Consider the following 56,658-nt stretch of genomic DNA (forward strand, 5'->3'; position numbering starts at 1 on the left):
CCCTCGGCGAGCTTCAGCGCGGTCTCGAAGCTTTCGGCGAGGCGCTGGCCGATGTCGGCGCGCACCACGATACGGTCGACGACGACGTCGATGTCGTGCGGGAATTTCTTATCGAGCGTCGGCGCCTCAGCGAGCTCATGGAAGCTGCCGTCGATCTTGACGCGCTGAAAGCCCTTCTTGAGCCATTCGGCGAGCTCTTTCCGGTACTCGCCCTTGCGGCCGCGCACGACCGGCGCGAGCAAATAGAGGCGAGTGCCCTCGGGCAGCGTCAGCACACGGTCGACCATCTGCGAGACGGTCTGGCTTTCGATCGGCAGTCCCGTGGCGGGCGAATAGGGCACGCCGACGCGCGCCCACAGCAGGCGCATGTAGTCGTAGATCTCTGTCACGGTGCCGACGGTCGAGCGCGGGTTCTTCGAGGTCGTCTTCTGCTCGATCGAGATCGCCGGAGATAATCCGTCGATCTGATCGACGTCCGGCTTCTGCATCATTTCGAGGAACTGGCGGGCATAGGCGGACAGCGATTCGACGTAGCGGCGCTGGCCCTCGGCATAGATGGTGTCGAAGGCGAGCGAGGATTTGCCGGAGCCGGAGAGGCCGGTGAACACGACGAGCTTGTCGCGGGGAATTTCGACGTCGATATTCTTGAGGTTGTGCTCGCGCGCGCCACGGATCGTAATTGCGCGCAGGCTTGAGCCCGCGTTGTTGGCTTGGCGCTTCGCCTTGATCACTTCATCCATCCCGGTGGTCCTCAAGGAATCCCAAAGGCACGCGATCGCGCCAACATTCGAGGCGCGCTTCGCCCGGAACCGGGATCGGCGCCGATGGGTATGGCAGCGAACGTAGGAAGAACGAGCGCGGATTTCCAGTGGGACTTGCGAATCGTCAACGGATTGTTGGCGCGCTGGCGGCATTTGGCAGCAGCGGGGCTCGGAACCACCCCGAAGCGCGCCGCTGCGAGGTTGCACAAAAACAAAAAGGCCGGCGCAAGGCCGGCCTTTCGTAACGCGATAGCGTTGGAGCCGAAGCTCAGTACTTGGCTTAGTACTTGGCGACGACCGGGCCGTTGAAGTGATAGTTCACGCCGAACTGCACGGTGTGGAAGTTGAGCGTGCCGGAGGGCACGGCGCCCGAGAAATAGGTCTCGCCGCCAAGGCTGCGATAGAGGTACTCGCCCTTGATCGACCACTGCGGGGCGATGAACGCTTCGACGCCAGCGCCGACGGTCCAGCCCGAGTGGAATTTGCTGTCGGAGATCGAGACCGGGCCCAGCGTCGCAGTGATCTTGTTGTCGATCCAGGCGTAGCCGCCGGTGCCGTAGAACAGGACGTTGTTGACAGCGTAGCCGATGCGGCCGCGCACGGTGCCCATCGCGTCCGTCTTCGAGCTCACCGAGGCGGGAATCGCACCGACGCCCGGCACGAAAACCGCACCAGCTGCCGACGCGCTGACGTCAGCCCAGGCGCCATCGGCCTCGACGCCGAACACGACGTTGCCGGTCTGCCAGTTGTAGCCGGCGGTACCGCCGACGAAGCCGCCCTTCATCTTCGGGTCGCCGGAAGCGTTCTCCCAGGCGCCGCCACCGACGATACCGAGGTAGAAGCCGGTCCAGTTGTAGACCGAGGCCATAGCGACAGGAGCCTTGGTGTAGGGGCGAGCCGCCAGATCGGCAGCCGAGGCGGCGCCAGTGAGAGCGAGCAGACAGGCCGAAGCCAGCAAAATTTTCTTCATTTCAACAAATCCCAGTCCCAGTTTCTGATTTGCCTTCCGTGCGTCGGAAGAGCATCGGACGCGTTGGTCCAACTGATGTCGTACCTACACCACTGAAGCCGCAAGTTGTGTCTCCCGAAAGTCACAACGGCCCAAAAATGTCGCAGATGCTGACCTATTATTCCCCGTTTGCGCGGGCACAAAAAAAGGCCGGCACGAGGCCGGCCTTAGAGACGCGCGTGAAACCAATGCTATCAGTACTTCGCGATGACGGGCCCGCCCCAGCGGTAGTTCAGCCGGATCAGTCCCATATCCACGTCCTGCCCGATTCGGTCGCTCCCGAACGCCGCGCCCGCTGGCGTGGTGAAGCCGACCGTGCGATGGCCGAGGAACAAGTGGTCGTACTCGACGCCCACCGACCAGTTCGGCGCGAAGCCGAATTCCAGACCGGCGCCGATTGCTCCGCCCCAGCGGGTTTCGCGTGCCGAAGCCAGCAGCGCGCCCGCGCCGGGCGTGCCGGCGGCGGCATAGACGTCGTACCTGTCTCCGACCACGGCGCCGCCGCCCTTCACGTAGAGCAGCACGCTGTTCCAGGCGTAACCAACCTGACCGGTGATGAGGCCGAACGCGTCGATGCGCGAACGGTTGCGATCACCCGTGACCAGGGCGCTGCCTGGGAAAAGTGTGCTGACGTTGTCGCCCCGGAAATCGGCCCAGTTGCCTTGGCCTTCAAGACCGAACACCCAATTGGCCGACTGCCAGCGATAGCCGATCTGGCCGCCGATGGTGCCGCCCGTCGCGTTGTGACAGCCTTCGCCCACCAGCACCCCGGTCCCCGGTGTTACGAAGTCCCAGCATTTGTGGCTCGAACCGCCACCGCCGTTGATGCCGATATAGAAGCCGCTCCAATCGTAGATCGTCGCGATCGCAGGCGCCGGCGCCTTGGTGTAGGGACGGGCCGCAAGATCCGCTGCGCTCGCGGGAGCCGAGAGGTTGAACGCGATTAGGCCAAATGCACTTAGCAGGATTTTTTTCATTGCAGTCTCCCCAATCTATTGTTGCTTGCTTCGAGGTCCCCGAAGTGGCCTCAGGCGCGACGCCCATCCGAGCCATTCCAAGGCAAGCCTAGCCCCGTAAGGGCCCGGAGTCCGTCTCCGGAACGCCACAGTCGGCGGTCAATCGAACGGGCTGCAAGTTGATGAATGTTAAGTATTTTTCGGGATAAGCGGGAACCCAAAAAGGTTCCATCGACGCACTGAAGCGAGCGGGACCGTGCTGCGGCCAAGCGCCGGTTTGCAGTGTCGGATTTCGGGCGGAACAAAGCTGGAACGGATCCCGTGTTGATGCTATATGTGGGGATAACCGAGGGCCTGGCGGGCCGATCGATGCCCGTAAGCGTATAGGGTCGCCCAACAGGCGGCGATGGCGCGGGCGCGCGAGCCCGCTAGTCGAATTCAGTGGCATTTGGAGTGGAGAGCGGCGATGGCGGGAAGCGTCAACAAGGTCATTCTGGTTGGAAATCTCGGCAAGGATCCGGAAATCCGCCGCACCCAGGACGGGCGGCCGATTGCGAATTTGAGCGTTGCGACGTCGGAAACGTGGCGGGACAAGGCGACCGGCGAGCGCAAGGAAAAGACCGAGTGGCACCGCGTCGTGATTTTCAACGAAGGGCTCTGCAAGGTCGCCGAACAGTATCTGAAGAAGGGCGCCAAGATTTACGTCGAGGGCGCGCTCCAGACCCGCAAATGGACCGACCAGAGCGGCGTGGAGAAATACTCCACCGAGGTCGTGCTTCAGGGCTTCAACTCGACGCTGACGATGCTCGATGGCCGCAGCGGCAGCGGAGGCGGCAGCTTCGGTGAGGAGCAGGGCGGCGATTTCGGCTCCTCCGGTCCCGTCTCGAGCGCGCCTCGCCGGCCCGTGGCCGCGGGCGGCGGTGGCGGCCGCAACAGCGACATGGACGACGACATCCCGTTCTGAGGACGCGGAGCACACGAGGAGGCGCCGGTTGGATCGGACGGCGCTTCACACGTCGTGTCGGCAATCTTGCCGTCGCGGGAAGGGCTCGGGATTTCCGGGCCCGCTTTCTCTTTTGGGGGACATCGGATTGCGTCACGGCAAACCGGCCGACAGGGCAGGCTGGCCACGCGGTTTTCCCGGTGTTAGAGGCGGTTTCGCAAAGCCTGTTCCAGGCCGTTTCGAAGCGCTCCTCGCAAGGCCTTAAGTTATTGGAAAAATAAGCGGAAAAAGCACTTCCCGAAGGTCCGCAAGGGTGGTTATCAGGGCCTCGATGCGCTATATGATTCCCAGATAAAAACTCACCGGATTCCCCCTTGGCCGACGACGACAACAAGAAGCCCGGCGACGAGCCGGAGCGCTCGGATATTCGCCCCGTCTCCATCTTCGAGGAGATGAAGAAGTCCTACCTCGATTACGCCATGAGCGTGATCGTGGCGCGTGCGTTGCCCGATGCCCGCGACGGATTGAAGCCGGTGCATCGCCGCATCCTGTACTCGATGCACGAGCAGGGCCACACGCCCGACAAGAAGTACGTGAAGTCCGCCCGCGTGGTCGGTGACGTCATCGGTAAGTATCATCCGCACGGCGACCAGTCGATTTACGACGCCATGGTCCGCATGGCGCAGGACTTCTCGATGCGCGTGCCGCTGATCGACGGCCAGGGCAATTTCGGCTCGGTCGACGGCGATCCGCCTGCCGCCTATCGTTACACCGAAGCGCGGCTGACCAAGTCGGCGCTGGCCCTGCTGGCCGACATCGACAAGGACACCGTCGATTTCCAGCCGAACTACGACAACAACGAGACCGAACCGTCGGTCCTTCCGGCCAAGTTCCCGAACCTTCTGGTGAACGGCGCGGGCGGCATCGCGGTCGGCATGGCTACCAACATTCCGCCGCACAATCTCGGCGAGGTCATCGACGCCTGCGTGGCGCTGATCGACAATCCCGCGCTGACTATCGACGAACTCATCAACATCGTGCCCGGACCGGATTTCCCAACCGGCGGCATCATTCTCGGACGGGCGGGCATCCGCGCCGGTTATCATCTCGGCCGTGGCTCGGTGGTGATGCGCGGCAAGGTCACGATCGATACCGTCCGCAAGGAGCGCGAGGCGCTCATCGTCACCGAGATTCCGTACCAGGTGAACAAGGCGACGATGGTCGAGCGCATCGCCGAACTCGTCAAGGAGAAGAAGATCGAGGGCATCGCCGATCTGCGCGATGAATCCGACCGCGACGGCTTCCGTGTCGTCATCGAGCTGAAACGCGATGCCGTACCCGACGTGGTGCTGAACCAGCTCTACAGGTTCACGCCGCTGCAGACGAGCTTCGGCGTCAACATGGTGGCGCTGGACAGTGGTCGGCCGCGGATCATGACTCTGAAGGATCTGCTCGCCATCTTCGTCGATTTCCGTGAGCGGGTCGTCACGCGGCGGACCAAGTTCCTGCTGGGCAAGGCGCGCGACCGCGCGCATATCCTGGTCGGCCTGGCGATCGCTGTGGCCAATATCGACGAGATGATCCGCGTCATTCGGACCTCACCCGACCCGACCACGGCGCGCGACACCCTGATGTCGCGCGACTGGCCGGCCCGCGACGTCGAGGACATGCTGACCCTGATCGACGATCCGCGTCACCGCATCAGCGAGAACGGCACGATTCGGCTGTCGATGGAGCAGGCGAGGGCCATTCTCGACCTGCGTTTGCAGCGCCTCACTGCACTTGGTCGCGACGAAATCCGCGAAGAGCTCGACACGCTCGCCGGCGAAATCGCCGATTATCTCGACATCCTGCGTTCGCGCGCCCGCGTGCTCGACATCGTCAAGACCGAGCTCGCCGAGGTAAAGGCCGAGTTCGCCACCCCGCGCCGCACGGTGATCATCGAGCAGGAGGGCGAGGTCGAGGACGAGGACCTGATCCAGCGCGAGGAAATGGTCGTCACCGTCTCGCATGCCGGTTACGTCAAGCGCGTGCCGCTGTCCGCCTACCGGGCCCAGCGCCGCGGCGGCAAGGGCCGCGCCGGCATGCAGACCCGCGACGAGGATTTTGTCAGCCGCCTGTTCGTCGCTTCCACGCATACGCCCGTGTTGTTCTTCTCCTCGCGTGGCCAGGTCTACAAGGAAAAGGTCTGGCGGCTGCCGATGGCCGCGCCGAATGCGCGCGGCAAGGCGCTGATCAACATCCTGCCGCTGGAGCAGGGCGAGCGCATCACCACCATCATGCCGTTGCCCGAGGACGAGTCGACCTGGGGCAACCTCGACGTGATGTTCGCGACCACCGGCGGCAATGTCCGGCGCAACAAGCTGTCCGATTTCGTCGACGTCCGCCGCTCCGGCATCATCGCCATGAAGCTCGACGACAATGAAGCGATCGTCGACGTGCAGATCTGCACCGAGCGCGACGACGTGCTGCTCACCGGCGCCGGCGGCCAGTGCATCCGCTTCCCCGTGGCCGACGTCCGCGTATTCACCGGGCGGACCTCGATGGGCGTGCGCGGCATTGCATTGGCTGATGGCGACAAGGTGATTTCGCTGGCGATCCTGCGCCACGTCGAAACGTCCTCGGACGAACGTTCGGCGTACCTCAAGATGCGCCGCGCGGTCGCCGGCGAGGCCGCGGCGGAGGAGCCTGCTAGCGATGCCGAGGTCGAGGAGACCTCCGGCAGCTTCCAGCTCTCGCAGGAGCGCTATATCGAGATGTCGGCGCAGGAGCAGGTGGTGCTGACGGTGTCCGTCAACGGCTATGGCAAGCGGACCTCGTCCTACGAGTACCGCACCACGGGCCGCGGCGGCAAAGGCATCGTCGCCATGAGCGTCAACAACCGCAACGGCAATCTCGTGGCGTCGTTCCCTGTCGAGGATGCTGATCAAATCATGCTGGTCACCGACAAGGGCCAGCTGATCCGCTGCCCGGTCGAAGGCATCCGCATCGCCGGCCGCTCGACCCAGGGCGTGATCGTGTTCGACACCGCCGAGGACGAGCACGTCGTCTCGGTCGAGCACATCACGGAAGAGGCCGAGAACGGCAACGGCGAGAATGGGAACGGGCACTAGCTTCGAGGGGCTGTAGCCCGGATGGAGCGTAGCGAAATCCGGGAGACTTTGTAGGTTTGCGAGAAACCCGGATTGCGCTGCGCTCCATCCGGGCTACTAACCTTCGCTAAATCTCCAGCTCCGTCCCGAACTCCACGACCTGCTTGGTCGGCACGCCGAAGAACGCGGCGGAGCGTTCGGCGTTGCGCTGGAGGAAGGCGAACAGGGTTTCGCGCCAGACCCACATGCCCGGCACGTCCTCCCGCGGGATGATGGTCTCGCGGCCGACATAATAGGTGATCTCGGAAAGATCGATGCCGGGCAGCTTGCCTTTGCCGCAGGCCAGCGTCAGCCCGTCATAGATCGTCGGATTCTGCATGAATCCGTAATGCAGGATGACGCGGGTGATGCCGGGGATGATCTCGATCACCTCGGTGCGGTCCTCATCGGCGATGTGGGGAAGCTCCTCGATCAGCACGGTAACGAGGACGACGCGTTCGTGCAGGACATGGTTGTGCTTGACGAACTGGGTCAACGCGAGCGGAACACCTTTGGGCGCGGACGCCAGGAACACCGCCGTCCCGGGCAGCCTTGCGCGACACTTGTTGACCGCCGTCTCGATCAGGTCTTCCTCGGGCTGGCGCAGCTTGGCGCGGGCCGCCTCGACCAGCTTCACGCCGGCGCGCCAGGTCAGCATCAGGAAGGCGACGAGGGCCGCGAGCAGCAGCGGAAACCAGCCGCCCTCGAACAGCTTGATCGAGTTGGCTGCGAAGAAGATCATGTCGATCACGAAGAAGAAGCCGTTCACGGCCACCACGAGCCAGGGTGAATAGCCCCACTGAATGGCAACCAGCGCTGCCAGCAGCGTGGTGATAGCCATCAGGAGCGACACCGCAATGCCGTACGCGCCGGCGAGCGCATCCGAGGTGCCGAAGCTCAGGACCGCGCCGAGGGTTGCGACGGCGAGCAGCCAGTTCACCAGGGGCACGTAGATCTGGCCGATCGCAGCGCTTGTGGTGTGGCGGATCTGCATGCGCGGCAGGAATCCAAGCTGGATCGACTGCTGAGTCAGCGAGAACACGCCGGAGATGATCGCCTGCGAGGCGATCACGGTTGCGACTGCCGAGAAGGCGACCAAGGGGTAGTGCAGGGCGTCGGGGCAGAGCTGGAAGAACGGATTCTCGATCATGCCGGGATCGGTGATCAGGAGCGCGGCCTGGCCGAAATAATTTAGCACCAGCGCGGGCAGGCAGATCGCGAACCAGGCGAGCCGGATCGGCAGGCGGCCGAAATGCCCCATGTCGGCATACATGGCTTCGCCCCCGGTCACGGCGAGAAAGGCCGCGCCGAGGATCGCGAAGGAGATGTGGAAATCCTGGTGGATCAGGAAGTCGAAGGCATAGAGCGGGCTGAGCGCGGCCAGCACCGCCGGTGCCTTGATGATGCCGTGGATGCCAAGCGCGGCCAGCACGAAGAACCAGGTCAGCATCACCGGCCCGAAGATCCGGCCGATGAAGCCGGTGCCTTGCTTTTGGATCATGAACAGGCCGACCAGGATGGCGATTGTGACGGGCACCACCACCGGCGCCAGCGAGGGCGCGTCGACCTTGAGGCCTTCGATGGCGCTCAGCACCGAGATCGCCGGGGTGATCGCGCCGTCGCCGTAGAGCAGCGCCGCGCCGACGAGGCCGACCACCAGCAGATGTGCGCGCCAGGTGCCGGGCTGCGCGTGGCGGGCGTGCAGCAGCGCCAGCAGCGCGACGATGCCGCCTTCGCCGCGATTGTCGGCACGCAGGATCAGCAGTGCATATTTCAGCGAGATGATCAGCAGCAGCGCCCAGAGGATCAGCGAGGCAACGCCCAGGACAGCTTCGGGTGTCACCGTCGCGCCATGGGCGGCCGCCTTGGCGGCTTCCTTGAGGGCATAAAGGGGGCTGGTGCCGATATCGCCATAGACCACCCCGAGGGCGCCCATGGTCATGGCAATCGGCAACGGATCAGGATGATGGCCGGATGCAACTGCGGGCGTACTGGACAAAGGCAACCCCCCAATGGGTTCGCGCCCAACGGGCCATTCCGCTGGGCGCGAGCGTCATGCACTCTGCGACGGGACGCCGCAAATATCCATGGGGGTTATACCGGCGTTTGTGACGCCAAGCTGACAGGCCGCTTACGGGGTACGATCGGCGGTCACCAGGCGAGCCACGCGAACGTCAGCCTTGGTACCGGCCCGGCGCAGGCAGGATGCCTCGAAATTCGGCCAGGCCTGCTGCGAGCAGTCCCTGCCGATGGTCTTGATGTCGAGCCGGTCGCTCTTGGCGAGAGCCTGCGGCACGCTGGCTTCGACGGTCGGCGCGAAGCCGGGCAGGAGGGTGAGGGCTGCGGCGACGCACGCGGCGAGCACAATCGCTGAAAGAGTCTTGATCATTGACGGTCCCCTGTGATGCGGCCGCTACGCCCAACGTGCGGCCCGTCATTTGTTGGGTGGATCAGTAACCATGGCCAGTTTCCGGATGTCTTCGTGGATACGGGAAATGGTTTCGTTCGCGCCCGGTTTTGTTTCGTGGCTGCCCCGAGGACGAAACAAAGCGGTGGTTTCCGACATGGTTTGGCGGAAAAATCGGCAGGGAACCTGCCCCGGCTTGCCGGTCCGGGCCGGGCGGAGTAGGAGGAGACCATGCCGCGCATTGCCTTCTATCCAGGTTCTTTCGACCCGATCACCAACGGCCATCTGGACGTGGTCCGGCAGGCCGTTCCGCTGTGCGACAGGCTGGTTGTTGCAATCGGCGTCCATCCCGGCAAAAAGCCGCTGTTCTCGACAGAGGAGCGCCTGAAAATGCTCCACGACGTCTGCGGGCCGGTGGCAACAGCGGCCGGCTGCACCCTGGAAGCCACCACGTTTGACGACCTCTCCGTCACCGCGGCGCGTAAAGCCGGCGCGACGATCATGATTCGCGGTTTGCGCGACGGCACTGATCTCGACTACGAGATGCGGCTTGCCGGCATGAACGAGGCCATGGCGCCGGAGGTGCACACGGTTTTCCTGCCGGCGTCCCCCATGGTCCGCCCGATCACCGCCACTTTGGTGCGCCAGATCGCAGCCATGGGCGGTGATGTCTCGACGTTCGTGCCGCCGCTGGTCGCATCGCTACTCAAGGCCAAATTCGCCGGCTAACGGCGCGCTTTCCACCTGACCTGATCCGGAGTTCTCATGATCCGTCGTCTCGCAATTCTTGCCACGATGTTTGCCGCGCTTCTTGCCACGTTCCCCGCGGGCGCTCAGACCCTGCCGGCCGGCCTCGACAAGGCCAATGCGCTCGTCATCGACACCACCAAGGGCCGCATCGTCATCAAGCTGCGGACCGATCTTGCGCCCCAGCACGCCGAGCGCCTCAAGCAGCTCGCGCGCGAGGGCTATTACAACAACGTACCGTTCCACCGCGTGATGGACGGCTTCATGGCGCAGACCGGCGACGGGCAGAACTTCAACGGCACCGGAGGCTCGAAATATCCGAACCTGAAGCAGGAATTCTCCAAGGTTCATTTTGCGCGCGGCATTGTCGGGATGGCGCGGCGCGGCGACAGCGTCGATACCGCCAACTCGCAGTTCTTCATTATGTTCGCGGATGGGGGCAGCCTCGACAACCAGTACACGGTGGTCGGCGAGGTCGTGCAGGGCATGGACGTCGTCGACAAGCTGAAGAAGGCGCCTCCCGGTTCAAGCAGCGGCACCGTTACCGATCCCGACAAGATGGTGAAGGTGCAGGTCGCCTCCGACATCAAATAGGAGAGGAAGAGTTATGGCGCGCTGCCGCGACAAGCTCCTGGCAGCTGCTGCGGCGTTGCTGCTCGCCATCCCCGGCGCGGCCGCGCAGGACGCGCAGGTCAACACCATCCAAGACATCTTCCGGCATCTGCGCATGTGCTGGAAGCCGCCCCTGGCGAATAAGGCTCGCCCCATCGACATCACGGTCGTCGTGAGCTTTAACCGGGCCGGAAACATTCTGGGCCATCCGAGGATTACCTATGAATCCGCGGAGGCCTCCGACGATGACCGGCTGCAATACCGGATCGCGGTGATGGAGGCATTGCAACGCTGCACGCCGTTGCCATTTACCCGATGCGATGGCCGGGGCCGCTGCGGGGCGTCCATTCGCGATCCAATTTCGCAATCGCAAACCTTCACCGGATAAGACTTCACCTCCAACTCAAGAGAGACGAGCATGAGCGCCACCGAAAACACACTGATCCTCGAGACCACGCAGGGCCCCGTCACCATCGAGATGCGGCCTGATCTGGCGCCGGGCCACGTCGCGCGCATCAAGGAACTCGTGCGTGAAGGCTTCTACGACGGCATCGTGTTCCATCGCGTGATCGACGGCTTCATGGCGCAGACCGGCTGCCCGCAGGGCACCGGCACCGGGGGCTCCGGCAAGAAGCTGAAGGCCGAGTTCAACAAGGAGCCGCATGTGCGCGGCACCACCTCGATGGCGCGCGCCGCCAGCCCGGATTCCGGCGACAGCCAGTTCTTTATCGTGTTCGACGACGCCCGCTTCCTCGACAACCAGTACACGGTGTGGGGCAAGGTCACCGAGGGCATGGAGAACGTCGACAAGATCAAGCGCGGCGAGCCCGTGCAGAACCCCGACAAGATCGTCAAGGCGCGGATGGCGGCTGACGCGGAGTAGGCGTTCAACCCTCATGGTGAGGAGGCGCGTAGCGCCGTCTCGAACCAATGAAGGCCGAGCTGCAGCAGCGGGGCCTTCATCCTTCGAGACGCGCGTTCCGCGCTCCTCAGGATGAGGAGTGACTGGCTGACGGAGGTCTTGCTTGACAGCAAAGCAATTTGTGATCGCGCCTCAGGACATAAGACCGCTCGCCCCGGAAAAGGGTGCGTGCTTGGCCTCCGATCGGATTACGGTCGGCGGTCAGCGCGTCGGTTTCATGTATCGGGAGGCGCCCGACAATACCTCTGACAGCGGCTGGCGCTTCTTTTCAGGCGAGGAGAGCCAGGACTTCGCCGATGATCCGAATAATTTCGAGATCTACGATGTGAACACAATCGCCAATTACGATCCAGATATCATCCCGCTTCTGGAGTCGCCTGCTTTCTCTGCCTTCGAACGCGAGCCTAAATCGTCTGCATTCGTTCGCACGGACTTTCCCGGCTGATGCGGGAAAGCCGCCAGAATCGCCTAATGGCTGAAGACTATCCAACCTAGGTTCTATGCGCACCGACCTCTTCGATTTCGACCTGCCCGCCGAGCGCATCGCATTGCGCCCGGCGAGCCCGCGCGACTCCGCGAAGATGCTGGTTGTCGATCGCGGCACGTTGCGCGACCAAATCATCGCCGATCTGCCGCAATGGCTGAAGCCGGGCGACCAGCTCGTCGTCAACGACACCAAGGTGATCGCGGCGCAATTGAAAGGCCGTCGCATCGGCCGCGAGACCGAGCCGAAGATCGAGGCAACGCTGATCAAGCGCCTCGATGGCTCGCGCTGGCAGGCGCTGGTGAAGCCCGCCAAAAAACTCACGGCCGGCGACCGCATCCGCTTCGGCAATGAGGGCAAGGTCTGCCTGCTCGGCCATCTCGACGCCGAGGTCGAGGCCAAGGGCGTCGAAGGCGAGGTGACGCTGTCATTTTCGTTCCACGGCCCGACACTGGATCAAGCCATCGCCGATCTCGGCAGCCCGCCGCTGCCGCCCTACATAGCCTCGAAACGCACGCCGGACGATCAGGATCTCGCCGACTACCAGACCATGTTCGCGGCGAACGAAGGCGCCGTTGCCGCGCCGACAGCCGGCCTGCATTTCACGCCGGCGCTGGAGCAGGCGCTGCACGCGCGCGGCGTCGGCATCAACCGCGTCACGCTGCATGTCGGGGCAGGGACCTTCCTGCCGGTGAAGGTGGACGACACCGAAGGCCACAAGATGCACGCCGAGTGGGGCACGATCTCGGCCGCGACGGCAGAAACACTCAACGCGGCGCGGAAGAACGGCGGCCGCATCATCGCGGTAGGCACCACGTCGCTGCGGCTGTTGGAAAGCGCCACCGCCGAGGATGGGACGATCCGGCCGTTTGCGGCTGACACCTCGATCTTCATCACGCCCGGCTATCGCTTCCGCGCCGTCGATATTCTGCTGACCAATTTCCACCTGCCGAAGTCGACGCTGTTCATGCTGGTGTCGGCGTTCTCCGGGCTCGAGGCGATGAAGCAGGCGTATGCGCATGCGATCGCGAATGGCTATCGGTTCTATTCGTACGGCGACGCGTGCTTGTTGTTTCGGGCCGCGCCGTAGGACCTCTTACCGTGCGTCAAGGCGGGAATATCCCTAGTGAACCGAGCATAGCGGCGTGCTTGACGCAGTCCTGCGGCGGAGCTGAATCCTAAAGTTTTAGCTATTCCTGCCGCGACCTGGAAACCATGCTGCCGGGCGACCGCCCGCCGGTTCATGCGTCCGAAAGCTATTCCTGCGCAAGTGGCCCCAAAAAGGGTGCGCCAATGCTCGGCTTCGTGTTCGGCCTCAATGCCCGTCTCGGGCGCTTGCATTTCTTCCTGGCCTCGGTCGCGCTTGCGATCACGATGACCGCGATCTGCTTTGCGATCGCCATGGCCGTCCTGCGCACCACCTCGCCCGGCATGATCCGTCCGAAAGACCTGATGAAGAATTGGTCCATCATCGCCGCGATCGTGTTCTTTGGAATGGCGACCTTCACACTACAATCGATGCGCATCCGCGACATTGGCTGGGATCCGGTCTGCGTGATCCCGGCCTGGTTTGCGCTCATGATCGTCGATCACGTCGTCGCAGGGCGGTTTCCGGCTTGGGCGATCGGACAAGAGCACCAGAGCACGATTCTCGGCGGGCTGGTTAATCTCGGGCTGATGCTGGCGCTCACGTTCTGGCCGAGCGGCGACAGCGAAGGCTCTTACAGCAGTCCCGGCCAACCGAGCCGGAGCGCAGCCAAGCCGTCGATGTCGAACGAACGCCTTGCCCGCGTATCGCAGGGCACGGTGCGTCCGACCTGGAGCTAACCTGCCCGGACCCTAGACGTAGGGCGGCTTGATGTTGCTGCGCTTCTCCAGCCATTCCGGCACCGGCAAATTCTTGGCGCGCATGAAGTCGGCGTTGAACAGCTTTGACTGGTAGCGGCTGCCGGAATCGCAGAGCACCGTGACGATCGTCTTGCCCGGTCCGAGCTGCTTCGCCAGGCGCATCGCTCCGGCGATGTTGATTCCAGTCGAGCCGCCGAGGCAGAGACCCTCGTGCTGGAGCAGCTCGTAAATCAGCGTCACGGCTTCTTCGTCCGGGATGACAAAGGCGTCGTCGACCTTGGCGCTCTCGACGATGGCGGTGACACGGCTGAGCCCGATGCCTTCGGTGATGGAGTCGCCGGGCGTCACCTTCGCCTCGCCATGGCGGAAATATTCGTACATGCCGAAACCGCGTGGATCGGCGCAGGCGATACGAACGTCCTTGTTCTTTTCCTTCAGATAGCGGCTGACGCCGGCGAGCGTGCCGCCGCTGCCGACCGCGCAGACGAAGCCGTCGACCTTGCCGCTGGTCTGCTCCCAGATCTCGGGGCCGGTCGATTCGTAGTGCGCCTTGGCGTTGTCGAGGTTGTTCCACTGGTCCGCGAACAGCACACCGTTGGGCTCGCTCTTGCGGAGCTCGTCTGCAAGTCTGCGGCCGACATGCTGGTAGTTGTTGGGGTTGGCGAACGGCAACGCCGGGACCTCGATCAGTTCCGCGCCGCACAGCTTGAGAAAATCCTTCTTCTCCTGACTCTGCGTCTCCGGAATCACGATCAGCGTGCGGTAGCCGCGGGCGCTGGCGACGACGGCAAGCCCGATGCCGGTGTTGCCGGCGGTCGATTCCACCACGAGCCCGCCGGGCCGCAGCTCGCCACGCTTCTCCGCTTCCAGGATCATCCATTTGCCGGCGCGGTCCTTCACGGACTGGCCGGGATTCATGAACTCGGCCTTGCCGAGAATAGTGCAGCCGGTCAATTCCGAAGCGCGCTTCAGCTTGATGAGCGGGGTGTTGCCGATGGCTTCGACAACGTCGTTTCTGATGGTCATGTCAGGCAATTACCGGCTGGTTATCTCGTAGGCGTCGACCCTAAAGTAGGGTCGCCAGCCTTACAAGCGAGCCCTAGCGATCTGCCGCAAACTCTTATTGCTGCTTTGCGAAGATGACCTGCCGAACGTCGATATTCCCGGACAGGAATCCGGCCGCGCAATAGGCGAGATAGTGCTCCCATAGTCGCCGGAACCGGTCGTCGAAGCCGAGCGGGATGAGAGCAGGCCAAGCGTTGCGGAAGTTATTTCGCCAGATGGCGAGTGTCTTGGCATAATCTTGCCCCAAGATGCGCTCGCGGATCACGGGGACACCGAACCGCTCGCCGAGCGATTTGAGCACAGCCGGCGAGCAGCACGCCGCCACGCAACTGCGCGAAATACCCGTGGCCAGAACGGCTCGCCGACCGCCTCGATCGGGGCGATCCGGTCATAGCGGTCGCCGCCGATATCGAGCAACGTTTGGCCCGGCTTCAGGTCGAGCGCCTCGGCAAGGCAGCGATGTTTGTTGGTCAGCGCAGCCGTGAGGTCGCGCATGCGTGGATGCCTCTGCCTCGTGCTGGACAAGCTACGGTGGTTGCGCGCAGGTTTCAGTGGTGTGCGGCTGTTCTTCGCTGGTCGCGCCGCCGGTGTGGCCAGAATATCACATGAAATCTTGGTAAGCTTGAACGCGCGCGGGCAGGCATACAAATTCAAAAAAGCCCTGCAAGACAGTGACATTGTGTATTTTCATGGTCCAGGCATCGGCGCGTTTGGGCGTGTGCTTCGCGGATGCGGGACTGTCCCGCAGTTCCGTGCCCGGCTAGAATGGATCTCAGGTCCGCAGAAAGCATCGCCGCTGTGAACGAGTTGCCCAAAGTCCCCCGACTGTCCCGCTGCGAATCGGTTAATCCGGCCGTGCGGTGGCGGTACGGTCTGCCCGGCAGGGGGCAGATGTGACACAGCGGTTTCCGGCGGTTGGCAGACGGCGATGCCGTGGTTCTGCGTCCCAGCCGCTGCGCTGGCTCGCGGCGGTGTGCCTGGCGGCAAGCTCGGGGGGCTGCGTGCTCACGCAGGATCTTCCCGATCCCGCGCTCGACGTTCCCACGCAATACAAATACGCCGGCAAGCCGGATGCGCCGCCGCCGCTGGACTGGTGGCGCGGATTCCGATCCACGGAGCTGACGCAACTGATGGAAGAGGCGCAAACCGTCAACCTCGACATCGCCGCCGCCGTCTCGCGCATCGTGGAGGCAGACGCCCAGGCGCGGCAGGCGGGCGCGGCCCTGCTGCCGAGCCTTTCCGGTACCGGGCAGGAGACTTATTCGCGCACCTCCGGCTCCTCCGCCTCGGGGCTCACCAACGGCGGCCGTGAGGTCGTCAACTACCAGGCTTCGCTGAGCGCAAGCTATCAGCTCGACTTCTGGGGGCAGAACCGGGACGCGCTGCAGACGGCTGAAGAGACAGCCCATGCCAACCGCTTCGATCGCGACGTCGTCGCGCTGACGACCCTGGCAGGCGTCGCCAATGCCTATTTCCAGGTGCTGGCCTCGCAGGATCGTATCCGGACCTCACAGCGCAACATTGCGAGCGCGCAGCGCATCCTCGACGCCGTCAGGGAACGGCGCAAGGCGGGCACCGGTACCGATCTCGACGTTGCCCAGCAGGAGAGCGTGCTCGCCAACCAGAAGGCCCTGGTGCCGCCGCTGCGCCAGACGCTCGACCAGAACGTCAATGCGCTCGCCGTGCTGGTGTCGCGCCCGCCGGAGAGCGTGCGCGTGCTCGGCGGCTCGCTCGACCGGATCGCGATCCCGCGGGTCACGCCCGGCCTGCCGTCGGAGCTTCTGACACAGCGGCCGGACATCCGTCGGCAGGAGGCGCAGCTCGCTTCCGCCACGGCGAATGTCGGCAATGCACGCGCGCAGTTCTTTCCGACCATCCAGCTGACCGGCAATGGCGGCTATCAGAGCTCGGCGCTTGTCGCGCTGTTCCAGCCGCATGCGGCGTTCTTCCAGCTCGTCGGCAGCGCGACGCAGCCGATCTTCGACGGCGGCAGGATTCTCGGCAATTTCGAATATGCCAAGGCGCGGCAAGACGAATTGCTCCAGACCTACCGCAAGACCATCGTCCAGGCCTTCAGCGACGTCGACAATGCGCTATTCTCGATCAAGCAGACCACGATCAAGCTGCAGTTGCAGCGCGATGTGGTCGCGGCGTCGCGGCGCGCTTTCGATCTCGCCGAGCAGCAATTGCGCGCTGGGACGGCCGACATCGTGACCGTGCTCAACACCCAACTCACCCTATTCCAGGCCGAAGACACGCTGTCGCAGGCGCAACTCGCACGGCTTCTGGCCGTCGTCAGCCTGTATCAGGCGCTCGGCGGCGGCTGGGAGCCGCGAATGGAGAAACCGGTCAATGCTCTTTAAGCCGGATACGAAGGATGATGCGAAGCAGCCGACCGCGAAAAAATCGCGGCGCGGCGGCTTCGTCATGACCCTGGTGACGCTCGCGATCCTCGGCGGCCTGCTCTATCTCGGCTGGACCGTCTGGCATCAGCAGCCGCAGCAGGCGAACGGCCGCAACCAGCGCCCGGATCTGCCTGTGCCGGTGCTGGCGGCCACGCCTCGCGTTCAGGACGTGCCGGTGTATCTCGACGGCGTCGGCGCGATCCGCGCGCTCAACACCGTGACCGTGCGCTCACAGGTCGACGGCAAGCTGATTGCAGTAAATTTCACCGAAGGCCAGGACGTCAAGAAGGGCGACGTGCTCGGCGAGATCGATCCCGCGCTGTACCAGGCGACGTATGATCAGGCCGTGGCCAAGAAGGCGCAGGACCAGGCGCAGCTCGCCAACCAGCGCATCGACCTCACGCGTTACGAGCAGCTCGCTGCCACCAATGCCGGCTCCAAGCAGCAGGCCGACACCCAGCGCGCCGCGGTCGCGCAGACCGAGGCGCTGGTCAAGGCCGACCAGGCTTCGATCGACAATGCGGCGGCGACGCTGAGCTACACCAAGATCGTGGCGCCGATCTCGGGCCGCGCAGGCCTGCGCCAGGTCGACCAGGGCAACATCATCCACGCCTCCGACAGCACCGGGCTGGTCGTCATCACGCAATTGCAGCCGATCGCTGTGTGGTTCAGCCTGCCGCAGCAGCAGATCATGCGGGTCAATGCCGCGGCCGCCAAGAGCGCGCTCGCCGTCGACGTGTTTGGCAATGACGGCCTCACCGTGATCGACACCGGCAAGCTCACCGGCATCGACAACCAGGTCGACCAGACCACCGGCACGCTCAGGCTCAAGGCGGAATTCCCCAACGCCAATTATCAGCTCTGGCCCGGCCAGTTCGTCAATGTGCGCCTCAAGGTCGAGACGCTGACGCAGGCGCTGGTGGTGCCGACCTCAGCGGTGCAGCGCGGCCCGATCGGCACCTTCAGCTATGTCATCGGCGAGGGCGACGTCGTGTCGGCCAAGCCTGTGACGGTGACGCAGCAGAACGAGCACGACGCCGTCATTGCGAGCGGCCTGTCGCCGAACGATCGCGTGGTGACGACCGGCTTTGCCAATTTGTCCGACGGCTCCAAGGTCGTTGTCGGCCGCGACGAGCAGACGCCGTCGGCCGATCTCGCCCCGCGCAAGCGCACGCGCGCGCCGCAGGGTGATGGGAAGGGCGGTCAGGCCAAGGATGGTCAGAAGGATGGTCAGAAGGACGGTCAAGGCAAGGACGGCGAATTCCGTGCCAAGCGAAAGAGCAGCGAAGGCGACCAGAAGGGCCAGACCGGACCGGCACCGGGACCGGGCGCAAGTCCGGGGCCATCGGGAAGTGGAGCCAAGCAGCCATGATCCCGACAACAGCCGCTTGAGCGGCAGGCGCATCCCATGGGTGTCTCAGAACCCTTCATCCGCCGACCCATCGCGACCTCACTGCTCGGCATCGCGCTGCTGATCGGCGGGCTGCTCGGCTATTTCGCGCTGCCGGTCTCGGCGCTGCCACAGGTCGACTTCCCGACCGTGCAGGTGACGACGCAGCTGCCGGGCGCCAGCCCCGACGTGATCGCATCGCTGATCACCGCGCCGCTGGAGCGGCAGCTCGGGCAAATCCCATCGTTGTCGGCGATGAACTCGACGAGTTCGTTTGGCGTCAGCCAGATCTCGCTGCAGTTCGATCTCAATCGCGATATCGATGGTGCGACCCAGGACGTGCAGGCCGCGATCAACGCCGCGGCCGGTGTGCTGCCCAAGACGCTGCCTTATCCGCCGACCTACGCCAAGGTGAACCCGGCCGATGCGCCGGTGATGACGCTGGCATTGCGCTCGGACACGATCTCGCTGCGGGCGATGAGCGACATCGCCGATACGCTGCTGGCGCAGCGGCTGAGCCAGATTTCCGGCGTCGGGCGCGTTTCAGTGCTCGGCGGGCTGAAGCCGGCTGTGCGCATCCAGGCGGATCTGGCACGGCTTGCCGCCTATGGCATTGCCATGGAGGATCTGCGCGCCGCCATCGCTAACGCCAACGTCTCCGGGCCAAAGGGCTCGCTCGATGGCGCGCAGCAATCCTACATCATCGCGGCCAACGACCAGATCGCCGCGGCCGACGCCTATCGTCCTATCATCATCGCCTATCGCAACGGTTCGCCGGTCACGATCGGCGACGTTGCTCAGATCGTCGACGGGCTTGAGAACGACCGCACCGGCGGCTGGTACCAGGGCAGCCCGGCGGTCATCATCGACATCCAGCGCCAGCCCGGCGCCAATGTGATCAACGTCGTCAGCCAGATCCGGGCCGAAATCCCGAAAGTCCAACGCGCGATTCCGGCCGGCGTGAACCTGACGATCGTCTCCGACCGCACCGTCACCATTCGCGCTTCGGTCCATGACGTGCAGTTCACGCTGATCCTTAGCGTCGTGCTGGTGACGCTGGTGGTGCTGCTGTTCCTGCGCTCGTTGCGGGCCACGCTGATCGCGGGTGTGGCGCTGCCGCTGTCGCTGATCACCAGCTTCGGCATCATGTATTTTGCCGGATTCAGCCTCGACAACCTCTCGCTGATGGCGCTCACGATCGGCACCGGCTTCGTGGTCGACGATGCCATCGTGATGATCGAGAACATCGTGCGCCACATGGAGAATGGCGACAGCGCGATGCAGGCTTCGCTCAAGGGCGCCAGTGAAATCGGCTTCACCGTGATCTCGCTGACGGTGTCGCTGATCGCGGTGTTCATCCCGTTGCTGTTCATGTCGGGCCTTGTCGGGCGCATGTTCCGCGAATTCGCGCTGACGCTGACCATCGCGGTCGTGACCTCCGCCGTGGTTTCGCTGACGCTGACGCCGATGATGTGCTCGCGCCTGCTCAAGCACGCCCATGAGGAGCTCGCGGTGCCCGGGCTGGCCGCCATCAGCGGCTTCATCGACCGTACCGTCGAATTCTATCACCGGACGCTGCTCTGGGTGCTGGAGCGCCAGCGCGCCACGCTGGTCGTGACCTTCGCCACGCTGGCTGCGACCCTCGCCCTCTACATCGTCGCGCCAAAAGGCTTCCTGCCGCTGCAGGACACGGCCTCGATCACCGCGGTGACGGAGGCGGGGCCCGATGTGTCGTTCGCGGAGATGCAGAAGCGACAGGCCGATGCCGCCGACGCCATCAAGGCCGACCCCGACGTGACCGGCGTGGTGTCCGTGATCGGCGCGGGCTCGGTCAACCCGACCACCAATGTCGGGCGCCTCGTGATGACGCTGAAACCGCGCGGCGAACGGCGCGACGATGTCAGCGCGGTCATCACCCGGCTGAAGCAGAAGGTGGCCGGCATCCCCGGCATGACCGTCTATTTTCAGCCAGTGCAGGACGTGCAGATCTCGACCCAGTCGAGCCGCTCGCAATATCAGTACACGCTGACCGGAACCGACGCGACATTGGTCTCGGAATGGGCGCGGAAGCTCGTCGACGAGATGCGGCGCGACCCACTGTTCCGCGACGCGTCCTCCGAGGCCCAGGAAGGCGGATTGCGGGCGCAGCTCGAGGTCGACCGCACCCGCGCCGGCCAGCTCGGCGTCAGCCTCCAGGGCATCACCGACACGCTGAATGATGCGTTTGCGCAGCGCCAGATTTCGACCATCTACGGCCAGGCCAACCAGTACCGCGTGGTGCTGGAGGCGCTGCCGATGTACCAGCGCGATCCCTCGATCCTGTCAAAGCTCTATCTGCCGGGTGGCGCCAGCGCCACCGCCGGCGCGCCCAACGCTCAGGTGCCGCTCGGCGCGGTGGCGACGTTGAAGCGCACCACGGCGCCGCTGGCGATCTCGCACCAGGCGCAATTTCCTGCGATCTCGCTCAGCTTCAATATCGCGCCAGGCGCCGCGCTCGGCGATGCCGTCCAGGCAGTGAAGACGATCGAAACCCGCATCGGCATGCCCAACAGCATCGTCGGCGTCTATGCCGGCGACGCCGCCGAATTCGCCAAGGCGCTTGCGGGCCAGCCCTGGCTGCTTCTCGCCGCCGTGATCACGATCTACATCGTGCTGGGCGTGCTCTACGAGAGCTACATCCACCCGATCACGATCCTGTCGACGCTGCCCTCGGCCGGTGTCGGCGCGATCCTGGCGTTGATGCTGTGCGGACAGGACCTCTCGGTGATCGGCCTGATCGGCATTATCCTGTTGATGGGCATCGTCAAGAAGAACGCGATCATGATGATCGACTTCGCGCTCGAGGCCGAGCGCGGGCAGGGCATGCCGGCGCACGAGGCGATCGTGCAGGCCTGCCTGTTGCGCTTCCGCCCGATCATGATGACGACCCTGGCGGCGCTGTTCGGCGCCCTGCCGCTGGCGATCGAGAGCGGCACCGGTGCCGAGCTGCGCTTCCCGCTCGGCATCTCCATCATCGGCGGATTGCTGCTGAGTCAGTTGCTGACGCTCTACACCACGCCCGTGATCTACCTAGCGCTCGACCGCATCAACCGCCGGCTCGAGCAAGCGTTGCCGCCGCCGGTGCCTGATGCACCGCCCACGGCAGGCGCCACCGAGGGGATGCAGTGATGGCATCGATCTCGGAGCCGTTCATCCGCCGGCCGGTCGCGACCACGTTGCTGTCGATCGGGTTGTTCCTGCTGGGGGGCGTCGCGTACGAGTTCCTCCCCGTTGCCTCGGTGCCGAACGTCGACTTTCCCGCCATCTTCGTGTCGGCGAGCCGGCCCGGCGCCGATCCGTCGGTGATGGCCGCGACCGTCGCCGCGCCGCTGGAACGGCGGCTCGGCGAGATCGCCGGCATCAACCAGATCACCTCGACGAGCTCGCTTGGCGTCGCCAACATCCAGCTCCAGTTCGATATCGGGCGCAACATCGACAAGGCCGCCCGCGACGTGCAGGCCGCCATCAATGCAGCCCTGGTCGACCTGCCGAGCGACCTGCCGGCGCTGCCGCGCTTCCGCAAGGCCAACACGGCAGGCGCGCCGGTCTTCGTGCTGGCGCTGACCTCGAAGACGCTGTCGGCGAGCGCGATCTACGACGTCGCCGATACCGTGCTGGCGCAGCGCATCTCGCAGGTGCCGGGGGTTGGCGACGTGACGGTGAGCGGCGCGGACCAGCCGGCGGTGCGGATCCAGCTCAATCCCGTGGCGCTGTCGAATGCGGGGATCGCCACCGACGATGTGCGGACCGCGATCATCAACGCCAATCCGCTGGGCCCCGTCGGCATCTTCAACGGCGAGCGCCAGAGCGAGACACTGTCGCTCAACCGGCAAATGCGCACGGCGAAAGAGTTTCGTGACATCGTCATCAAGAGTTCGAACGGCAATTTCGTGCGGCTGTCCGATGTCGCCGATATCGAGGACTCCGTCCGCAACGCCCGTTCGATTGCCTGGTTCAACAAGCAGCCCGCCGTGCTGATCCAGATCACGAAGCAGGGCGATGCCAACGTCATCGACACCGTCGACCGGGTCAAGGCCCTGATCCCCGATCTGAAGCAATGGATTCCGGCCGGCGTCGACGTCTCCACCCTGGTCGACCGCACCAGCACGATCCGCGCCAGCGTGATGGACATGCAGTGGACGCTGCTGGCGACCGCCATCCTGGTGATGGTCGTGGTGTTCGTGTTCCTGCGCCGCCTGACCCCGACGATCGCGGCCGGCATCTCGGTGCCGCTGGCGCTGGCCGGAACCTGCGCCGGGATGTGGGTCGCCGGCTACTCGGTTGACAATCTGTCCTTGATGGCGCTGGCGATCTCGGTCGGTTTCGTGGTCGACGACGCCATCGTCATGATCGAGAACATGTTCCGCAATCTCGAGCATGGCATGGCGCCGTTTCAGGCGGCGCTGGAGGGGGCCAAGCAGATCGGCTTCACCGTGGTCTCGATAAGCCTGTCGCTGGTCGCGGCGTTCACGCCGCTGATCTTCATGGACGGTATCGTCGGCCGCCTGCTGCGCGAATTCTCGCTGACGCTGACCTTTGCGATCGTCGTCTCGACGCTGGTGTCGCTCACGGTGACGCCGATGATCTGCGCCCATTACGTCCGGCAGACCACGTCCGGATCCGCAACCCTGTTCGATCGCGTCATTGAAGACTCGCTGTCGCGCATCGTCGCCTTCTACACCCATACCTTGCGCACCGTGCTGGAATTTCCGCTGCTGACGCTGCTGGTGTTCTTCGCGACCATCGGCCTGACCGTGGTGCTCTACATCAAGGTCCCCAAGGGCTATTTCCCCACCGATGATTCCGGCTTCGTGATCGGCGCGACGCGGGCCTCGGCCGACATCTCGTTCCAGTCGATGCTGAGCCTGCAGCAGCGGCTTGCCGATATCGTGATGCAGGACCCCGCGGTGGCCGGCATCGGCTCCACAGTCGGTGGTGGAGGCGGGCCGGGCGGTGCCACCTCGAATCGCGGCACCATGTTCATCAGCCTGAAGCCGCCGGAGCAGCGCGATCACGTCTCGACCCAGGTCGTGATCGACCGTCTCAGGCGCGCTTTGTTTCCCGTCCCCGGCATCCGGCTTTTCATGTTTGCCGCCCAGGACGTCCGCGCCGGCGGACGCCAGAGCGATTCCGACTACCAGTACACGCTGTCCAGCACCGATCTCGGCCTGTTGCAACAATGGGCGCCGATCGTGGCCAAGCGCATGGAAACGGTCGAGGGCATCACCGACATCTCGAGCGACCGCGATCCCGGCGGGCTTCAGCTCACTTTGAACATCGATCGGCAGAAGGCAGCAGCGCTCGGCGTCCGCGTCCAGGACATCGACAATGCGCTGAACAACGCCTTCTCGCAGCGGCAGATCGGGATCATCTACACCCAGCGCAATCAGTACATGACGGTGCTGGAGATCGACCCGAAATTCCAGGTCGATCCCTCCAATCTCGACCGCATCTATGTCGCCGGCGCCAAGGACGTGCAGGTGCCGCTGTCGGCGGTCGTGCATGCGACGCGCGGGCTCGCCGCGCTCGCGGTCTATCATTCGCAGTCGGTCCCCTCGACCACGGTGTCGTTCAACCTGTTGCCGGACGTGCCGCTCCAGGCCGCGACGCAGAACATCCAGCGCGCAGTCGAGGAGTTGCACATGCCGGAGGGCATCCGCGGCAGTTTTGAGGGCAATGCCGGCGATTTCGCCAAGACCAGCGGTCGTCAGCCGCTGCTCATCCTCGGCGCGCTGGTGGCGATGTATATCGTGCTCGGCGTGCTCTATGAGAGTCTCGCACATCCGCTCACGATCATCTCGACGCTGCCTTCGGCGGGTCTCGGCGCGCTGCTGGCTTTGCAGATCACGAATACGCCGCTGACCGTGATCGCCTTTATCGGCATCATCCTGTTGATCGGCATCGTTAAGAAGAACGGCATCATGATGGTCGATTTCGCGCTCGACGCCGAGCGCCAGCGCGGCCTGTCCTCGGCGGAGGCGATCTTCGAGGCCTGCCAGGCGCGTTTCCGCCCGATCCTGATGACGACGATGGCGGCGCTGTTTGCCGGCATTCCGCTGGTCGTCGCGACCGGGCCGGGCACGGAGTTGCGGCGCCCGCTCGGCATCACCATCATCGGCGGCCTGTTCGTCTCGCAGATCCTGACGCTCTACACCACGCCGGTGATTTATCTGCTGATCGACCGCCTGCGGCGTCGTTCCGAGCCCCGCGCGGTGCCTGCGCCAGCGGAATAGGCGGGTTGTTGAAGCGCGACGCGGAGCGTATAGCGGCGGTCATGTCCAGCCCAGCACCGACCGCAGCGCCCGAGCTGATCCCCGAATGTCCGCACTGCCAGAAGCCGATGCCCCTGTGCATCTGCGACAGTGTCACGCCGATCGAGAACCGGCTTGGCCTCCTGATCCTCCAGCATCCGCAGGAGCAGGACAGGGCGCTCGGCACTGCGCGGCTGACCGCGAAGCATTTTGCCAAAGCGACGCTGCGGGTGGGCCTGTCCTGGCCGAGCCTGTCCAAAGCGCTCGGACATCCGGTCGAAAATGCCGCGCGCTGGGCCGTGCTCTATCTCGGCTCGGCACGCGCGGCCGATCTCGACGCCGAGGGCGAGATCGTGGCGCTGACCCGCAAGGGTGGGATCGCAGAGAACCAGCGCGCCATCCTGGGCAAGCTCGAAGGCGTGGTGCTGCTCGACGGCACCTGGAGCCAGGCCAAGGCGTTGTGGTGGCGCAATCCCTGGATGCTGAAATGCCAGCGCGTGATCCTGAATCCGGCGCATCCCTCGCGCTACGGGCGCCTGCGCCGCGAGCCGCGGAAGGACGGACTGTCGACCATCGAGGCCGCCGGTATGATCCTGGCCGGGCTGGAGCGGCGCCCTGACGTCGCTGAAACCTTGAATGCCAGTTTCGAGCGGCTGTTGACACGCTACCGCGAGGTTCAGGCCGAGATGCCGGAATTGGCGCCCAAGCCGCCGGTGAAGGACCGCCGGCGCGGTGTCCGGCGAGGCAAACGAGCCTAGCTCCAGTTCATCTCATTCATGCGGTTGATCGCCCCGCGCGGAGATCGCCCGGCCGGCACGACCGAGGAAATCCTCAGCCGGTATATCGGTGGCGAGTCGAGGCATAGCCCGCCCGGGGTTGCCTAAATCCTTGATCCCCTATATTGCTCCGCCCTCGTTGGGGCCACGTGGCGGAGTGGTTACGCGCCGGTCTGCAAAACCGTTTACTCGGGTTCGAGTCCCGACGTGGCCTCCATCACAAGCCTCTGATGCTCATCATAAATTCGATGGCGGCGTGGGTTCCGCCGAGCACGTCAGCGCTGCTTGGCCGCGCGCGGTCACCGGGTTTGCCCGGGGCCCGTTGGAAACCCCCGATTCAGGTCGCCTGGCATAGAGTTCGCATGGGCCGGTGATGCAGCCCCACCCATCGAGCGCTGGAGAGCATGTGAGCGACGTCGTCCGATTTATCCCGAAGTCTGAGCTGGAGCGGGCTCGCCTCATTCGCGAGGCCCGTGCGATCTACGACAGCATTTTCCCGCCCGCCGCACCCGACCGGGCGCCGCAGGACGGCGAGGAGAGCGTCAAGGCTTGATCGGCGGGGGCAGGTGCGCGATGCACACGTCCGTGCGTTGAGTCTGGCCACGCGGGCTCAGCAGGACGCGCACCAGCTGTCCGGAAAGGGCAGGAGGGGCCAGGCGCCCTCGTTGTCGTTCGCGGCCTTGAGCGTCGCGTCAAAACTCCACGAACGGGGCACGAATTTCTCCTCCGGCGCGAACGTCAATTCGTCATGGACCATGGCGTTGCGGACGGTATCCAGCAGCAAGTTGAATTCGGCTTCGCTCATCGCACCCTCCGGATCTCGGATGACGCAATGTCGCAAAGCCAGTTTGTTTCCTGATTGCGCGGATCGTTTGCATTTTAACGATCCGGCGATCGGGTCCCATATGGTTAGTGATTTCTGAAAATCCCCAGTGGAACCCTAGGTGTCTCGGACGCGCTGCCAGTGTGAAAGAGATCACATTCTTCGCTGTTTATTCCTCCTACCGCTTGCACACACCGGCCAACCGGGGCCGGGCAGACAGGCAGACAGACAGGAGACTGGTCATGAAGGCGAGGTTCTTGCGGTTTGCGGGAGTGAGGAGCAGAGCACGTCGGGCTTCGACCCTCGGGCTGTTCCTGACGCTGTTCGCCTCTGCCGCCCATGCGCAGCAGGGCACCCCGGAGCAGCGCCGGGCCTGCACCCCCGATGTCTACCGGCTCTGTGCCGGCGAGATCCCCAACGTCCGCGCCATCACCGCGTGCCTGCGGCGCAACCGGTCCAGTCTGAGCGACGCCTGCCGCTCCGTGTTCGACCAAGCCGGCGGCTGAGCGGCCGCTGTGGATTTGTGCGCAGCAAGTAGCTCGTGAAACCTTGCAAATCTGCTGCAACCAGCCTGTGAAGCTGTTGAGAAGAGTATCAGCCGAGCATATTCGCCCCTCATTCTTCGTTGCGAAGCAATCCAGAATCCCTCAGCGGAGGGATTCTGGATTGCTTCGTCGCAAGGGCTCCTCGCAATGACGAGGTTGAGAATCGCCCGCCTTGAACGTGCGACCGGCGGAACGCGACTAACCGACAGAGTGCATAAGGATCAGTGGAACGTGATCGAAGTTTCCCTTCTTAAAGCACCAAAATGGTGCTTTAGTGCTTTCCATGAGCCCGTCGCCCAAAAACGCTCCGTCCGCGCTGCGTTACCGGCTTGCCCCTGATGCGGCCGCCAAGGCTGCAATGGAGGCGACGTTCCAGGCCTATGACCGCATGATGGAGATCCTCGACGAGGTCGCGCGCAGCCACAACGTCGGCTCCAACGTCGTCCTGCTGCATGCCTATGCCTATGAGCCGATCCGCAAACAAACCGCGCTGCCGTCACGGCTGGTGACGCTGGGCTTGCGCGATCGTGCCGACTATCGCGCGGCGGCCGGCCGCCGGCTGCCGCTCGACGACAAGCTCGCCAAGATCAAGGGCCCCGCCACCATTTCGATTGCGACCGTGCAAGGGCGCTTCAGCGTGCCGTTCGACTACGCCGGCTACGCCGATGGCTGGGGGCAAAGTGCGCCCGCGCACCTGATCCGCACCGACGAGGGTTTCGAAATTCACTACGGCGTCACGCCGAACAGTCTGCCAGAGGAGGAGAACGCCATGGATACCATCGCTGCCGCTCCCGAAAACTTCCTGTCCCGGGTCGGACGCCTGATCGCCGGGATCGCCTATGACGCGATCGAACAGGCGGAGGGCAAGAACAAGCTCGGCGTGGTCGGGCAGGCCATCCGCGAGATCGAGCGCGCCGAGGCCGAGGCACGCGACGCGCTCGCGGCTGCGCGCGCCGAAGAATACCGGCTCAACGCCAGGCGCACCGAAATCGAGCGCGAGATGACGGATCTCGCACCGAAGATCGAAGGTGCGATCGCCGATAGCCGCGACGATCTCGCGCGCGCCGGCATCGCGCGGCAGATCGACCTGGAGGCGCAGTTCGAGGTGCTTTCCCGCGCCATCGACGAGAACAACGAGAAGATCGAGCAATGCATCACCTCGCTGCGCGCCGTGCTCTCGGCGCTCCAGGACGCCGAGCAGCGGCGGGCCGATCTCGCAAAGAGCGAGGCGGCCGCGAGCCATCAGGCATCCGGGTCGCCCCGGAAACCGGGCGGCGCTTCGGCTGCGGCGAAGGCGCTGCGTGCGGGCAGGGCGGTGGCCCGCGCCACCGGCATTCCGGCAACAATCCCGTTTTCAAGCGACATCGACGAGCTCAGCACGTTGCATCGCGACAAGGAGATTGCAGCGCGGCTGGCGCGATTGAAGTCGCGCTCCTGAGTCATGTGTCATGAGCACATTGCTCGAACACGTGATGGCGCCGGAGGTCAGGCCGTTCGCAATCGCGGCGGCGATGATCGTCATCGTCGGCTCCGTCGAGGTGGTCTCGATGCTGGTCGGGGCCTCGTTGAGCGAGATGCTCGGCACCAGCATCGATTTCGGTCACCCCAGCGACAACGGAATCATCAACGCCATTTCCTGGATCAATGTCGGTGGCGTGCCGCTGCTGATCTTCCTATTGCTGCTGCTCGGCGCCTTCTCGATCACCGGCTTCCTGATCCAGGACGTCGCGCGGATGGTCGCCGGTCCGTTGCCGGCAAGCATCGCCTCGGTCGGGGCGGTCGTCGTCTCGGTTCCGCTGGTCCGCGTCGCCAGCGGCGCCATCGCACGGGTCATTCCCAAGGATGAGAGTTACGCCGTCAGTCTCGGCGACCTCGTGGGTCGCGTCGGCGAGGTCGTCATCGGCCCGCTCGACCAGGGCCCGCCGGGCCGGGTCAGCGTCGCTGACGTCCACGGCAACAGGCACTTCGTCTGGGCGGTCGCAGCGCCCGCCTCGGGCCCATTGCCGCAGGGAACCCTGGTCCTGCTCGTCGATCGCGCCGGCACCCGCTTCGTGGCGGTCAAGGCCGGCGATGAACTCAAGCCATCGAACCCTTCTCTAACAAGCCGACTCTAAGTCGCCAGCAAATCATTATCGGAGAAAATCATGTTCGACATCGCAGTCCCGGCCATGATCGGCGTCGCGCTGATCCTCGTTCTGGGCATCGTCTTCACCGTCCTCTACAAACGCGCCACGCGCGACGAGGCCTTTGTGCGCACCGGCCTCGGCGGCAAAAAGGTGGTGCTCGACGGCGGCGCCATGATCCTGCCGATCTTCCATTCCTATGCCAGCGTCAACCTGAAGACGCTGCGGCTCACCGTCGAGCGCAAGGAGCGGGAATCCCTGATCACCAAGGACCGCCTCCGCGTTGACATCGTCGCCGAGTTCTACGTGCGCGTCCGTCCCGATGATGAGAGCATTGCGCTCGCGAGCCAGACGCTGGGTGCGCTGACGAACGACGCCGAAGCCCTGCGCAACCAGGTCGAGGCAAAATTCGTCGATGGCCTGCGCTCGGTGGCGGCCACCATGACCATTCTGGAACTTCAGGAAAAGCGCAGCGATTTCGTCAAGCATGTGCAGGCGACCGTGGAGTCCGACGTGAAATCTAACGGTCTCGAGCTTGAATCGGTGTCCCTGACCAAGCTCGACCAGACGGATGTGAAGTTCTTCAATCCCGAGAACTTCTTCGACGCCGAAGGCCTCACCCAGCTGAAAACCGTCACCGAGACCCGCCGGCGCGACCGCAACTCGATCGTGCGCGACAATGAGGTGGCGATTGCGCAGAAAGACCTCGAAGCACGGCAGCAGACCCTGACCATCGAGCGCACCAAGAAAGAGGCCGAGCTCTCGCAGGAGCGCGACATCGCCAACAAGACCGCGAGCACCCGCGCCGAAGTCGCGACCGCGACGCAGACCGCCCGTCTCACCGAGGAGAACGCCCGCATCGACACCGATCGCGCGGTCGCCGAGAAGGAGGCTGGGGCCAAGCAAGTCAAGGAAACCGCCGTCATCGAATCGGATCTGGCGATCAACAAGCGCAAGACCGACGCGCAGCGCGAAATCCAGATCGCGACCCAGGAGAACGAGATCCAGATCGCCTCCAAGAGCAAGCAGACCTCGGAAGCCGTCGCGCAAGCCAAAACGGCGGAAGCGGTTGCCGTCTCCGCGGAAGAAAAGGTCGTAACCGCTCGTGCCGTCGAGGTCGCCGACCGTGCCCGTCTCACCCAGGTGCTCGCGGCGAGGACCGAGGCCGAGCGCAAGTCGACCGAGGTGATCGTCGCGGCCGAAGCCGAGAAGAAGGCGGCGCTCGATCGGGCCGAGGCCACCAAGACGCTCGCGACCGCGGAAGCGGAGTCCAACAAGATCAAGGCAGTCGGCGTCAGGAACATCGGCGAGGCCGAGGCTGCCATCATCACGCTCAAGAACGAGGCCCAGAACAAGCTCGGTCCCAACGTGATCGATTTCGAGCTCGCCAAGAAGCGGATCGAGACCATGCCCTTGGCGCTGGCCGAGATGGTCAAGCCGATCGGCAACCTCAAGGACGTCCGCATCCTGCACACCGGCAGCGCGTTCGGCGGTGGAGGGCCCGGCGGCGGCAATGTCGGGTTTGGTGAAGGACTCGCCGGCGAACTCCTCAAGGTGCACGCGTTGCGTCCGATGATCGACGAGATCCTGCGCCAGGGCGGGTTTGCCCCCGGCGACGATCCCGTGAAGGCGCTGGTTGGCGCCGTCACCGGCAAAGCCAACGGCGCCATCGTAACGCCCCCGGTCGTGCCAGCTCCGGAGAAAACAAACGGCGCCGACTTATGAGTGCTCGTTCGTTGCAGCCGTGAATGGAATCGCCAGGAAACAAGACGCGCGCGTCTCGCGTCGCGCACGTCTTCCGGAGTGCTGGTCCATTGGGTGTTGAACCTTTCGATCGCAACCCGGACGAATGTTTCAGGCAACATCATTGGTTGCCGCGGCGCCTGCGCCGATCGACGTCGGGCGTCGAAGCCGTTTTCGATCGGGGAAATTCATATGAAATATTTTCTGTCTGCAATGATCGCCATCGGTTTTTCGATGGCCGCCGCGCCGTCCTTTGCCGCCGATGCCCGCAACGTCTCGGTCGTCAACGAGACCGGCTATGCCATCAAATTTCTCGGCTTCAACGGGCCGGACGACGGCATGGACGAGTGGGACAATGAACTGGACAAGGTGCTCCAGAACCAGGCGACCACCTATGTCGAGTTCGACGATGATGATGAGGGGTGTGTCTGGAACGTCCGTGTCGACTGGCAGAACTACAATGAATCGGTGCTGTGGAAGAACGTCAACCTCTGCAAGTTCAACGTGCTGAGGCTGCGTTACGACTCCGGCACCAAGACCACGTCCTTCATCGCCGAGTAATCTTGCCTTCGGCGGCCGGGAGGAGGGACCGCACAGGCCCTCCCTCGATGCGCTGCGTAAGATGACGAATTCGTCCTTTGCAAGCGCAAGCGGCTTTGTTATACGCAGCCGCGCGCGAACGACTGGTTCGCCTTTTCCTCGGTAGCTCAGCGGTAGAGCATCCGACTGTTAATCGGATGGTCGCTGGTTCGAATCCAGCCCGGGGAGCCAAATTTTACCGCATATTCAGCGACTTATCTCGAGATTCTGATCTGGCGCGTGATCTCGTTGCGGCAGAGTCTCAATTGAATGTGTGCGGTATCAGAGAGCATGCCGCTGCTGGGACGCCAAATCGACTCAATTCAAATCGAGCTTCCAAGGGCCGGGCCTTTACGGAGCTGATTCCCATGCGAGACATCCAGGTCGACCGTTCCCAGCGGGCCCCTTCGTTTCTGCCGGCCGACATTCCCGAACTCAGCGACGATGAGTGCCTGGCGCGGCTTGCACGCGCGGTCGAGACACCCGAATCGGCGCGGCTGGACGAAGTCGCTGCGTTGATCGGCCGCCTTGCCGTCGCGATCGAATAGGCCGGCTCGCTTCCGCTGCCGTAAACCGAGCATTCTGCAGGCCGACCCGGCCAACGGACGTGTTGCGTTTTCGCGGAGCCTGCTCCAAAGATGCCGCAACTTTCGTTCGCGGCGTCGGCCGCATTGCAGGATCCGCAAATGTCCGGTTTCGCGACCGCGCGCCAGAAAATGGTCGATGGCCAGGTGCGCACCTCTGATGTCACCGATCGTCGCATCCTCGATGCCATGCTGATGGTTCCCCGCGAGGCGTTCGTACCGGCGAGCAGGCAGGCTTTGGCCTATCTCGACCTCGATCTGGACGTGAGCGAAGGGGCCGCCAAGCGGTACCTCATCAAGCCGGCGCTGACGGGGAAGCTGCTCCAGGCGGCCGAGATCGGCGAGGGCGACAACGTGCTGGTGGTCGGCTGCGCTACCGGCTACCTCGCGGCGCTGACCGCGAAGCTTGCGCGTCAGGTCACTGCGACGGAATGCGATTCGGCTCTGGCCGCGAAGGCCAAGGACGCCTGCGCCGCGATCGGGCTCACCAACGTGACCTGCAAGGCCGCCGCCTGCGCCGATGGGGACGCGGCTGCCGCTCCCTATGATCTGATCATCCTCAACGGCGCCACTGAGGTGACGCCGGACGGGTTGCTCGGCCAGCTCAGGGAGGGAGGTCGCTTGGTGGGGGTCTCTGCCGAATCCAGGCCGTCGCGGGCCATGATCGTGACCCGTTCCCACGGCGAATTCGGCTATCGGCCGCTGTTCGATGCCGCAGCCCCGGTGCTTCCCGGCCTCGAACGGGCCGCCGCCTTCGTCTTCTGACGGCCCAAAGCCTGTAAAAATCCCGTTCTGAATCATTAGTGTGGCCGGGATGCTGCACGTGAAGAGTTTCCGCTGGGAACTACCGCCAGGTAGTTCCGTCGCGCTCAACCGCGGCCTATGTTGCTGCGGGGCAACGACTCCACTCGGATACGGTAACCAGGCTCGCGGGCACGAGCCTGACGTGAGAATGAACGGAAATTCAGGGATGCATGGGGTGAAGCTCTTCACCGGAGTTGCGGTTTCGGTCCTGCTGACGGCGCTTGCCGGGCCGGCGCCTGCCTTGGCGGACACGATCGAGGCTGCGCTGGTGCGCGCCTATCAGAACAATCCGCAGCTCAACGCACAGCGCGCCCAAGCGCGCTCGACGGACGAGAACGTGCCTCAGGCCTTGTCGGGCTATCGCCCCAAGGTCAATCTGAGCCTCGCCACCGGGTATCAGTATCAGGACATCCAACAGGTGCAGAAGGGCCCGACGATCCATACCGACCCGCCCCTTCAGCCCAACAGCGCCAGCCTGACCGTCAACCAGACGCTCTACAACGGCAATCAGACCGCCAACAGGACGCGTGCGGCGGAGAGCCAGGTCTCGGGGTCTCGCGAGGCGTTGCGTGTGCTCGAGCAGACAGTCCTGCTGCAGGCTGCCACGACCTACATGGATTACCTGCGCGATTCGGCAACTCTCGAGGTTCAGCGCAGCAACGTGCGCGTGCTCGAACAGACGCTCAAGCAAACGCGCGATCGGTTCAATGTCGGCGAGGTCACGCGCACCGACGTTGCACAATCCGAAGCGCAGCTCGCTGCCGGCAGGACGCAAGCGCTGACCGCCGAATCGAATCTGACGACGACGCGCGCGAACTTCCGCCGCATCATCGGCAACGAGCCGGCGAACCTTGCCCCGGGCTCGCCGGTCGATCGCTTCCTGCCAGGCTCGATCGCCTCCGCGGTCAGTCTGAGCCTGGTGGAGAACCCGAACGTCACCGCTGCGATGTACGGCATCGACGTCAACTATCTCCAGGTCAAGATCAACGAAGGCGCGCTGCTGCCGACGGTCTCGCTCCAGGCTGCCGTCAGCACGTCCTACCAGCAGACGCTGACGGTCTTCAGAACGAACACGGCTTCCGCCATCGCGACGGCCTCCGTGCCGATTTACCAGGGCGGCGCAGAATATTCGCTGATCCGGCAATCGAAAGAGAACCTGGCGCAGCAGCGCCTGAACCTTGAGACCACCCGCGACCAGACCCGCGCCAACGTCGTGCAGGCCTGGGGTCAATTGGAAGCCGGGAAGGCGCAAGTGCAATCCGCGCAGGCGCAGGTCACGGCGTCCGAGATCGCGCTCAACGGCGTCCGCGAAGAGGCCAAGGCCGGACAGCGCACCACCCTCGACGTCCTCAATGCCCAGCAGGCGCTGGTCAACGCGCGCGTTGCCCTCGTCACCGCACAGCACGATCGTGTGGTTGCATCCTATTCCGTGCTCAGTGCAGTCGGCCGTCTCGCACCGCAGGTGCTCGGTCTTTCGACCACGGTCTACGATCCCAGCGTGCATTACCAGCAGGTCCGCGACAGCTGGGCCGGTGTGCGCACGCCGGACGGACGCTGATTGCCATAGTTGTCCGGTCGACCTCGCAAACAGTCGAGGTCGATCGGCGCTTTGCTTGCAATCGTCAAAATCCCTGACATAGCCTTGCCGAGACGCTGCGGGTCGATTCGCCTCGCATCCGATGTTGCGTGCGTACTGCTTGAGTGACGGGGGAGGGGCGCACCGCCGCACGTTGCGCCGTGATCTGGGGACAAGTCTGATTGTCACGACGAAAATGTCGGGGCCGACTGTCCGGAACCGGCCAATCCTGCCGTGCTTGGTGTAAAACAACGCATGCGAGGGCGTTGATGATTTGGAGTCGGAGATGACGCAGCCTGCAAAGGTCACAGAACCCTCCATGGAGGAGATTCTGGCCTCGATCCGGCGCATCATTGCCGACGACGAGGCCAAGCCGCCGCCGGCCGAGGCTGCGAAGCCAGCGCCTGCCGCGCCCGCGCCAAAGCCGCAGGCGATGAACGACATTCCACCCTCCAAGGTCGCCCCTGCAGCGAAGCCTGCTGCTGAGAGACCGGCGCCGCCACCCGCCGCTGCCAAGCCTGCGCCGCCTCCGGAGCCTGCTGCTGCTGAATCCAACAACCAGGACGATATCGACGCGCTGCTGGCTGGTCTCGACGGCGCCACCGCGGCGCCGGAGGTGCGGGCCCCCGAACCGGAGCCTGAGCCCGAGCCCGAACCGGACGTTCTCGAATTGACCGACGAGATGGCGGTCGAGGTTCCCGCGCCGACGCCGTCACCCCCGCCGCCGAGCTTCCGCAAGGTGGAGCCACGGGACGATCTTGAGTTCGCTGAGCAGCCGGCCGCCCCGCGCCGTGCGCCACCGCCGCCACCGTCGTCTTACGAGCCGGTCGATTACGACGCGCCGCCGTTGCCGCCACAGCAGCCGATGCTGGCGCAAACGACGGTCTCGGCGGTCGAATCCGCGTTCAATTCGCTCGCCCACACGGTGCTCAGCAGCAATGCACGGACCCTCGAGGATCTGGTCAAGGAAATGCTGCGCCCGATGCTGAAATCCTGGCTGGACGACAATTTGCCGGGGCTCGTTGAACGCATCGTGAAGGCCGAAATCGAGCGGGTCTCGCGCGGCGGCAGGTAGGGTGGTCCGTACCGCCCCGGGAAACCCCGCTCCTGTGTCATATTGAGCCTGCCCGCCGGGCCGGAAAGCCCTTTTGCCGCTGAGCTTTCCGTTGACTTGAACCCCGCGCGCGGCTTTCTACCAGCCCCATGATCGAGAAAAATTACCAGCCCGCCGATATCGAAGCCCGCATGTCCGTCGTGTGGGAGGACAGCCTTGCCTTCAAGGCCGGCCGCCCCGACCGCCGCGACGCCGCGCCCTTTACCATCGTGATCCCGCCGCCGAACGTGACGGGCTCGCTGCATATGGGCCACGCCCTCAACAACACCCTCCAGGACATCCTGTGCCGGTTCGAGCGCATGCGCGGCCGCGACGTGCTCTGGCAGCCCGGCACCGACCACGCCGGCATTGCCACCCAGATGGTGGTCGAGCGGCAGTTGATGGAGCGGCAGCAGCCGGGCCGCCGCGAACTGGGCCGCGAGAAGTTTCTGGAGCGGGTGTGGCAGTGGAAGGCCGAGAGCGGCGACACCATCATCAACCAGCTCAAGCGGCTCGGCGCCTCCTGCGACTGGTCGCGCGAGCGCTTCACCATGGACGAGGGCCTGTCGAAGGCCGTCGTCAAGGTGTTCGTCGAATTGCACCGCGACGGCCTGATCTACAAGGACAAGCGGCTGGTGAACTGGGACACCAAGCTCTTGACCGCGATTTCCGATCTCGAGGTGCAGCAGACCGAGGTCAAGGGCAGCCTGTGGTATCTGCGCTATCCGATCGAGGGCAAGACCTTCAGCCCCGAGGATCCCTCGAGCTTCATCGTCGTCGCCACCACCCGGCCCGAGACCATGCTTGGCGACACCGGCGTAGCCGTGCATCCCGAGGACGAGCGCTATCAGAAGCTCGTGGGCAAGAACATCATCCTGCCGCTGGTCGGCCGCAAGGTTGCGATCGTCGCCGACGACTATTCCGATCCGGAAAAGGGCTCCGGTGCGGTGAAGGTCACGCCGGCGCACGACTTCAACGATTTCGAGGTCGGCAATCGCCACGGCCTGCGCCGGATCAGCGTGCTCGACAAGGAAGGCTGCCTCGACCTCCTCGACAACGAGGACTATCTGCGCGACCTGCCTGAGGGCGCCGCGCAATTCGCCGAGGAATTCCACGGCGTCGACCGCTTCGCCGCGCGCAAGCGCATCGTCGAGCGGCTGGAGTCGTTTGGCTTCGTCGAGCGAATCGAACCGCACACCCATATGGTGCCGCATGGCGACCGCTCCGGCAGCGTGATCGAGCCCTATCTTACCGACCAATGGTATGTCGATGCCAAGACGCTGGCCAAGCCGGCGATCGCGGCGGTGCGCTCGGGCGAAACCAGTTTCGTGCCGAAGAACTGGGAAAAGACCTATTTCGAGTGGATGGAGAACATCCAGCCCTGGTGCATCTCGCGCCAGCTCTGGTGGGGCCACCAGATCCCGGCCTGGTATGGACCGGACGGCAAGGTGTTCGTCGCCGAGACCGAGGAAGAGGCCGTCAGCCACGCTCTCGGCTATTACGTCGAGCAGGAAGTGATCACGGTCGAGCAGGGCCGCGAGATGGCGCTCGACCGCAACAAGCGCGAAGGCTTCATCACCCGTGACGAGGACGTGCTCGACACCTGGTTCTCATCGGCATTGTGGCCATTCTCGACGCTCGGCTGGCCCGACGAGACGCCGGAAGTGCAGCGCTACTACCCCACCAACGCGCTCGTGACCGGGTTCGACATCATCTTCTTCTGGGTCGCCCGGATGATGATGATGGGCCTGCACTTCATGAAGGAGATCCCGTTCTCGACGATCTACATCCACGCCCTCGTCCGCGACGAGAAGGGCGCCAAGATGTCGAAGTCAAAGGGCAACGTCATCGATCCCCTCCACCTGATCGACGAGTACGGCGCCGATGCGCTGCGTTTTACCCTGGCGGCGATGGCGGCGCAGGGACGCGACATCAAGCTCGCCACCAGCCGTGTCGAGGGCTACCGCAACTTCGCAACCAAGCTCTGGAACGCGTCCCGCTTCGCGGAAATGAACCAGTGCGCCGTGCCGGAGGGCTTTGAGCCGGCAAAGGCGAAGGAGACGCTGAACCGCTGGATCGCGCATGAAAGTGCGCACACCACCCGCGAGGTGACCGAGGCGATCGAAGCCTATCGCTTCAACGATGCCGCGGGCAGCATCTACCGCTTCGTCTGGAACGTCTATTGCGACTGGTATGTCGAACTCGCAAAGCCCGTGCTGCTCGGTCCCGACGGCCCGGCCAAGTCCGAGACCCGCGCGATGGTCGCCTGGGCGCGCGACGAGATCCTGAAGTTGCTGCATCCCTTCATGCCCTTCATCACCGAAGAGCTGTGGGAGGTGACGGCGAAACGCGACGGCTTGCTCGCACTGGCTCCGTGGCCACTGAAGCCGGCTGAGCCGACGCCGGAGCAGCTCGCGATGCTCGCCGCGGCGACGGGGCCAACCGAGTCGCTTGTCTCGCCGATGTTGGCTATGCCGATGTTCGATCACGCCGACTTCACCGATCCCAAGGCGGAAGCCGAAATCGGCTGGGTCATCGACCTGATCACGCAGATTCGTTCGGTGCGCGCCGAGATGAACATTGCGCCGGCCACGTTGACGGCACTGGTGCTCGTCGGTGCTTCCGCCGAAACCAGGGAGCGCGCTCCCCGCTGGACCGACGTCATCAAGCGCATGGCGCGGCTGTCCGATATCTCCTTCGCCGATCGCGCGCCTGACGGTGCGGTTCAGCTTCTCGTGCGCGGCGAGGTGACCGCACTGCCGCTCAAGGGCGTGATCGACGTTGCCGCCGAGCGCACGCGTCTCGACAAGGAGATCGCGAAGGCCGACGCCGACATCAAGCGCGCCGAATCCAAGCTTGCGAACGAGAAATTCGTCGCCAACGCAGCCGAGGAGGTCGTCGAGGAGGAGCGCGAAAAGCGCGAGGCCGCGCTCGCGCGCAAGGCCAAGCTGCTGGAGGCGACGGAGCGGCTGAAGCAGGCGTCGTGAGACGCCCGTCATTCCGGAATGGTCCGAAGGACCAGTTCCGGAATCTCGAGATTCCGGGTTCGGCTCTTCGAGCCGCCCCGGAATGACGATCACTTCGGAAACGGTTTGCTGAGAAATTTCGAGCCCTTGATGCCATAGCGCCAGGGCAGCTCGACTGCCTTGGTGATGCCGATCCGAATGCCGGCCACCACCTCCGGATCCTCCGTCCGCGCATGCAGCGCGATCGGCGGCTGGTCCAGCGGCAGGGCGTTGTGAGCGATGGTGACGCCTAGCGCTTCGGTCAGCTTGCCCGGGCCCGAGCAGAGCGCGTGCACATCCTGGAGACGGCGGCGGCGGCGCATCGCAGCGAAGCCGTGGGTTGGCTCCAGCGCGCGGATCAGCACGGCAGCCGCCGAGCCTTCCGCCTCGCAGACGAAGTTGACGCACCAGTGAATGCCGTAGGAGCGGTAAACATAGGCAAAGCCGGGCGGGCCGAACATCACATGGTTCCGCGGCGTGGGGCCATTGTAGGAGTGCGCCGCCGGCTCGGTATGATGATAGGCCTCGACCTCGACGATGATCCCGCCGACGCCATCGACCAGCAAGGTCGCACCGATCAGGTCGGGCGCGACCTCGCGGACGCTGCGCCCGAAAAAAGCACGCTTCAGCGGCTTGCCGAGCCGGGGAATAGAGGTCTTCGAGACTGGAGCCATTCGAGGTGAGAATCGCCTGAGAACAGAGCAGGATATTGCCCATATCTGCCATGATCCCTGAAGCGGTGCGAGCCGGGTTGCGGCAGGCAGCCAGACCGACTAGGTAGGACTTGAACAGACCGGACACCCCATGGTCGTTATTGTCGACACCATCTCGAACCCGCTGCGCCCGCGCCACCCCGAAAAGGTGAACCGCCCCGATTCCGCTTCGCCGCCGAAGCCGGACTGGATCCGTGTGCGTGCGCCGAACACCCGCGGCTATGCCGACACCCGTAACATCGTGCGCGCCAACGGCCTGCACACGGTGTGCGAGGAGGCGGGCTGCCCGAATATCGGCGAGTGCTGGGATAAGAAGCACGCGACCTTCATGATCATGGGTGACACCTGCACCCGCGCCTGCGCCTTCTGCAACGTCAAGACCGGCATGCCCAATGCGCTGGATGCAGCCGAGCCGCAGAACGTCGCCGAAGCCGTCGCCAAGTTGGGGCTCGCCCACGTCGTCATCACCTCGGTCGATCGCGACGATCTTGCCGATGGCGGCGCCGAGCATTTTGCCCAGACTATCCGCGCCATCCGGGCCGCGTGCCCCACGACCACGATTGAAATCCTGACGCCCGACTTCCTGCGTAAGGAGGGAGCGCTGGATGTCGTCGTGGCGGCGAAGCCCGACGTCTTCAACCACAATCTCGAGACCGTGCCGTCGCGCTATCTCACGGTGCGTCCGGGCGCGCGCTACTTCCATTCGATCCGGCTGTTGCAGCGGGTCAAGGAGCTCGATCCCACCATCTTCACCAAGTCCGGCATCATGGTGGGCCTGGGCGAAGAGCGCCACGAGGTGCAGCAGGTGATGGACGATCTGCGCTCCGCCGACGTCGACTTCCTGACCATTGGTCAGTATCTCCAGCCGACCCGCAAGCACCACGCGGTGATGCGCTACGTGCCGCCGGACGAGTTCTCGTCCTATGAAAAGGTCGCCTACACCAAAGGCTTTCTGATGGTGTCGGCAAGCCCGCTCACCCGTTCGTCGCATCATGCCGGTGAGGATTTCGCGAGACTGAAGGCTGTCCGGGCCGCGCGCGCCCGCTGAACCGCTATGCCAAGATTTTCGAGCAAGCGCCGTGTCAATCACAGCGCGTCCGAAATGTTCGATCTGGTCGCCGACGTCGAGCGCTACCCGGAATTCGTGCCGCTGTGCAGTGCGCTCAAGGTCCGCCAGCGCATGGCGAAGCCCGACGGCACCGAGGTGCTGGTCGCCGACATGACGGTGTCGTTCAAGCTGGTCAAGGAGTCCTTCACCAGCCGGGTGACGCTTGACCGCGCCAACCTGAAAATCCTCGTTGAGTACCTGCAAGGTCCGTTCAGCAATCTCGAAAACCGCTGGACCTTCGAGCCCAAAGGCCAGGAGGAGGGCCATGACGTCTGCGACGTCGGCTTTTTCCTCGCCTACGAGTTCAGGAGCCGCATGCTGGCGCTGCTGATGGGCTCGATGTTCGACGCGGCGTTCGCGCGCTTTTCCGCGGCGTTCGAGAAGCGGGCGGATGCAGTTTATGGGCGACGTAAGCTCGCACCGTCGTCGAACGCGTAAGCGAAGGTTGGCTGCAGCAGGGCGGAATCCAGCCGTTACTGGTGGGCGTGAGGCGCCTTCCATCTCCAATAGGATCAATTTGCAGGGCGGGGCGTTCTCAGCCGGTTGTCCCGGTTGGAGCTGCCATGACCATCAATTTCGAAACGCTGAAAGCATCGCTCGTGCTTTACGGGCTGGACGCAATCTACGCGATCGTGCTGCTTGCGATCGGCTGGTACCTCTCGGGGGCGATGCAGCGCTTCGTCACGCGCGTGCTCACCGTAACCCACCGCGTCGACCCGCTCGTGACGTTTTTCGTGGCGAGCGTGGCGCGGTACGGTGTGCTGGCGATTGTCGGCATCGCCGTGCTCCAGCTGTTCGGCATCCAGACCGCAAGCCTCGTCGTGTTGGGCGCAACGTCGCTCGCGATTGGCCTCGCCTTGCAAGGCACGCTGTCCAATCTCGCGGCCGGCGTGATGCTGCTGCTGTTTCGGCCGTTTCATATCGGGCATGATGTGGAGGTGGCGGGCAAGGCCGGGAAGGTCAGATCGCTGTCGCTGTTCATGACCGAGCTGATTGCGGCCGACAATACGCAGATCCTGTTGCCGAACGGGCAGGTGTGGGGTGCGGCCATCATCAATCATAGCGCCTATCCCGGCACGGGCGAGGTCAAGGTGGCGTTTCCGGTTCCGGCAGGCAGTGCCAACACGCTGGCGGATCGAATCCTGGAGGAATTGCGGAAAGACTCCCGCATCGACGATCGTGCCGAACCTGCTGTCTCCGTCACCAGGGTCCTCGATGTCGCCAATCCCGCCTCGCCGATCCTGGAATTGACGGTCAGCGCGAAGGCGAAGCCGTCGGACGCTGACGCGGTCAAGCAGTGCGTGCTCGATCATGCGAGCGCGCTGCTCGCGGCGGCGTAGGGCGCCTCAACCCCGCGGCAACCGTGGCGACCTGCGTTTTACGGCGTGCCGGCGCGGTGAACGCGTCGTGCGGGGGCGCAGGCGGCTTGCGGCAGCGGCGCGGCGTGGCTTGGCCGCGGCCTGTGGCCCGCGAGCGAGATCCAGCAACATGCGCAGCGCCTCGACGACAGAGCGCTGGCGCACGGCACTGCGGCCGATCGCGCCAAAGCGCTGCTCGCGGTGGACGATACGGCCGTCGCGCGCGGCGACGGCGAAGTGGACGAGCCCGACCGGCTTGCCGGGCGTGGCGCCGCCGGGGCCGGCAATGCCGGTAATTGCGACGGCGAGGTCGACGCCGGCACGTTCCAGCGCGCCGACCGCCATGGCGGTCGCGGTCTCCTTGCTGACGGCGCCGAAATTCGTGAGCGTGCTGGCTTCGACCCCGAGCATGGCGCGCTTGGCGTCGTTGGAATAGGTGACGAAGCCGCGGTCGATCACGTCGGAGGAGCCGGGGATATCGGTCAGCGCGCCGGCGACGAGGCCGCCGGTGCAGGATTCAGCAGTCGCGATCGTCAGCTTGCGCATGCGGCACAGGTCGAGCAGCGAGCGGGAGAGGGCGCGTGCGTCGCTGCCGCCCATCGCCTTACGCGCTCCAGGTCTTGTCGTTAAACGGCAGGCGGATGGTGGCGCTCGCGGTGGCCGCGATGCCTTCCTCGCGACCGGTGAAGCCAAGCCGCTCGCTGGTCGTCGCCTTCACGGCGACGCGGGAGATGTCGACCCCGGAGATCTCGGCGATGCGCGCGCGCATGATGTCGCGCAACGGGCCGATCTTCGGCCGCTCGCAGATCATCGTCACCTCGAGATTGGCGACGCGGCCGCCGCGTTGGGTGACGCGCTCGACGGCGTATTTCAGGAACTGGTCGGAGGAGGCGCCCTTCCACTTGACGTCGCTCGGCGGGAAATGCGAGCCGATGTCGCCGTCGGCCAATGCGCCGAGGATGGCGTCGACCAGCGCATGCAGGCCGACATCGCCGTCGGAGTGCGCCAGGAAGCCCTTGCTGTGAGGCACGCGCACGCCGCAGATCATGACGTGGTCGCCTTCGCCGAACGCGTGCACGTCGTAGCCGGTGCCGGTCCTGATGTCGCCGAGCAGGCTGGCCATGCGCGCTTCCTCGCGCACGAAATCTTCCGGAGTGGTGAGCTTCATATTGGCAACATCGCCTTCAAAAGTCGCAACCGTCAATCCCGCCCATTCGGCGATCGCGGCATCATCGGTGAAATCGCTGCGTCCGTCCTTTGCCGCGCGACGATGCGCCTCGAGGATGACGTCGAAACGAAAGGATTGCGGCGTCTGCGCGATGCGTAACCGCGCCCGGTCCGGCGTGTCCTCGACATTGCCCCCTTCGCCGGTGAGCTTGATGGTGTCGGTCACGGGGACGGCGGGGATTGCGGCGCCGGTGCGGTTGGCCGCTTCGATGGCGCGGGAAATCAGGCCCTGCGAGACGAACGGGCGCGCCGCGTCGTGGATCAGCACGATGTCGGGCTTGTGCTGGGCGAGCGCTTCGAGACCCGCGAGCACCGAGGCCTGACGGGTGACGCCACCATTGGTCGGCGGCTCGTGGCGGAGGCCTGCGACCGCTGCCATGAACATGGCGCTGTCGTCCGGGTTCACCACGGGCTGTACGGCGAAGACGTCCGGATGACGGCTGAACGCTTCCATGGCGCGGAAGATCACAGGCTGCCCGCCAATCTGGCGATATTGCTTCGGTCCGCCGGCACCCGCCCGCAGGCCGCGTCCTGCCGCGACGAGGACCACTGCGGTGCGTTGTGAATTCGCCATAGGACTCAAATACTCAGTTGCTGGTGAGGAGTCGGGGGAGTGGGCTGATTGTCGGCATGCCTCTAGCACGGCAGGCCCGCAAGAAAAGGGGGTTTCCCCGGATTGTGGGAAACAGCATTATGTTGCACTGCACTTGAAAAACTTGGAGAACTGTCTAAAGTGTAGGCATGACGCTTGACTGCACAAGAATTGTGCGCAAGATAGGTCATGGCAGACGCGATGAGGCGCTGCTCAGTCAACGAGACCCTTGTGACCGGCCCGGTAGGATCAGGCTCTAAGCCCTTGAAGATAGGCGATATTGAAATCGCTACCCCGGTCTTCCTGGCACCGATGTCGGGGGTGACTGACTCGCCCGTCCGACGGCTCGCCGCCGAGCTCGGCGCCGGTCTGGTCGTGTCCGAGATGACCGCCAGCGATGACCTCGTCAACGGCCACGCCATGTCGCGGTTGCGTTGCGAGGCCGCCGGAGTGGGCCCGCATGTGGTTCAGCTCGCCGGATGCGCGCCGCACTGGATGGCGGAAGGCGCCCGGATCGCGGAAGCTGAAGGCGCTGACATCATCGACATCAACATGGGCTGTCCTGCCCGCCACGTCACCGGCGGCCAGTCCGGCTCCGCGCTGATGCGCGACCTCGACCACGCCGTCAGCCTGATCGCGGCGACGATCGCGGCGGTGAAGGTGCCCGTGACGCTGAAGATGCGGCTCGGCTGGGACGACCGCACCCGCAATGCGCCGGAACTGGCACGCCGCGCCGAAGCCGCCGGCGTCAAGCTCGTCACAGTCCATGGCCGCACCCGCTGCCAGTTTTACAAGGGCGAGGCCGATTGGGACGCCGTCCGCGCCGTGCGCGAGGCCATTTCCATTCCGCTCGTCGTCAATGGCGACATCACATCCTATGAAAAGGCGCTCGCGGCGCTCGAAGCGTCCGGCGCCGATGCCGTGATGATCGGCCGCGGCGCACAGGGCCAGCCCTGGTTGCCGGGCCAGATTGGTCGCCGCCTGAACGGCGGGGCGGCGGAAGCCCTCCCGTCACTCCAGACGCAACTCCATTACGTGCGCACGCTCTATGAGGGCGTCTGTGCGCTCTATGGCCTGCGCATTGGCCTGCGGCATGCACGCAAGCATCTGGGCTGGGCGCTCGACGTCGCAGCCGATGTGAGCCGGGCGCCGGCCGAGACGCTGAGAGCCTGGCGCCAGAAGATTCTGACCTCCGAAGATCCACGCCTCGTCCACCACTCGCTGCAAGATGCCTTCGACGACTTCGCATGGAGCGCTGCTGCATGAGCTCAGCTGCTGAACATCGTCGGCCGCTTCCGTCCGACAGTGACGCGATTCTGGATGCCTTGCCCAATCCCGTGCTCCTGATCGGGCCGGACGGCAAGATCGTCGGCGCCAATATCGCGACCGAAGCCTTCTTCGATATTTCGACGCAGTTTTTGAAGCGGCAATCGCTGAAGGAGCTGGTGCCGTTCGGCAGCCCCTTGCTGGCGCTGATCGACCAGGTGCGCTCGTCCAACGCGCCGGTCAACGAATACAAGGTCGATCTGGGCACCCCGCGGATGGGCGGCGACCGCCAGGTCGATCTCCATGTCGCCCCGCTGACCGAGCGGCCCGGCCACATCGTGGTGATGCTTCAGGAGCGCTCCATCGCCGACAAGATGGACCGCCAGCTCACCCACCGCAGCGCCGCGCGTTCGGTGATCGCGCTCGCGGCCATGCTGGCGCATGAGATCAAGAACCCGCTCTCCGGTATTCGCGGCGCGGCGCAGCTCCTCGAGCAGCAGGCGTCCTCCGAAGACCGCATGCTGACCCGGCTGATCTGCGACGAAGCCGACCGCATCGTCACGCTGGTCGATCGCATGGAGGTGTTCGGTGACGAACGGCCCGTGGTGCGCGGACCCGTCAACATCCATTCGGTGCTCGATCACGTGAAGCGGCTGGCGCAGTCCGGCTTTGCCCGCAACATCAGATTCGTCGAGGATTACGATCCCTCGCTGCCGCCGGTGCTCGCGAACCAGGATCAGCTGATCCAGGTGTTCCTCAATCTCGTGAAGAACGCCGCCGAAGCCCTGATCGACGTTCCCGAGGGCGAGATCCACCTCACCACCGCGTTCCGTCCCGGCGTGCGCCTGTCAGTGCCCGGTCAAAAATCCCGGGTATCCCTGCCGCTCGAATTCTGCGTGAGGGACAACGGACCTGGCGTTCCGGACGATCTCCTGCCCAACCTGTTCGATCCCTTCGTGACCACCAAGCAGACCGGCAGCGGCCTCGGCCTGGCGCTGGTCGCAAAGATCATCGGGGATCACGGGGGCATCATCGAATGCGAATCTCAGCCGCGGAAAACCACCTTCCGCGTGCTGATGCCGATGTATTCCACATCGGTCAAACATGCCGATCACAGCAGTCACGACGGCTCTGCCGGGAAGTCGTCGTCTGCATCACAGGGGGCAAAATGAGGATCAACAATGCCCGCAGGTAGCATTCTCGTAGCTGATGACGATACCGCCATCCGCACGGTTCTCAACCAGGCACTTTCCCGCGCCGGGTATGAAGTCAGACTCACCGGCAATGCCGCGACGCTGTGGCGGTGGGTCAGCCAAGGGGAGGGCGATCTGGTCATCACCGACGTGGTGATGCCGGACGAAAACGCCTTCGACCTTTTGCCGCGGATCAAGAAGATGCGGCCGAATTTGCCGGTCATCGTCATGAGCGCGCAAAACACCTTCATGACGGCGATCCGCGCCTCCGAACGCGGCGCGTATGAATATCTGCCCAAGCCCTTCGACCTGAAGGAGCTGATCGCCATCGTCGGCCGCGCGCTCGCCGAGCCGAAGGAGCGCGTCTCGACGCCGGACGAGGACGCCGAGATGGAGGCGATCCCGCTGGTCGGCCGCTCGCCGGCGATGCAGGAAATCTACCGCGTGCTGGCGCGCCTGATGCAGACCGATCTCACCGTGATGATCACGGGCGAGTCCGGTACCGGCAAGGAATTGGTGGCGCGCGCGCTGCACGATTACGGCAAGCGCCGCAATGGCCCGTTCGTCGCGGTCAACATGGCGGCGATCCCGCGCGACCTGATCGAATCCGAGTTGTTCGGCCATGAGCGCGGCGCCTTCACCGGCGCCAACACCCGCGCCTCCGGCCGCTTCGAGCAGGCCGAAGGCGGCACGCTGTTCCTCGACGAGATCGGCGACATGCCGATGGAAGCGCAGACGCGACTTCTGCGCGTGTTGCAGCAGGGCGAATACACCACCGTCGGTGGCCGCACGCCGATCAAGACCGACGTGCGGATCGTTGCTGCCTCCAACAAGGATCTGCGCGTCCTGATCCAGCAGGGCCTGTTCCGCGAGGATCTGTTCTTCCGCCTCAATGTCGTGCCGCTGCGGCTGCCGCCGTTGCGCGAGCGCATCGAGGACCTGCCGGATCTCATCCGTCACTTCTTCGCGCTGGCCGAGAAGGACGGCCTGCCGCCGAAGAAGCTCGACGCGCTGGCGCTGGAGCGGCTGAAGCAGCATCGCTGGCCCGGCAACGTGCGCGAACTCGAAAACCTCGCACGGCGCCTCGCGGCGCTCTATCCGCAGGACGTGATCACGGCCTCGGTGATCGATGGTGAGCTCGCGCCGCCCTCGGTCAGCCCAGGTGCCGCGGTCCAGCAGGGCATCGACAATCTCGGCGGCGCGGTGGAGGCCTATCTGTCCTCGCACTTCCAGGGCTTTCCGAACGGCGTGCCGCCGCCCGGCCTCTATCACCGTATCCTCAAGGAGATCGAGGTGCCGCTGCTGACGGCCGCGCTTGCGGCCACCCGCGGCAACCAGATTCGCGCCGCGGACCTGCTCGGCCTCAACCGCAACACACTGCGGAAGAAGATCCGGGATCTCGATATCCAGGTCTATCGGAGCGGCGCCTAGTTTTCCGGAGCCGACGGTGGCTCAGCTCCGCTTATCAAAGCGGGGCTGAGCCTGTCCGGATCGCGCTGGCCGTTGTGGCTGACGCGGTGAGCAGAAGTCGGACTCAGGCTCAATGTTCCGCGACCATGCTCAAATTCGTCATTCGACCATTCCTGGGCGTCGCCTCTATTTGATCAGGCTGCCCGATGCCGGCAGGATGTCGGCGATCTGCGCTGTCTGCTCCTGAATCACCGGGCCGTTGACCAGGAGGTCCTCGGCCACAATCAGCAGCAACACGGCCGAAACCATCATCGCGAGAAAGAACCTGTCCATGCCGGGTCAAGCCGGAGTGACAGCAATCCGTTCCCCGCGATCTCCGCCAGCGGCGGATGCGTCCCGAAGTCGCGGCTGTGGATGCGCCGGTCCGTCGCGGGACCGGCGCCGCGGAATTGTCGCAATTCGGCAACAATGTGGTACGAATACATCAGTATCCGCCGCCGCGGCGGACCCCTTTTCAGCACCCATTGCCGGAATGACCAGCGCAGACACCTCGGCCGCATCCTTTGACACGGCCCCAACCGAAGAGCTCCGGCGCTGGTCGGTGTGGCGCTGGCTGGGTCCGTTTGCAGTTGCTCTTGCGCTGCTGTCGGCGCTTCTGACCTTCCTGGTCCTGACCGGCCTGACCAGCATCGAGCCGACCCGGGAGGTCGTCAGCTCGTTCCTGGCGATCAATGCAGGCACCATCCTGCTCCTGATCGGGATCATCGTCCGCGAGGTCCGGCAGATGATCCAGGCCCGCCGGCGTGGACGGGCAGCGGCGCGGCTGCACGTCCAGATCGTCGGTCTGTTCTCGATCGTCGCAGTGCTGCCGGCGGTGCTGGTCGCCGTCGTCGCCAATGTCACGATCGAGCGCGGCCTCGACCGGTTGTTCTCGGGACCGACCAAGGAGGTCATCCAGAATTCGCTGATCATCGCGCGCGCCTATGTGCAGGAGCACGCGCAAGTCATTCGCGGCGACATTCTCGGCATGGCTAACGACGTCTCGCGCGTTCCGCTGCTGTTCGATCAGGATCGGCAGTCCTTCCTGGAGCTGTTGACCTCGAGCGCGGCGGCACGCAACCTCCCGGGCGCGATGCTCATGGGCAAGGACGCCAATCCGATCCTGTCGGCAGAGACCGGGGGTGTCCCGCTCACCTTCGCGCCGCCTGCGCCGGAGTTTCTTCAGAACGTCAACGAGAACGAGCCCGAGATCGCGGTCCTGCCCGATCAAAATCTGGTCGCCGCCGTGATCAGGCTGAGGGGCTTTACCAATACCTTCCTTTATGTCGCTCGCCCGCTTGATCCAAGGGTCGTCGCCCAGCTCAAGCAGACCGAGCTGAGCGTCGCGGAATACGCGCAGATCGAGTCGCGCAAGTTAGGCATCCAGGTCGCGTTCGCGCTGATGTTCGCGGTGATCGCACTGACCATCCTGATGGCCTCGGTGCTGATCGGTTTGAACTTCGCCAACTCGCTGGTGGCGCCGATCCGGCGGCTGATGAACGCGGCCAACACGGTCTCGACCGGAGATCTGCACGTCCAGGTACCCGTGCACAAATCGGAAGGCGATCTCGCCCAGCTCGGTGAGACCTTCAACAAGATGACGCAGGAATTGCGTAGCCAGCGCGACGAGCTGGTCAATGCCAGCGATCTCATCGACAGCCGCCGCCGCTTCATCGAGGCCGTGTTGTCGTCGGCAAGCGCGGGCATCATCGGCGTCGATAGCTCGGGCAGTGTCGGCATCCTCAATCGTTCCGCCGAGAAGCTGATCGGGCATGCCGAATCCGAGACGCTCGGCCATCCGCTCTCCGACGTGCTGCCTGAACTCGAAGACATGATGAAGGCGGCGCGGGAAGGGACCCAGCGCCTGGTGCAGGGCCAGATCACGATCACGCGCGACGGGCAGGAACGCAACCTCTCGGTCCGCGTCAGCGCCGAGAAGACCAGCCAACCGCACGACAGCTACATCATCACGCTCGACGACATTACCGAGCTGGTCTCGGCGCAGCGCACGTCGGCCTGGGGCGATGTCGCGCGCCGCATCGCCCACGAGATCAAGAACCCGCTGACGCCGATCCAGCTCTCGGCCGAGCGCATCCGCCGCAAGTTCGGCAAGGACATCACCGAGACCAAGGACAAGCAGATCTTCGAGCAGTGCACCGACACCATCGTGCGCCAGGTCGACGACATCAGACGCATGGTCGACGAGTTCTCGCGCTTCGCGCGGATGCCGAAGCCGGTGATGGAGGGCGAGGACGTCGCCGACACCGTGCGGCAGGCGGTGTTCCTGATGAAGGTCGCCCATCCCGAGATCGATATCGAGGCCGAATTCAAGGACGATCCGCTGCGTGCCCAGTTCGACCGGCGGCTGATCTCGCAGGCGGTCACCAACATCATCAAGAACGCGACCGAAGCGATCGAGCAGGTCCCGCCGGAAGAACTCGCCAAGGGTCACGGCAAGGGCCGCATCGATGTCGTAGTGTCGCGCGAGGGCGAGGACGTCTTGATCGACGTCATCGACAACGGCATCGGCCTGCCCAAGGTGGCGCGCTCGCGCTTGCTGGAGCCGTATGTGACGACGCGCGCCAAAGGCACCGGCCTTGGGCTCGCGATCGTCGGCCGCGTGCTGGAAGACCATGGTGGACGCATCGAATTAAAGGACGCCTCCGACTTCCGGGAAGGCCAGCGCGGCGCCTGGATGCGGATGCGCTTTGCGATCTCCGGCGCTCCCGCGAAAAGCGAGGGAAGCGAGCCGGCACCGGCCGCCAAGGAGACGGCGAAGGAAGCGGAGATCGCCAGCGAATCCGTCAAGGACCCGGAAACAAAAGAGCCGGCCTCCGGAACCAAACAGCCGGCTGAAAAGACCAATGATTCAACGAAAATCGAAGCCTCAACAGGCAACTGACAAGACAGGCGCGACCTATGGCAAGTGAAATTCTGATTGTCGATGATGAGGCCGATATTCGGGATCTCGTTGCGGGCATCCTCGAGGACGAGGGGTTCGTCACCCGGACCGCACGCGACAGCGATACGGCGTTGGCCGAGATCGGCAACCGCAGGCCGCATCTGGTGTTCCTCGACATCTGGCTCCAGGGCTCCAAGCTCGATGGGCTCCAGCTGCTGGAGCAGGTCAAGAAGGACAATGCCGATCTGCCGGTGGTGATGATCTCCGGCCACGGCAACATCGAGACCGCGGTCGCGGCGATCAAGCGCGGCGCCTATGACTTCATCGAAAAGCCGTTCAAGACCGACCGGCTGATCCTGGTTGCCAACCGCGCGCTGGAGAATTCGCGGCTCAAGCGCGAGGTCAAGGAGCTGAAGCAGCTCGCGCCGAGCGCAAGCTCGCTGGTCGGCCGCTCGCCCAGCATGAACCAGCTGCGCCAGACCATCGAGCGCGCGGCAAAGGCCAACAGCCGCATCCTGATCGTCGGCCCTGCCGGCGCCGGCAAGGAGCTCGCCGCGCGCACGCTGCATATGGCCTCGGGCCGTGCCGACGGCCCCTTCGTCGTGATCAATGCGGCCGCGATCACGCCGGAGCGCATGGAGCACGAAATGTTCGGCGTCGAGCAGTCCAATGGCGAGCAGGCGCGCAAGGCGGGCGCGCTCGAGGAAGCCCATGGCGGCACGCTGTTCATCGACGAGATCTCGGACATGCCGCGCGAGACCCAGAACAAGATTCTGCGCGTGCTGGTCGAGCAGTCGTTCCAGCGCGTCGGCGGCACTGCCAAGGTGCAGGTCGACGTCCGCATCATCTCCTCCACCGCACGCAACCTCGAAGAGGAGATCGCGGCCGGCCATTTCCGCGAGGACCTCTATCATCGCCTCTCGGTGGTTCCGATCCGCGTGCCGGCGCTGTCGGAGCGCCGCGAGGACATCCCCGAGTTGATCGATTATTTCATGGAGCAGATATCGGCCGGAAGCGGCCTGCCCAAGCGGCAGATCGGACAGGATGCGATGGCGGTGCTGCAATCGCATGTCTGGCCCGGCAATGTGCGCCAGCTCCGCAACAATGTTGAGAGAGTCATGATTCTCGCGGCCGGCGGGCCGGAGGTGATCATCACCGCCGACATGCTGCCGCAGGACGTCGGCTCGATGGTGCCGGCGATGCCGACCAGCAACAACGGCGAGCACATCATGGGCCTGCCGCTGCGCGAGGCGCGCGAAGTGTTCGAGCGCGACTATCTGATTGCGCAGATCAGTCGTTTTTCAGGAAATATTTCTCGCACGGCTGAGTTTGTTGGCATGGAACGGTCGGCGCTGCATCGCAAGTTGAAGGCGCTCGGCGTCGGTTGACGTCCCCCAAGGGTCGGATTACGCAGGGCAAAATCACCTGTTTCCGTAGTTTTTCGGGGCAAGTCGGCAGGGTCTGCCGCGTGAAGCGGCTTGCCTAATAAGCCGACCTGTCCTCTAATCGTGCCGCTGTTCCCTCGGAGGGGGATCTCATGGGGAACAGCAACCGGACGACGCCTCACAATTTCAAAAAGAGGGCCGCAACCGGCGCAATAACAAGAAACTCAAAGCGAGAAAAAAACAATGGCGGCAGACCGCGCACAAAACCTGCAGGACACCTTCCTTAATCACGTTCGCAAAACCAAGACGCCACTGACGATCTTTCTGGTCAACGGAGTGAAGCTCCAGGGCATCGTGACCTGGTTCGACAATTTCTGCTTGCTGCTTCGGCGCGACGGTCACTCGCAGCTTGTCTACAAGCATGCGATCTCGACCATCATGCCGGGCGCTCCGATCCAGTTGTTCGAAGGCGGCGAGGATCAGCCGGCTTGAGAGTGATCTGATTGGAACCCCGGAATTTCGACGGGGAGGCCGACCGTCCGCGGCCGGCAGGGGCTAAGCAGACGGGGCGGGTGCTTGTCATCGGCCCTTACTTGCGTGCGCGCGCCGGCGGTGCCGACGCGCCATCGGAGAGTCACGTCGCGTCTCACCAGATCCTGCGAGACGCCCAGGCCCGGCTCGACGAAGCTGCCGGCCTCGCGCGCGCGATCGATCTCGTCGTCGCGGATGCGATCATCGCGCCGATCAGCCAGATCCGCCCAGCGACCTATATCGGTAAAGGCAAGGTCGAGGAGATCGCCGCGCTGGCCAAGAGCCTCGACATCGAGCTCGTGGTGATGGATTGCGCGCTGGCGCCGATCCAGCAGCGCAATCTCGAGAAGGAGCTGGACGCCAAGGTGCTCGACCGCACCGGGCTCATCCTGGAAATCTTCGGCCGCCGCGCCAAGACCAAGGAAGGCTCGCTCCAGGTCGAGCTCGCCCATCTCAACTACCAGCGTTCGCGCCTGGTGCGATCCTGGACCCATCTCGAACGCCAGCGTGGCGGCTTCGGATTCATGGGCGGTCCGGGCGAGACGCAGATCGAAGCGGACCGCCGCTTGATCCAGGAGCGCATCTCCAAGCTCGAGGGCGAATTGAAGAAGGTGCAGGCCACGCGGCGGCTGCATCGCGCCGGGCGCCAGCGCGTGCCGTATCGCGTGGTGGCGCTGGTCGGCTACACCAATGCCGGCAAGTCGACGCTGTTCAACCGTCTGACGCGCGCAGACGTGCAGGCCGCGGACATGCTGTTCGCAACGCTCGATCCGACCCTGCGCGCGCTCACGCTGCCCCATGGCGGCAAGGCGATGCTATCCGACACCGTCGGCTTCATCTCGAACCTGCCGACGCAGCTCGTCGCCGCCTTCCGCGCCACGCTGGAGGAGGTGCTGGAGGCCGACGTCATCCTGCATGTGCGCGACATCTCGCACGAGGATGCGGAAGCGCAGCAAAGCGACGTCGACGCGGTGCTGCGCCAGCTCGGCATCAATCCGGACGACTCCGGCCGCATCATCGAGGTCTGGAACAAGATCGACCGTTACGATTCCGAGCAGCGCGAGGAGCTTTTGAACATCGCGGCCCGCAGGCCTGAGGATCACCCGGCCATGCTGGTCTCGGCCGTGTCGGGCGAGGGGATCGACGCACTGCTCGCCGCGATCGAGCAACGTCTGGCTGCCAAGCGGACCACGCTCGACCTGTCGATCGATGCCGCCGACGGCGCGGGCATCTCTTGGTTGCACCGTAACGCTGAGGTGCTGGCGAAAGAGTTGCACGACGGTCGCTTCGACATGACCGTGCGGGTGGACGGGACCAAGCGGGATATCGTGGTGAACAGGTTTGATGCCGTGCCGCGCGTGGCGTGATTTCTCCCCAGGTCGTCCCGCGAGTGAGCCAACCGCTGCCTCAAGCCAAACTGTCGTCCCGGACAAGCGTAAGCGCAGATCCGGGACCCATAACCACAACCGGTTGGAATTGGCACGCTGGTGGCTCCAGCGCTGCTTCAATAATGTACGACCGGGGTAATGGGTCCCGGCCTTCGCCGGGACGACAGCGGAGTTAGCGGCGGCCCTGGTTGCTCCCCGCAACGGCAGGAGCATTCTGCTTCTCCCCCTTCGCCGCACACCAAAGCGCATCCATCTCCGCCAGCGACGCCTGCTCCAGCGTGCGCCCCTGGGCCTCCAACGCCCGCTCGATATAAGCAAAGCGCCGTTCGAACTTCGCGTTGGTCGCACGCAATGCGGCTTCCGGATCGGCGTCGACATGGCGCGCGAGGTTGACGAGCGCGAACATCAGGTCGCCGGTCTCTTCCGCAAGCCCCTCGCTGTCGTTGCGGTCGAGCGCGGCCTCGATCTCGTCGGCTTCCTCGCGGATTTTGGCAAGCACGGCGCGCGGGTCGTTCCAGTCGAAGCCGACGGTGGAGGCTTTGCGCTGAAGCTCCATGGCGCGCGTCAGCGCCGGCTGGCCGGCCTTGACGCCCGACAGCAGCGATTTGTGCGGCGGCATTGCCTCCGGCGGGCGGCGGGCGGCGCGCTCGGCTTTTTCCTCGGCCTTGATGCGGTCCCAGACTTCCTTGACGTGGGAGGAGGCGAGATTGCCCTCCTTATCGGCGAAGACATGGGGATGGCGCCGGATCATCTTGCGCGTGATGGCTTCGACGACATCGCCAAAGGCAAAGGCGTTCTGCTCCGACGCCATTTGGGCGTGGAACACAACCTGCAACAGCAGGTCACCCAGCTCTTCGCGCAAATCGTCGAGATCGCCGCGGTCGATCGCGTCGACCACCTCATAGGCTTCCTCGATCGTGTAGGGCGCGATCGTCGCAAAATTCTGCTCGAGGTCCCAGGGGCAGCCGGTCACCGGCGTGCGCAGCGCGGCCATGATCTCGATCAGGCGGGAAATGTCGCGGGAAGGGGTCATTGCGGGGGGCGTCTCCTGGGTCTTAAACCTTATGCCAAAAGCGGCCCGCCGTTCCCAGCGCAAGCCAGCGGAACGGACCGATTTCCACCGATCGGCGGGCCAGATTGGCGGGCTCGCCCCGCGGTGCTAAAGCGCCGGCCATGAGTGATGCATTTTCATCCCAAACCGCGCTGGTGCTGTTTTCCGGCGGCCAGGATTCCACCACCTGCCTCGCCTGGGCGCTGAGCCGTTTTGCATGCGTGGAAACGCTGGGTTTCGAGTACGGCCAGCGCCACGCCGTCGAGCTCGACTGCCGCGACCGGCTGTTCGACGGCATCAAAGGCCTGCGCGCCGATTGGGCTGCAAAGCTCGGCGAGAGCCATACGCTGTCGATCCCGACCCTGGCTGCGATCTCGGACACGGCGCTGACGCGCGACGTCGCGATCGCGATGGGCGCCGATGGGTTACCCAACACCTTCGTGCCCGGCCGCAATCTTGTGTTTTTGACCTTCGCCGCTGCGCTGGCCTACCGGCGCGGCATCACCCACATCGTCGGCGGCATGTGCGAGACCGACTATTCCGGCTATCCCGATTGCCGCGACGATACCATCCGCGCCATGCAGGCCGCGCTCTCGCTCGGGATGGCGAGACAATTCGAGCTGCATACGCCCTTGATGTGGATCGACAAGGCCGCGACCTGGAAGCTGGCGCACGACCTCCGCGGCGAGAGCCTGGTCGATCTCATCCGCGAGCAATCGCACACCTGCTATCTCGGCGAACGCGGCGCGCGGCATGATTGGGGATACGGTTGCGGCGAATGCCCGGCGTGCAGCCTGCGGGCAAAGGGGTGGCGGGAGTATGTGGCGGGGAGCTAGCGCGCCAAACTCCACCGTCATTGCCATCTCCGCTGTCATCACCCGCGAAAGCGGGTGATCCAGTATTCCAGAGACGGTGCTTGAGCCGAAAAGCCGCGGCGTACTGGATTCCCCGCCTTCGCGGGGAATGACAGTGCTGGTCGAGGTGAACAGCGCCCGCACAACGCGCAAGCAGCTAACCGAAATCCTCCGACCGCAGCTCGATCGGTTTCCCGTGCGGCGTACGATCGGCCGCGTGGTCCCAGGCGTCACGGTAGCGGTGCAGCGTCTCCGTCGACGCGACACCCTTGCGCGCGACCAGTCCTTCCAGCGTGGCGAGCCAGTGCAGGTAATAGGTCTCGCCGGTGTCGGGATCGCCGGCAGCCTGCGCGCGCTTAATCTCGTCGGCCAGCGCTGCGGCCCATTCCGACCAGGTGAACAGGCCGCGGTCATGCAACGTCAGCGCCATCGCGAACGCGTGGGCCTCCCAGGGCGCGCGGAACACCGGGCCGTCCTCGTCGCGCGGAATGCTGGGTATCGCCGCCGTCGCAGCGGCAGCAAGCGTGCCGCTCATCACGCCGGATCCAGATACGGTTCGAACGCATCGATCGAGACCTTCAAGGTCGGATCAGCGTCCGTGCCCCAGAGATCGCGGCCTTCGAACACGACCGTATAGAGCCATTGCGGATTTTCACCGAGCTCCATCGCCGCCGAATCCGGAAACACCTGACAGCCGTGGTTCAACTCGACCACGCCGGCGTGACCGCGCACATAGCGCGGCAGCCGCGTGTGTGTCGCGGGATGGATATTCCTGGCGCGCACGCGATCGCCGATCTTGAACTTGGGCGGCGCCGCAGCGGGGCGGGCGAACTTGCCGCGGACCATGGTGCGCTCGACGTCGTCGCGCTTCAGCTTGCCGGGCCGGAGCGGCTTTGCAGGCTGCACCGCATGCCCGGCGGCGACATCCTCCCGCGATATGTAACCCTTCTCGATCAGCATCTCTTCGAGCCCCAGGAACCATTTCTTGTAGTAGGAGCTCGAGAGATAAACATCCGGCGG

The 56,658-nt window shown here is 64.5% G+C and carries 49 protein-coding genes, 2 tRNA genes and 2 pseudogenes (2 of these 53 only partly in view); 38 read left to right on the forward strand and 15 right to left on the reverse strand.

What is annotated here, in order from left to right; translation table 11 throughout:
* From uvrA to AC0L2O_RS10455, 3 genes are all read right to left on the reverse strand, one after another.
* A protein-coding gene (gene uvrA, locus AC0L2O_RS10445) for an excinuclease ABC subunit UvrA (protein WP_473369661.1) crosses the window boundary here: on the reverse strand, positions 1-740 show its 5' portion. Its footprint begins 2,239 nt before the window's first position; the window shows 740 of its 2,979 coding nt (coding positions 1-740); the start codon lies at positions 738-740; the stop codon falls past the left edge of the window.
* 301 nt (positions 741-1,041) lie between these two features.
* Positions 1,042-1,731: an outer membrane protein gene (locus tag AC0L2O_RS10450; RefSeq protein ID WP_473369662.1), complete on the reverse strand. Its 690-nt coding sequence runs from the start codon at positions 1,729-1,731 to the stop codon at positions 1,042-1,044.
* Positions 1,732-1,964: 233 nt separating this feature from the next.
* Positions 1,965-2,747, reverse strand: coding sequence for an outer membrane protein (locus AC0L2O_RS10455; RefSeq protein WP_369723517.1), 783 nt, complete (start codon positions 2,745-2,747; stop codon positions 1,965-1,967).
* Positions 2,748-3,192: 445 nt separating this feature from the next.
* Here AC0L2O_RS10455 and AC0L2O_RS10460 point away from each other — a divergent pair, with 445 nt between their 5' ends.
* Together AC0L2O_RS10460 and gyrA are read left to right on the forward strand one after the other, a co-directional pair.
* Positions 3,193-3,690, forward strand: a complete 498-nt coding sequence (locus AC0L2O_RS10460) for a single-stranded DNA-binding protein (protein WP_369723518.1) — start codon at positions 3,193-3,195, stop codon at positions 3,688-3,690.
* Positions 3,691-4,043: 353 nt separating this feature from the next.
* Positions 4,044-6,782, forward strand: coding sequence for a DNA gyrase subunit A (gene gyrA, locus AC0L2O_RS10465; protein WP_473369663.1), 2,739 nt, complete (start codon positions 4,044-4,046; stop codon positions 6,780-6,782).
* A gap of 106 nt (positions 6,783-6,888) precedes the next feature.
* On the opposite strand, the gene AC0L2O_RS10470 is transcribed toward gyrA, so the two are convergent.
* Together AC0L2O_RS10470 and AC0L2O_RS10475 are read right to left on the reverse strand one after the other, a co-directional pair.
* Positions 6,889-8,742 (reverse strand): potassium transporter Kup, encoded by a 1,854-nt coding sequence (locus tag AC0L2O_RS10470; protein WP_473369664.1) that lies wholly within the window; start codon positions 8,740-8,742, stop codon positions 6,889-6,891.
* A 189-nt stretch (positions 8,743-8,931) separates the two neighbouring features.
* Positions 8,932-9,189 carry a hypothetical protein gene (locus tag AC0L2O_RS10475; RefSeq protein ID WP_369723520.1) on the reverse strand — a complete coding sequence of 86 codons (258 nt, stop codon included), beginning with the start codon at positions 9,187-9,189 and terminating at the stop codon, positions 8,932-8,934.
* A gap of 249 nt (positions 9,190-9,438) precedes the next feature.
* Between AC0L2O_RS10475 and coaD the strand changes: the two genes are divergently transcribed.
* From coaD to AC0L2O_RS10510, 7 genes and pseudogenes are all read left to right on the forward strand, one after another.
* On the forward strand, positions 9,439-9,936 hold the full coding sequence (gene coaD, locus AC0L2O_RS10480) for a pantetheine-phosphate adenylyltransferase (RefSeq protein ID WP_409188668.1): 498 nt from the start codon (positions 9,439-9,441) through the stop codon (positions 9,934-9,936).
* A 36-nt stretch (positions 9,937-9,972) separates the two neighbouring features.
* Positions 9,973-10,548 carry a peptidylprolyl isomerase gene (locus AC0L2O_RS10485; protein WP_409188669.1) on the forward strand — a complete coding sequence of 192 codons (576 nt, stop codon included), beginning with the start codon at positions 9,973-9,975 and terminating at the stop codon, positions 10,546-10,548.
* Between the two features lie 13 nt (positions 10,549-10,561).
* Positions 10,562-10,988 (forward strand): annotated as a pseudogene (locus tag AC0L2O_RS10490) (hypothetical protein).
* Positions 10,985-11,449 (forward strand): peptidylprolyl isomerase, encoded by a 465-nt coding sequence (locus AC0L2O_RS10495; protein ID WP_007590736.1) that lies wholly within the window; start codon positions 10,985-10,987, stop codon positions 11,447-11,449. The pseudogene AC0L2O_RS10490 and the gene AC0L2O_RS10495 overlap by 4 nt, the downstream one beginning before the upstream one ends.
* Positions 11,450-11,591: 142 nt before the next feature.
* Positions 11,592-11,933 carry a DUF2185 domain-containing protein gene (locus AC0L2O_RS10500; protein WP_473360269.1) on the forward strand — a complete coding sequence of 114 codons (342 nt, stop codon included), beginning with the start codon at positions 11,592-11,594 and terminating at the stop codon, positions 11,931-11,933.
* 55 nt (positions 11,934-11,988) lie between these two features.
* Positions 11,989-13,062, forward strand: coding sequence for a tRNA preQ1(34) S-adenosylmethionine ribosyltransferase-isomerase QueA (gene queA, locus AC0L2O_RS10505; RefSeq protein ID WP_473369665.1), 1,074 nt, complete (start codon positions 11,989-11,991; stop codon positions 13,060-13,062).
* Between the two features lie 203 nt (positions 13,063-13,265).
* Complete coding sequence (locus tag AC0L2O_RS10510; protein WP_473369666.1) at positions 13,266-13,799, forward strand: DUF805 domain-containing protein; 534 nt, start codon at positions 13,266-13,268, stop codon at positions 13,797-13,799.
* A 12-nt stretch (positions 13,800-13,811) separates the two neighbouring features.
* On the opposite strand, the gene AC0L2O_RS10515 is transcribed toward AC0L2O_RS10510, so the two are convergent.
* Both AC0L2O_RS10515 and AC0L2O_RS10520 read right to left on the reverse strand, forming a co-directional pair.
* Positions 13,812-14,846 carry a cysteine synthase A gene (locus tag AC0L2O_RS10515; RefSeq protein WP_369723524.1) on the reverse strand — a complete coding sequence of 345 codons (1,035 nt, stop codon included), beginning with the start codon at positions 14,844-14,846 and terminating at the stop codon, positions 13,812-13,814.
* Positions 14,847-14,940: 94 nt separating this feature from the next.
* Positions 14,941-15,374: pseudogene (locus tag AC0L2O_RS10520) on the reverse strand (class I SAM-dependent methyltransferase); the annotation flags it as partial.
* A gap of 404 nt (positions 15,375-15,778) precedes the next feature.
* Between AC0L2O_RS10520 and AC0L2O_RS10525 the strand changes: the two are divergent.
* The 7 genes from AC0L2O_RS10525 (at position 15,779) to AC0L2O_RS10555 (ending at position 26,299) form a co-directional block, all read left to right on the forward strand.
* The gene (locus AC0L2O_RS10525; protein ID WP_369723525.1) at positions 15,779-17,248 is read left to right on the forward strand and encodes an efflux transporter outer membrane subunit; all 1,470 of its coding nucleotides are present in this window, start codon (positions 15,779-15,781) and stop codon (positions 17,246-17,248) included.
* Complete coding sequence (locus AC0L2O_RS10530; RefSeq protein ID WP_473369667.1) at positions 17,238-18,662, forward strand: efflux RND transporter periplasmic adaptor subunit; 1,425 nt, start codon at positions 17,238-17,240, stop codon at positions 18,660-18,662. Before AC0L2O_RS10525 ends, AC0L2O_RS10530 begins: the two co-directional genes overlap by 11 nt.
* 36 nt (positions 18,663-18,698) lie before the next feature.
* Entirely contained in the window at positions 18,699-21,848 is a 3,150-nt protein-coding gene (locus AC0L2O_RS10535) for an efflux RND transporter permease subunit (RefSeq protein WP_473369668.1), read from the forward strand.
* Positions 21,848-24,952 carry an efflux RND transporter permease subunit gene (locus AC0L2O_RS10540; RefSeq protein ID WP_473369669.1) on the forward strand — a complete coding sequence of 1,035 codons (3,105 nt, stop codon included), beginning with the start codon at positions 21,848-21,850 and terminating at the stop codon, positions 24,950-24,952. Before AC0L2O_RS10535 ends, AC0L2O_RS10540 begins: the two co-directional genes overlap by 1 nt.
* A 41-nt stretch (positions 24,953-24,993) precedes the next feature.
* Complete coding sequence (locus AC0L2O_RS10545) at positions 24,994-25,728, forward strand: tRNA-uridine aminocarboxypropyltransferase (protein WP_473369670.1); 735 nt, start codon at positions 24,994-24,996, stop codon at positions 25,726-25,728.
* A gap of 161 nt (positions 25,729-25,889) precedes the next feature.
* A tRNA-Cys gene (locus AC0L2O_RS10550) sits at positions 25,890-25,963 on the forward strand.
* A gap of 189 nt (positions 25,964-26,152) precedes the next feature.
* Positions 26,153-26,299, forward strand: a complete 147-nt coding sequence (locus AC0L2O_RS10555; protein WP_369723528.1) for a hypothetical protein — start codon at positions 26,153-26,155, stop codon at positions 26,297-26,299.
* Between the two features lie 57 nt (positions 26,300-26,356).
* Here the strand turns inward: AC0L2O_RS10555 and AC0L2O_RS10560 are convergent, their stop codons facing one another.
* Positions 26,357-26,551 carry a hypothetical protein gene (locus AC0L2O_RS10560; RefSeq protein WP_369723529.1) on the reverse strand — a complete coding sequence of 65 codons (195 nt, stop codon included), beginning with the start codon at positions 26,549-26,551 and terminating at the stop codon, positions 26,357-26,359.
* Positions 26,552-26,811: 260 nt separating this feature from the next.
* Between AC0L2O_RS10560 and AC0L2O_RS10565 the strand changes: the two genes are divergently transcribed.
* The 11 genes from AC0L2O_RS10565 (at position 26,812) to AC0L2O_RS10615 (ending at position 38,603) form a co-directional block, all read left to right on the forward strand.
* Positions 26,812-27,075, forward strand: coding sequence for a hypothetical protein (locus tag AC0L2O_RS10565; RefSeq protein WP_369723530.1), 264 nt, complete (start codon positions 26,812-26,814; stop codon positions 27,073-27,075).
* A 313-nt stretch (positions 27,076-27,388) separates the two neighbouring features.
* Positions 27,389-28,552: a PspA/IM30 family protein gene (locus AC0L2O_RS10570; RefSeq protein ID WP_473369671.1), complete on the forward strand. Its 1,164-nt coding sequence runs from the start codon at positions 27,389-27,391 to the stop codon at positions 28,550-28,552.
* A 10-nt stretch (positions 28,553-28,562) separates the two neighbouring features.
* Positions 28,563-29,228: an OB-fold-containig protein gene (locus AC0L2O_RS10575; protein WP_473369672.1), complete on the forward strand. Its 666-nt coding sequence runs from the start codon at positions 28,563-28,565 to the stop codon at positions 29,226-29,228.
* A gap of 30 nt (positions 29,229-29,258) precedes the next feature.
* On the forward strand, positions 29,259-30,962 hold the full coding sequence (locus tag AC0L2O_RS10580; RefSeq protein ID WP_473369673.1) for a flotillin family protein: 1,704 nt from the start codon (positions 29,259-29,261) through the stop codon (positions 30,960-30,962).
* A 210-nt stretch (positions 30,963-31,172) separates the two neighbouring features.
* Complete coding sequence (locus AC0L2O_RS10585; RefSeq protein ID WP_369723534.1) at positions 31,173-31,541, forward strand: hypothetical protein; 369 nt, start codon at positions 31,173-31,175, stop codon at positions 31,539-31,541.
* Positions 31,542-31,676: 135 nt separating this feature from the next.
* Positions 31,677-31,751, forward strand: a tRNA-Asn gene (locus tag AC0L2O_RS10590).
* A 176-nt stretch (positions 31,752-31,927) separates the two neighbouring features.
* Complete coding sequence (locus AC0L2O_RS10595) at positions 31,928-32,107, forward strand: hypothetical protein (protein WP_369723535.1); 180 nt, start codon at positions 31,928-31,930, stop codon at positions 32,105-32,107.
* Between the two features lie 138 nt (positions 32,108-32,245).
* Entirely contained in the window at positions 32,246-32,908 is a 663-nt protein-coding gene (locus tag AC0L2O_RS10600; RefSeq protein WP_473369674.1) for a protein-L-isoaspartate O-methyltransferase family protein, read from the forward strand.
* A gap of 205 nt (positions 32,909-33,113) precedes the next feature.
* On the forward strand, positions 33,114-34,505 hold the full coding sequence (locus AC0L2O_RS10605; RefSeq protein ID WP_473369675.1) for a TolC family outer membrane protein: 1,392 nt from the start codon (positions 33,114-33,116) through the stop codon (positions 34,503-34,505).
* A gap of 304 nt (positions 34,506-34,809) precedes the next feature.
* Positions 34,810-35,598: a PopZ family protein gene (locus AC0L2O_RS10610; protein WP_473369676.1), complete on the forward strand. Its 789-nt coding sequence runs from the start codon at positions 34,810-34,812 to the stop codon at positions 35,596-35,598.
* A 128-nt stretch (positions 35,599-35,726) separates the two neighbouring features.
* Entirely contained in the window at positions 35,727-38,603 is a 2,877-nt protein-coding gene (locus AC0L2O_RS10615; RefSeq protein WP_473369677.1) for a valine--tRNA ligase, read from the forward strand.
* 89 nt (positions 38,604-38,692) lie between these two features.
* Here the strand turns inward: AC0L2O_RS10615 and AC0L2O_RS10620 are convergent, their stop codons facing one another.
* Positions 38,693-39,295, reverse strand: coding sequence for a DNA-3-methyladenine glycosylase (locus AC0L2O_RS10620; protein WP_473369678.1), 603 nt, complete (start codon positions 39,293-39,295; stop codon positions 38,693-38,695).
* Positions 39,296-39,425: 130 nt separating this feature from the next.
* Between AC0L2O_RS10620 and lipA the strand changes: the two genes are divergently transcribed.
* From lipA to AC0L2O_RS10635, 3 genes are all read left to right on the forward strand, one after another.
* Entirely contained in the window at positions 39,426-40,382 is a 957-nt protein-coding gene (lipA, locus tag AC0L2O_RS10625; RefSeq protein WP_369723539.1) for a lipoyl synthase, read from the forward strand.
* Between the two features lie 6 nt (positions 40,383-40,388).
* The gene (locus tag AC0L2O_RS10630; RefSeq protein WP_409188682.1) at positions 40,389-40,880 is read left to right on the forward strand and encodes a type II toxin-antitoxin system RatA family toxin; all 492 of its coding nucleotides are present in this window, start codon (positions 40,389-40,391) and stop codon (positions 40,878-40,880) included.
* 125 nt (positions 40,881-41,005) lie between these two features.
* Positions 41,006-41,782 (forward strand): mechanosensitive ion channel family protein, encoded by a 777-nt coding sequence (locus AC0L2O_RS10635; protein ID WP_473369679.1) that lies wholly within the window; start codon positions 41,006-41,008, stop codon positions 41,780-41,782.
* Between the two features lie 6 nt (positions 41,783-41,788).
* Here AC0L2O_RS10635 and AC0L2O_RS10640 read toward each other — a convergent pair whose 3' ends face one another.
* Together AC0L2O_RS10640 and AC0L2O_RS10645 are read right to left on the reverse strand one after the other, a co-directional pair.
* Positions 41,789-42,400: a CinA family protein gene (locus tag AC0L2O_RS10640; protein WP_369723542.1), complete on the reverse strand. Its 612-nt coding sequence runs from the start codon at positions 42,398-42,400 to the stop codon at positions 41,789-41,791.
* Positions 42,401-42,404: 4 nt separating this feature from the next.
* Positions 42,405-43,601, reverse strand: coding sequence for a bifunctional 2-C-methyl-D-erythritol 4-phosphate cytidylyltransferase/2-C-methyl-D-erythritol 2,4-cyclodiphosphate synthase (locus AC0L2O_RS10645; RefSeq protein ID WP_473369680.1), 1,197 nt, complete (start codon positions 43,599-43,601; stop codon positions 42,405-42,407).
* A 282-nt stretch (positions 43,602-43,883) separates the two neighbouring features.
* Between AC0L2O_RS10645 and dusB the strand changes: the two genes are divergently transcribed.
* Genes dusB through ntrC form a run of 3 tightly spaced genes read left to right on the forward strand, consistent with a single transcriptional unit; the run spans position 43,884 to position 47,509 of the window.
* Complete coding sequence (dusB, locus tag AC0L2O_RS10650; protein WP_473369720.1) at positions 43,884-44,885, forward strand: tRNA dihydrouridine synthase DusB; 1,002 nt, start codon at positions 43,884-43,886, stop codon at positions 44,883-44,885.
* On the forward strand, positions 44,882-46,057 hold the full coding sequence (locus tag AC0L2O_RS10655) for a two-component system sensor histidine kinase NtrB (protein ID WP_473369681.1): 1,176 nt from the start codon (positions 44,882-44,884) through the stop codon (positions 46,055-46,057). Before dusB ends, AC0L2O_RS10655 begins: the two co-directional genes overlap by 4 nt.
* 9 nt (positions 46,058-46,066) lie before the next feature.
* Complete coding sequence (ntrC, locus tag AC0L2O_RS10660) at positions 46,067-47,509, forward strand: nitrogen regulation protein NR(I) (protein WP_473369682.1); 1,443 nt, start codon at positions 46,067-46,069, stop codon at positions 47,507-47,509.
* A gap of 165 nt (positions 47,510-47,674) precedes the next feature.
* Here ntrC and AC0L2O_RS10665 read toward each other — a convergent pair whose 3' ends face one another.
* Positions 47,675-47,821 (reverse strand): hypothetical protein, encoded by a 147-nt coding sequence (locus AC0L2O_RS10665; protein WP_369723545.1) that lies wholly within the window; start codon positions 47,819-47,821, stop codon positions 47,675-47,677.
* A 199-nt stretch (positions 47,822-48,020) separates the two neighbouring features.
* On the opposite strand from AC0L2O_RS10665, the gene AC0L2O_RS10670 reads away from it, so the two are divergent.
* The 4 genes from AC0L2O_RS10670 to hflX all read left to right on the forward strand — a co-directional run bounded on the left by AC0L2O_RS10670 (position 48,021) and on the right by hflX (position 53,712).
* Positions 48,021-50,429 carry a sensor histidine kinase NtrY-like gene (locus AC0L2O_RS10670; protein WP_473369683.1) on the forward strand — a complete coding sequence of 803 codons (2,409 nt, stop codon included), beginning with the start codon at positions 48,021-48,023 and terminating at the stop codon, positions 50,427-50,429.
* 17 nt (positions 50,430-50,446) lie between these two features.
* Positions 50,447-51,817, forward strand: a complete 1,371-nt coding sequence (gene ntrX, locus AC0L2O_RS10675) for a nitrogen assimilation response regulator NtrX (RefSeq protein WP_369723546.1) — start codon at positions 50,447-50,449, stop codon at positions 51,815-51,817.
* Positions 51,818-52,057: 240 nt separating this feature from the next.
* Positions 52,058-52,306 carry an RNA chaperone Hfq gene (gene hfq / locus AC0L2O_RS10680; RefSeq protein ID WP_007591126.1) on the forward strand — a complete coding sequence of 83 codons (249 nt, stop codon included), beginning with the start codon at positions 52,058-52,060 and terminating at the stop codon, positions 52,304-52,306.
* Between the two features lie 11 nt (positions 52,307-52,317).
* Positions 52,318-53,712: a GTPase HflX gene (gene hflX, locus AC0L2O_RS10685; RefSeq protein WP_473369684.1), complete on the forward strand. Its 1,395-nt coding sequence runs from the start codon at positions 52,318-52,320 to the stop codon at positions 53,710-53,712.
* Between the two features lie 193 nt (positions 53,713-53,905).
* On the opposite strand, the gene mazG is transcribed toward hflX, so the two are convergent.
* On the reverse strand, positions 53,906-54,766 hold the full coding sequence (gene mazG, locus AC0L2O_RS10690; RefSeq protein ID WP_473369685.1) for a nucleoside triphosphate pyrophosphohydrolase: 861 nt from the start codon (positions 54,764-54,766) through the stop codon (positions 53,906-53,908).
* Between the two features lie 140 nt (positions 54,767-54,906).
* Between mazG and queC the strand changes: the two genes are divergently transcribed.
* The gene (gene queC / locus AC0L2O_RS10695; protein WP_473369686.1) at positions 54,907-55,620 is read left to right on the forward strand and encodes a 7-cyano-7-deazaguanine synthase QueC; all 714 of its coding nucleotides are present in this window, start codon (positions 54,907-54,909) and stop codon (positions 55,618-55,620) included.
* A 175-nt stretch (positions 55,621-55,795) separates the two neighbouring features.
* Here queC and AC0L2O_RS10700 read toward each other — a convergent pair whose 3' ends face one another.
* Positions 55,796-56,173 carry a nitrile hydratase accessory protein gene (locus AC0L2O_RS10700; RefSeq protein WP_473369687.1) on the reverse strand — a complete coding sequence of 126 codons (378 nt, stop codon included), beginning with the start codon at positions 56,171-56,173 and terminating at the stop codon, positions 55,796-55,798.
* Positions 56,173-56,658: the 3' portion of a nitrile hydratase subunit beta gene (gene nthB / locus AC0L2O_RS10705; RefSeq protein WP_473369688.1), read on the reverse strand. 174 nt of this gene lie beyond the right edge of the window; 486 of the gene's 660 nt are visible here — the last part of the coding sequence; its start codon lies off the right edge, out of view; its stop codon occupies positions 56,173-56,175. Before nthB ends, AC0L2O_RS10700 begins: the two co-directional genes overlap by 1 nt.

It is taken from the genome of Bradyrhizobium sp. Kon10 (assembly GCF_055807395.1).

Bases quoted from the DNA above. Each gene is read 5' to 3' on its own strand.
- AC0L2O_RS10450 (WP_473369662.1), bottom strand. From the start codon at position 1,731: ATGAAGAAAATTTTGCTGGCTTCGGCCTGTCTGCTCGCTCTCACTGGC.
- AC0L2O_RS10455 (WP_369723517.1), bottom strand. From the start codon at position 2,747: ATGAAAAAAATCCTGCTAAGTGCATTTGGCCTAATCGCGTTCAACCTC.
- AC0L2O_RS10460 (WP_369723518.1), top strand. From the start codon at position 3,193: ATGGCGGGAAGCGTCAACAAGGTCATTCTGGTTGGAAATCTCGGCAAG.
- AC0L2O_RS10470 (WP_473369664.1), bottom strand. From the start codon at position 8,742: ATGACCATGGGCGCCCTCGGGGTGGTCTATGGCGATATCGGCACCAGC.
- AC0L2O_RS10475 (WP_369723520.1), bottom strand. From the start codon at position 9,189: ATGATCAAGACTCTTTCAGCGATTGTGCTCGCCGCGTGCGTCGCCGCA.
- coaD (WP_409188668.1), top strand. From the start codon at position 9,439: ATGCCGCGCATTGCCTTCTATCCAGGTTCTTTCGACCCGATCACCAAC.
- AC0L2O_RS10485 (WP_409188669.1), top strand. From the start codon at position 9,973: ATGATCCGTCGTCTCGCAATTCTTGCCACGATGTTTGCCGCGCTTCTT.
- AC0L2O_RS10495 (WP_007590736.1), top strand. From the start codon at position 10,985: ATGAGCGCCACCGAAAACACACTGATCCTCGAGACCACGCAGGGCCCC.
- queA (WP_473369665.1), top strand. From the start codon at position 11,989: ATGCGCACCGACCTCTTCGATTTCGACCTGCCCGCCGAGCGCATCGCA.
- AC0L2O_RS10510 (WP_473369666.1), top strand. From the start codon at position 13,266: ATGCTCGGCTTCGTGTTCGGCCTCAATGCCCGTCTCGGGCGCTTGCAT.
- AC0L2O_RS10515 (WP_369723524.1), bottom strand. From the start codon at position 14,846: ATGACCATCAGAAACGACGTTGTCGAAGCCATCGGCAACACCCCGCTC.
- AC0L2O_RS10530 (WP_473369667.1), top strand. From the start codon at position 17,238: ATGCTCTTTAAGCCGGATACGAAGGATGATGCGAAGCAGCCGACCGCG.
- AC0L2O_RS10535 (WP_473369668.1), top strand. From the start codon at position 18,699: ATGGGTGTCTCAGAACCCTTCATCCGCCGACCCATCGCGACCTCACTG.
- AC0L2O_RS10540 (WP_473369669.1), top strand. From the start codon at position 21,848: ATGGCATCGATCTCGGAGCCGTTCATCCGCCGGCCGGTCGCGACCACG.
- AC0L2O_RS10545 (WP_473369670.1), top strand. From the start codon at position 24,994: ATGTCCAGCCCAGCACCGACCGCAGCGCCCGAGCTGATCCCCGAATGT.
- AC0L2O_RS10560 (WP_369723529.1), bottom strand. From the start codon at position 26,551: ATGAGCGAAGCCGAATTCAACTTGCTGCTGGATACCGTCCGCAACGCC.
- AC0L2O_RS10565 (WP_369723530.1), top strand. From the start codon at position 26,812: ATGAAGGCGAGGTTCTTGCGGTTTGCGGGAGTGAGGAGCAGAGCACGT.
- AC0L2O_RS10575 (WP_473369672.1), top strand. From the start codon at position 28,563: ATGAGCACATTGCTCGAACACGTGATGGCGCCGGAGGTCAGGCCGTTC.
- AC0L2O_RS10580 (WP_473369673.1), top strand. From the start codon at position 29,259: ATGTTCGACATCGCAGTCCCGGCCATGATCGGCGTCGCGCTGATCCTC.
- AC0L2O_RS10585 (WP_369723534.1), top strand. From the start codon at position 31,173: ATGAAATATTTTCTGTCTGCAATGATCGCCATCGGTTTTTCGATGGCC.
- AC0L2O_RS10595 (WP_369723535.1), top strand. From the start codon at position 31,928: ATGCGAGACATCCAGGTCGACCGTTCCCAGCGGGCCCCTTCGTTTCTG.
- AC0L2O_RS10600 (WP_473369674.1), top strand. From the start codon at position 32,246: ATGTCCGGTTTCGCGACCGCGCGCCAGAAAATGGTCGATGGCCAGGTG.
- AC0L2O_RS10605 (WP_473369675.1), top strand. From the start codon at position 33,114: ATGCATGGGGTGAAGCTCTTCACCGGAGTTGCGGTTTCGGTCCTGCTG.
- AC0L2O_RS10610 (WP_473369676.1), top strand. From the start codon at position 34,810: ATGACGCAGCCTGCAAAGGTCACAGAACCCTCCATGGAGGAGATTCTG.
- AC0L2O_RS10615 (WP_473369677.1), top strand. From the start codon at position 35,727: ATGATCGAGAAAAATTACCAGCCCGCCGATATCGAAGCCCGCATGTCC.
- AC0L2O_RS10620 (WP_473369678.1), bottom strand. From the start codon at position 39,295: ATGGCTCCAGTCTCGAAGACCTCTATTCCCCGGCTCGGCAAGCCGCTG.
- lipA (WP_369723539.1), top strand. From the start codon at position 39,426: ATGGTCGTTATTGTCGACACCATCTCGAACCCGCTGCGCCCGCGCCAC.
- AC0L2O_RS10630 (WP_409188682.1), top strand. From the start codon at position 40,389: ATGCCAAGATTTTCGAGCAAGCGCCGTGTCAATCACAGCGCGTCCGAA.
- AC0L2O_RS10635 (WP_473369679.1), top strand. From the start codon at position 41,006: ATGACCATCAATTTCGAAACGCTGAAAGCATCGCTCGTGCTTTACGGG.
- AC0L2O_RS10640 (WP_369723542.1), bottom strand. From the start codon at position 42,400: ATGGGCGGCAGCGACGCACGCGCCCTCTCCCGCTCGCTGCTCGACCTG.
- AC0L2O_RS10645 (WP_473369680.1), bottom strand. From the start codon at position 43,601: ATGGCGAATTCACAACGCACCGCAGTGGTCCTCGTCGCGGCAGGACGC.
- AC0L2O_RS10655 (WP_473369681.1), top strand. From the start codon at position 44,882: ATGAGCTCAGCTGCTGAACATCGTCGGCCGCTTCCGTCCGACAGTGAC.
- ntrC (WP_473369682.1), top strand. From the start codon at position 46,067: ATGCCCGCAGGTAGCATTCTCGTAGCTGATGACGATACCGCCATCCGC.
- AC0L2O_RS10665 (WP_369723545.1), bottom strand. From the start codon at position 47,821: ATGGACAGGTTCTTTCTCGCGATGATGGTTTCGGCCGTGTTGCTGCTG.
- AC0L2O_RS10670 (WP_473369683.1), top strand. From the start codon at position 48,021: ATGACCAGCGCAGACACCTCGGCCGCATCCTTTGACACGGCCCCAACC.
- ntrX (WP_369723546.1), top strand. From the start codon at position 50,447: ATGGCAAGTGAAATTCTGATTGTCGATGATGAGGCCGATATTCGGGAT.
- hfq (WP_007591126.1), top strand. From the start codon at position 52,058: ATGGCGGCAGACCGCGCACAAAACCTGCAGGACACCTTCCTTAATCAC.
- mazG (WP_473369685.1), bottom strand. From the start codon at position 54,766: ATGACCCCTTCCCGCGACATTTCCCGCCTGATCGAGATCATGGCCGCG.
- queC (WP_473369686.1), top strand. From the start codon at position 54,907: ATGAGTGATGCATTTTCATCCCAAACCGCGCTGGTGCTGTTTTCCGGC.
- AC0L2O_RS10700 (WP_473369687.1), bottom strand. From the start codon at position 56,173: ATGAGCGGCACGCTTGCTGCCGCTGCGACGGCGGCGATACCCAGCATT.